The sequence below is a fragment of the Pseudonocardia ailaonensis genome, assembly GCF_039531635.1.
Lineage (GTDB): Bacteria > Actinomycetota > Actinomycetes > Mycobacteriales > Pseudonocardiaceae > Pseudonocardia > Pseudonocardia ailaonensis.
Map to the genome: position 1 here is coordinate 224,263 of NZ_BAAAQK010000025.1, position 57,671 is coordinate 281,933.

Annotated in this window: 51 protein-coding genes (2 of these 51 only partly in view); 13 read left to right on the plus strand and 38 right to left on the minus strand. The window is 69.8% G+C overall.

Features of this window, described 5'->3' with window-relative positions:
• From ABD324_RS30285 to ABD324_RS30325, 9 genes are all read right to left on the minus strand, one after another.
• Positions 1 to 555 carry the 5' portion of an SDR family NAD(P)-dependent oxidoreductase gene (locus ABD324_RS30285; RefSeq protein ID WP_344424839.1) on the minus strand. 231 nt of this gene lie to the left of the window's left edge, so the window shows 555 of its 786 coding nt (coding positions 1-555); its start codon is at positions 553 to 555; the stop codon falls past the left edge of the window.
• A gap of 57 nt (positions 556 to 612) precedes the next feature.
• Positions 613 to 1,395: an acetoacetate decarboxylase family protein gene (locus ABD324_RS30290; RefSeq protein WP_344424842.1), complete on the minus strand. Its 783-nt coding sequence runs from the start codon at positions 1,393 to 1,395 to the stop codon at positions 613 to 615.
• Between the two features lie 118 nt (positions 1,396 to 1,513).
• Positions 1,514 to 2,311 carry an SDR family NAD(P)-dependent oxidoreductase gene (locus ABD324_RS30295; protein ID WP_344424845.1) on the minus strand — a complete coding sequence of 266 codons (798 nt, stop codon included), beginning with the start codon at positions 2,309 to 2,311 and terminating at the stop codon, positions 1,514 to 1,516.
• A gap of 52 nt (positions 2,312 to 2,363) precedes the next feature.
• Positions 2,364 to 2,852 (minus strand): nuclear transport factor 2 family protein, encoded by a 489-nt coding sequence (locus tag ABD324_RS30300; protein WP_344424848.1) that lies wholly within the window; start codon positions 2,850 to 2,852, stop codon positions 2,364 to 2,366.
• A gap of 13 nt (positions 2,853 to 2,865) precedes the next feature.
• Positions 2,866 to 3,876 (minus strand): ABC transporter permease, encoded by a 1,011-nt coding sequence (locus ABD324_RS30305; RefSeq protein WP_344424851.1) that lies wholly within the window; start codon positions 3,874 to 3,876, stop codon positions 2,866 to 2,868.
• Complete coding sequence (locus tag ABD324_RS30310) at positions 3,873 to 4,874, minus strand: ABC transporter permease (protein ID WP_344424854.1); 1,002 nt, start codon at positions 4,872 to 4,874, stop codon at positions 3,873 to 3,875. Before ABD324_RS30310 ends, ABD324_RS30305 begins: the two co-directional genes overlap by 4 nt.
• Positions 4,871 to 6,343 carry a sugar ABC transporter ATP-binding protein gene (locus tag ABD324_RS30315; protein WP_344424857.1) on the minus strand — a complete coding sequence of 491 codons (1,473 nt, stop codon included), beginning with the start codon at positions 6,341 to 6,343 and terminating at the stop codon, positions 4,871 to 4,873. The genes ABD324_RS30310 and ABD324_RS30315 overlap by 4 nt, the downstream gene beginning before the upstream one ends.
• A gap of 370 nt (positions 6,344 to 6,713) precedes the next feature.
• A complete protein-coding gene (locus ABD324_RS30320) occupies positions 6,714 to 7,124 on the minus strand; it encodes a TIGR03618 family F420-dependent PPOX class oxidoreductase (protein ID WP_344424861.1) in 411 nt (136 codons plus the stop codon).
• 41 nt (positions 7,125 to 7,165) lie between these two features.
• The gene (locus ABD324_RS30325) at positions 7,166 to 8,155 is read right to left on the minus strand and encodes an LLM class flavin-dependent oxidoreductase (RefSeq protein ID WP_344424864.1); all 990 of its coding nucleotides are present in this window, start codon (positions 8,153 to 8,155) and stop codon (positions 7,166 to 7,168) included.
• A gap of 288 nt (positions 8,156 to 8,443) precedes the next feature.
• On the opposite strand from ABD324_RS30325, the gene ABD324_RS30330 reads away from it, so the two are divergent.
• From ABD324_RS30330 to ABD324_RS30340, 3 genes are all read left to right on the plus strand, one after another.
• Positions 8,444 to 10,411 (plus strand): acetoacetate--CoA ligase, encoded by a 1,968-nt coding sequence (locus tag ABD324_RS30330; RefSeq protein ID WP_344424866.1) that lies wholly within the window; start codon positions 8,444 to 8,446, stop codon positions 10,409 to 10,411.
• Positions 10,412 to 10,619: 208 nt separating this feature from the next.
• Entirely contained in the window at positions 10,620 to 11,327 is a 708-nt protein-coding gene (locus tag ABD324_RS30335) for a response regulator transcription factor (protein ID WP_344424868.1), read from the plus strand.
• A complete protein-coding gene (locus ABD324_RS30340; protein WP_344424870.1) occupies positions 11,324 to 12,976 on the plus strand; it encodes a GAF domain-containing sensor histidine kinase in 1,653 nt (550 codons plus the stop codon). Before ABD324_RS30335 ends, ABD324_RS30340 begins: the two co-directional genes overlap by 4 nt.
• A 357-nt stretch (positions 12,977 to 13,333) precedes the next feature.
• On the opposite strand, the gene ABD324_RS30345 is transcribed toward ABD324_RS30340, so the two are convergent.
• From ABD324_RS30345 to ABD324_RS30365, 5 genes are all read right to left on the minus strand, one after another.
• Positions 13,334 to 14,806, minus strand: a complete 1,473-nt coding sequence (locus tag ABD324_RS30345; RefSeq protein ID WP_344424873.1) for a DUF2252 domain-containing protein — start codon at positions 14,804 to 14,806, stop codon at positions 13,334 to 13,336.
• A gap of 3 nt (positions 14,807 to 14,809) precedes the next feature.
• Entirely contained in the window at positions 14,810 to 16,057 is a 1,248-nt protein-coding gene (locus ABD324_RS30350; protein WP_344424877.1) for an AI-2E family transporter, read from the minus strand.
• Complete coding sequence (locus ABD324_RS30355; RefSeq protein ID WP_344424880.1) at positions 16,050 to 16,772, minus strand: L-2-amino-thiazoline-4-carboxylic acid hydrolase; 723 nt, start codon at positions 16,770 to 16,772, stop codon at positions 16,050 to 16,052. The genes ABD324_RS30350 and ABD324_RS30355 overlap by 8 nt, the downstream gene beginning before the upstream one ends.
• Before the next feature lie 13 nt (positions 16,773 to 16,785).
• Complete coding sequence (locus ABD324_RS30360; RefSeq protein WP_344424882.1) at positions 16,786 to 17,385, minus strand: HdeD family acid-resistance protein; 600 nt, start codon at positions 17,383 to 17,385, stop codon at positions 16,786 to 16,788.
• Positions 17,386 to 17,521: 136 nt separating this feature from the next.
• Positions 17,522 to 20,428, minus strand: a complete 2,907-nt coding sequence (locus ABD324_RS30365; RefSeq protein ID WP_344424885.1) for an AfsR/SARP family transcriptional regulator — start codon at positions 20,426 to 20,428, stop codon at positions 17,522 to 17,524.
• A 258-nt stretch (positions 20,429 to 20,686) separates the two neighbouring features.
• On the opposite strand from ABD324_RS30365, the gene ABD324_RS30370 reads away from it, so the two are divergent.
• The gene (locus ABD324_RS30370) at positions 20,687 to 21,226 is read left to right on the plus strand and encodes a hypothetical protein (protein WP_344424887.1); all 540 of its coding nucleotides are present in this window, start codon (positions 20,687 to 20,689) and stop codon (positions 21,224 to 21,226) included.
• Positions 21,223 to 21,657: a hypothetical protein gene (locus tag ABD324_RS30375; RefSeq protein WP_344424889.1), complete on the plus strand. Its 435-nt coding sequence runs from the start codon at positions 21,223 to 21,225 to the stop codon at positions 21,655 to 21,657. Before ABD324_RS30370 ends, ABD324_RS30375 begins: the two co-directional genes overlap by 4 nt.
• A gap of 127 nt (positions 21,658 to 21,784) precedes the next feature.
• On the opposite strand, the gene ABD324_RS30380 is transcribed toward ABD324_RS30375, so the two are convergent.
• Positions 21,785 to 22,369: a hypothetical protein gene (locus ABD324_RS30380; protein WP_344424891.1), complete on the minus strand. Its 585-nt coding sequence runs from the start codon at positions 22,367 to 22,369 to the stop codon at positions 21,785 to 21,787.
• Between ABD324_RS30380 and ABD324_RS30385 the strand changes: the two genes are divergently transcribed.
• A complete protein-coding gene (locus tag ABD324_RS30385; protein WP_344424894.1) occupies positions 22,368 to 22,493 on the plus strand; it encodes a hypothetical protein in 126 nt (41 codons plus the stop codon). The two genes, ABD324_RS30380 and ABD324_RS30385, sit on opposite strands and share 2 nt — an antisense overlap.
• Positions 22,494 to 22,972: 479 nt before the next feature.
• On the opposite strand, the gene ABD324_RS30390 is transcribed toward ABD324_RS30385, so the two are convergent.
• Positions 22,973 to 24,310, minus strand: a complete 1,338-nt coding sequence (locus ABD324_RS30390; RefSeq protein WP_344424897.1) for an MFS transporter — start codon at positions 24,308 to 24,310, stop codon at positions 22,973 to 22,975.
• Positions 24,311 to 24,555: 245 nt separating this feature from the next.
• Here ABD324_RS30390 and ABD324_RS30395 point away from each other — a divergent pair, with 245 nt between their 5' ends.
• Positions 24,556 to 25,110, plus strand: a complete 555-nt coding sequence (locus tag ABD324_RS30395; protein ID WP_344424900.1) for a TetR/AcrR family transcriptional regulator — start codon at positions 24,556 to 24,558, stop codon at positions 25,108 to 25,110.
• 117 nt (positions 25,111 to 25,227) lie between these two features.
• On the opposite strand, the gene ABD324_RS30400 is transcribed toward ABD324_RS30395, so the two are convergent.
• The gene (locus ABD324_RS30400) at positions 25,228 to 26,679 is read right to left on the minus strand and encodes an aldehyde dehydrogenase family protein (protein WP_344424903.1); all 1,452 of its coding nucleotides are present in this window, start codon (positions 26,677 to 26,679) and stop codon (positions 25,228 to 25,230) included.
• A 112-nt stretch (positions 26,680 to 26,791) separates the two neighbouring features.
• Here ABD324_RS30400 and ABD324_RS30405 point away from each other — a divergent pair, with 112 nt between their 5' ends.
• On the plus strand, positions 26,792 to 27,421 hold the full coding sequence (locus ABD324_RS30405) for a TetR family transcriptional regulator (protein WP_344424906.1): 630 nt from the start codon (positions 26,792 to 26,794) through the stop codon (positions 27,419 to 27,421).
• Between the two features lie 98 nt (positions 27,422 to 27,519).
• Here ABD324_RS30405 and ABD324_RS30410 read toward each other — a convergent pair whose 3' ends face one another.
• The 8 genes from ABD324_RS30410 to ABD324_RS30445 form a co-directional block, all read right to left on the minus strand.
• On the minus strand, positions 27,520 to 28,359 hold the full coding sequence (locus tag ABD324_RS30410; protein ID WP_344424909.1) for an oxidoreductase: 840 nt from the start codon (positions 28,357 to 28,359) through the stop codon (positions 27,520 to 27,522).
• A gap of 57 nt (positions 28,360 to 28,416) precedes the next feature.
• Positions 28,417 to 31,965 carry a thioester reductase domain-containing protein gene (locus ABD324_RS30415; protein WP_344424912.1) on the minus strand — a complete coding sequence of 1,183 codons (3,549 nt, stop codon included), beginning with the start codon at positions 31,963 to 31,965 and terminating at the stop codon, positions 28,417 to 28,419.
• 110 nt (positions 31,966 to 32,075) lie between these two features.
• Positions 32,076 to 33,365: an amidohydrolase family protein gene (locus tag ABD324_RS30420; RefSeq protein ID WP_344424915.1), complete on the minus strand. Its 1,290-nt coding sequence runs from the start codon at positions 33,363 to 33,365 to the stop codon at positions 32,076 to 32,078.
• 240 nt (positions 33,366 to 33,605) lie between these two features.
• The gene (locus ABD324_RS30425; protein ID WP_344424917.1) at positions 33,606 to 34,412 is read right to left on the minus strand and encodes an ABC transporter ATP-binding protein; all 807 of its coding nucleotides are present in this window, start codon (positions 34,410 to 34,412) and stop codon (positions 33,606 to 33,608) included.
• Positions 34,409 to 37,144 carry an ABC transporter permease subunit gene (locus ABD324_RS30430; protein WP_344424919.1) on the minus strand — a complete coding sequence of 912 codons (2,736 nt, stop codon included), beginning with the start codon at positions 37,142 to 37,144 and terminating at the stop codon, positions 34,409 to 34,411. Before ABD324_RS30430 ends, ABD324_RS30425 begins: the two co-directional genes overlap by 4 nt.
• Before the next feature lie 84 nt (positions 37,145 to 37,228).
• A complete protein-coding gene (locus ABD324_RS30435) occupies positions 37,229 to 38,416 on the minus strand; it encodes an ABC transporter substrate-binding protein (RefSeq protein ID WP_344424921.1) in 1,188 nt (395 codons plus the stop codon).
• Between the two features lie 447 nt (positions 38,417 to 38,863).
• A complete protein-coding gene (locus tag ABD324_RS30440; RefSeq protein WP_344424924.1) occupies positions 38,864 to 39,061 on the minus strand; it encodes a ferredoxin in 198 nt (65 codons plus the stop codon).
• Positions 39,058 to 40,326 carry a cytochrome P450 gene (locus ABD324_RS30445; protein WP_344424927.1) on the minus strand — a complete coding sequence of 423 codons (1,269 nt, stop codon included), beginning with the start codon at positions 40,324 to 40,326 and terminating at the stop codon, positions 39,058 to 39,060. Before ABD324_RS30445 ends, ABD324_RS30440 begins: the two co-directional genes overlap by 4 nt.
• A gap of 174 nt (positions 40,327 to 40,500) precedes the next feature.
• On the opposite strand from ABD324_RS30445, the gene ABD324_RS30450 reads away from it, so the two are divergent.
• The 3 genes from ABD324_RS30450 to ABD324_RS30460 are packed head-to-tail and all read left to right on the plus strand — an operon-like array spanning position 40,501 to position 43,950.
• Positions 40,501 to 41,796: a Rieske 2Fe-2S domain-containing protein gene (locus tag ABD324_RS30450; RefSeq protein ID WP_344424930.1), complete on the plus strand. Its 1,296-nt coding sequence runs from the start codon at positions 40,501 to 40,503 to the stop codon at positions 41,794 to 41,796.
• Positions 41,793 to 42,965 (plus strand): lactonase family protein, encoded by a 1,173-nt coding sequence (locus tag ABD324_RS30455; RefSeq protein ID WP_344425509.1) that lies wholly within the window; start codon positions 41,793 to 41,795, stop codon positions 42,963 to 42,965. Before ABD324_RS30450 ends, ABD324_RS30455 begins: the two co-directional genes overlap by 4 nt.
• Positions 42,952 to 43,950, plus strand: coding sequence for a peptidyl-alpha-hydroxyglycine alpha-amidating lyase family protein (locus ABD324_RS30460; RefSeq protein ID WP_344424933.1), 999 nt, complete (start codon positions 42,952 to 42,954; stop codon positions 43,948 to 43,950). Before ABD324_RS30455 ends, ABD324_RS30460 begins: the two co-directional genes overlap by 14 nt.
• 114 nt (positions 43,951 to 44,064) lie before the next feature.
• Here the strand turns inward: ABD324_RS30460 and ABD324_RS30465 are convergent, their stop codons facing one another.
• The 13 genes from ABD324_RS30465 to ABD324_RS30525 all read right to left on the minus strand — a co-directional run bounded on the left by ABD324_RS30465 (position 44,065) and on the right by ABD324_RS30525 (position 55,495).
• Entirely contained in the window at positions 44,065 to 44,532 is a 468-nt protein-coding gene (locus ABD324_RS30465) for a MarR family winged helix-turn-helix transcriptional regulator (protein ID WP_344424936.1), read from the minus strand.
• A gap of 256 nt (positions 44,533 to 44,788) precedes the next feature.
• Positions 44,789 to 45,211: a nuclear transport factor 2 family protein gene (locus ABD324_RS30470; protein WP_344424938.1), complete on the minus strand. Its 423-nt coding sequence runs from the start codon at positions 45,209 to 45,211 to the stop codon at positions 44,789 to 44,791.
• A gap of 56 nt (positions 45,212 to 45,267) precedes the next feature.
• Positions 45,268 to 46,551 carry an amidohydrolase family protein gene (locus tag ABD324_RS30475; protein WP_344424941.1) on the minus strand — a complete coding sequence of 428 codons (1,284 nt, stop codon included), beginning with the start codon at positions 46,549 to 46,551 and terminating at the stop codon, positions 45,268 to 45,270.
• A gap of 61 nt (positions 46,552 to 46,612) precedes the next feature.
• Positions 46,613 to 47,701, minus strand: a complete 1,089-nt coding sequence (locus tag ABD324_RS30480; RefSeq protein WP_344424944.1) for a zinc-dependent alcohol dehydrogenase — start codon at positions 47,699 to 47,701, stop codon at positions 46,613 to 46,615.
• Positions 47,702 to 47,782: 81 nt separating this feature from the next.
• On the minus strand, positions 47,783 to 48,952 hold the full coding sequence (locus ABD324_RS30485) for an amidohydrolase family protein (RefSeq protein WP_344424946.1): 1,170 nt from the start codon (positions 48,950 to 48,952) through the stop codon (positions 47,783 to 47,785).
• Between the two features lie 102 nt (positions 48,953 to 49,054).
• Positions 49,055 to 50,266 carry a cytochrome P450 gene (locus ABD324_RS30490; protein WP_344424948.1) on the minus strand — a complete coding sequence of 404 codons (1,212 nt, stop codon included), beginning with the start codon at positions 50,264 to 50,266 and terminating at the stop codon, positions 49,055 to 49,057.
• Between the two features lie 63 nt (positions 50,267 to 50,329).
• Positions 50,330 to 51,073: an SDR family NAD(P)-dependent oxidoreductase gene (locus ABD324_RS30495; RefSeq protein ID WP_344424951.1), complete on the minus strand. Its 744-nt coding sequence runs from the start codon at positions 51,071 to 51,073 to the stop codon at positions 50,330 to 50,332.
• Entirely contained in the window at positions 51,066 to 52,112 is a 1,047-nt protein-coding gene (locus ABD324_RS30500; protein WP_344424954.1) for a DODA-type extradiol aromatic ring-opening family dioxygenase, read from the minus strand. Before ABD324_RS30500 ends, ABD324_RS30495 begins: the two co-directional genes overlap by 8 nt.
• Before the next feature lie 5 nt (positions 52,113 to 52,117).
• A complete protein-coding gene (locus tag ABD324_RS30505; protein ID WP_344424957.1) occupies positions 52,118 to 52,774 on the minus strand; it encodes an RraA family protein in 657 nt (218 codons plus the stop codon).
• Complete coding sequence (locus ABD324_RS30510) at positions 52,758 to 53,453, minus strand: RraA family protein (protein WP_344424960.1); 696 nt, start codon at positions 53,451 to 53,453, stop codon at positions 52,758 to 52,760. Before ABD324_RS30510 ends, ABD324_RS30505 begins: the two co-directional genes overlap by 17 nt.
• Complete coding sequence (locus ABD324_RS30515) at positions 53,450 to 53,845, minus strand: RidA family protein (protein ID WP_344424963.1); 396 nt, start codon at positions 53,843 to 53,845, stop codon at positions 53,450 to 53,452. The genes ABD324_RS30510 and ABD324_RS30515 overlap by 4 nt, the downstream gene beginning before the upstream one ends.
• Positions 53,842 to 54,780 (minus strand): amidohydrolase family protein, encoded by a 939-nt coding sequence (locus ABD324_RS30520; RefSeq protein WP_344424966.1) that lies wholly within the window; start codon positions 54,778 to 54,780, stop codon positions 53,842 to 53,844. The genes ABD324_RS30515 and ABD324_RS30520 overlap by 4 nt, the downstream gene beginning before the upstream one ends.
• 55 nt (positions 54,781 to 54,835) lie before the next feature.
• Positions 54,836 to 55,495: an RraA family protein gene (locus tag ABD324_RS30525; protein ID WP_344424969.1), complete on the minus strand. Its 660-nt coding sequence runs from the start codon at positions 55,493 to 55,495 to the stop codon at positions 54,836 to 54,838.
• A gap of 205 nt (positions 55,496 to 55,700) precedes the next feature.
• On the opposite strand from ABD324_RS30525, the gene ABD324_RS30530 reads away from it, so the two are divergent.
• Together ABD324_RS30530 and ABD324_RS30535 are read left to right on the plus strand one after the other, a co-directional pair.
• On the plus strand, positions 55,701 to 57,158 hold the full coding sequence (locus ABD324_RS30530) for a benzaldehyde dehydrogenase (protein ID WP_344424972.1): 1,458 nt from the start codon (positions 55,701 to 55,703) through the stop codon (positions 57,156 to 57,158).
• 54 nt (positions 57,159 to 57,212) lie between these two features.
• On the plus strand, positions 57,213 to 57,671 hold the 5' portion of the coding sequence (locus tag ABD324_RS30535) for an alpha/beta fold hydrolase (protein ID WP_344424975.1). The gene runs 291 nt beyond the window's last position; 459 of the gene's 750 nt are visible here — the first part of the coding sequence; its start codon is at positions 57,213 to 57,215; the stop codon falls past the right edge of the window.

The following is a 57,671-nucleotide window of genomic DNA, read 5'->3' on the forward strand; positions in this document are numbered from 1 at the left end:
ATGAATCGAGTTGCATCGGATGTTGAAGGGAGCGAACTCGAGCGCGACGCTCTTCGAGAACAGGCGTACCGCACCCTTCGTCGACGAGTACCCGGCCATCCCCCCACCGTTCCCGACCAGACCGGAGGTGGACGACACGTTGACGATCGACCCGCCGCCGGCCGCCTTGAGGAGCGGAATCGCCGCCTTCGTCCCGAGGAAGACCCCGTCGAGGTTCACCGCCTGCTGGCGACGCCACTGCGCCAACGACATCTCCAGGAGTGGAACGTTCAGGCAGATGCCCGCGTTGTTGACCAGGATGTCGAGCCGGCCGAGCCCGGCGCCGATGACGTCGACGGCGCGTCGCCAGTCGTCCTCGGCGGTCACGTCGAGCCGCATCACCTCGGCGGACCCACCGCGCTCCCGAACGCCGTCCGCCACCTGCCGGCACCGGTCCTCGGCGATGTCCGCGACCACGACCGAGGCGCCGAGCTCGGCCAGAGCGGTGCACGTCGCCGCTCCGATACCCGAGCCCGCCCCGGTCACCAACGCCGTCAGTCCTGCAAGGCCGAACATGTCTCCACCCTCCGGGCGCTGTGTCGAGATCGAGCGATCTCCCGTCGTCGTGGTGCTTCAGGAACGCACCGCCGAATCCACGTCGGAGTGCTGGACCGTCTTCAACAGCTTTGCGCCGAGGAGCGTGACGTCGTACTTCAGGCGAAAGCCTGCCAGCATCCGCTTCGGCGCGAGCAGGTGCAGCGGATCGGTGCTCGATGTCGCGAGCATGCTCACCTCGCACTGACCGGACCACGCATCGGGACGCCCGTCGGAGATGGTCCGGAAGGAGATCTCGTTCTCGAGCCTCAGGAACTCTGAAACCGACATGTCAGGGCTGCCGGAATGGCCAGGAATACCGCGGAACGAGATCCGCTCCGCCGCAGGCACGTCGTCGGGGGAGCACGGGGCTTCCGGCACGAACGTCATGGTGATCAGCGGCCGGAGTCGCGGCCGCGACATCGTCATGGCGGCACCACCGGAGCCCTGCATCTGAACCTGGAAGTCCGCGATCTTCTTCGGGATCCCCCAGACCTCGCGTCCCATCGCCATGGGCGAGTCGGTGTCGACGTACACCAGCGGCGCGTACATGTACTCGGCACCTTCGAACCTGACACCGACGTACATGAGCACCTCGCGATACCCACCGCCGAGCGAGGACTCTCCGTACTCGACGTACCAGGCGAAGCAGCGGACCGGATCGCTCGCGGGCTCGAGTTCGGGTGGGAGCAGCCGGGCCACCGACTCCGTCTCGGCCTCGTAGTAGGCGACCAGCGAGTCGGCATCCGTGAGATACCAGGGGGGACGGCCGTACAGGGTCTCGCCAGAACCGATCTTCAGTCCGTAGTTCTCGATGTCCATGATGGGTCGCTCCTCTTGAGACAAAGTGGCCCTTCGGCACACTCTCGGACACGTCCGTTCGATGCGGAACCCGCTGTCCCGCCTTGTGGTCGTGCGCATCGCGATCCGGCGGCGGAGGCTACTGCGCCAGTTCTCCGCCGTCGACGACATAGGTGGCGGCAGTCACGAAGCTGGCGGCACCGGACAGCAGGAAGGTGATGACAGCCGCCACTTCGCTCGGCCGCGCGATCCGCCTCTGCATCACCGACTCCGCAGTCAGCGCCGCTCCCTTCGCCACGTCACCTCCGCCCCGCTCCCGGTAGACCGGCCGGGTGAGCGCGGTGTCGGTTCGTCCAGGCGCCACGACGTTCACGCGCACACCGTCTGCTGCCACGTCACCCGCGAGCTGCTTCGAGAACGCGGTGACGGCACCTTTCGCGGCGCCGTAGGCGCAGTTCTCGGCCTGCGCGGCGAACGCGGAGATGGACGACACGTTGACGATGGATCCCTGCGTCCGCCGCAGATGCGGAAGGCTGTGTTTGCAGACGAGGAAGGTGCCGCCCGCGTGCACGTCCATCATCCGCTTCCACCGACCGTACGAGAGATCGTCTATCCGACCGAGATCGGCGTGGCCCGCACAGTTCACGACACTGTCGAGGCGGCCGTACCGGTCCACGGCGGACCGCACCGCGGACCCGACATCGCCTTCGTCCGCCACATCGGCGCCGAGACCCAGTCCGGCGTCCCCGGGGAGCCCGCGTGCGACGTCGATGGCTCGTGATTCCTCCTTGTCGACGACGACGACCCGCCCACCGTGCGCCGCGTAGTCGCGGGCGACGGCGGCGCCGATACCGGACCCGCCACCGGTGACGAGCAGGACCAGACCGTCGAACTCGCGATGCGCAGCCACGGCGGCGACGACCTCCTCCCCGTCCACGCTCATGTGATCGCTCCTCGGCCCCGTCCGGGGTCCGCCGTCCGTCTCGGGGTCACGGCGCCTGCGGTATTCCGAAGAAGGTGCTCTCCCCGAACAGGACCAGGGTCTCCTTGCGGTGCCGGATGCGCCACCGGCCGGCCTCGACGGCGTACGCGGAGTCGTAGAACCCCGTCGCCGACGAGAACTGCGGATGGTCTCCGACCCGGACGATCCTGCACTCGAACGTCACTCGCGCGGTCGCGGTGGCGCCGTCCTCGGCCACGTCGATGTCGTAGCCGTGCATGAGATGGAAGCGGCCGAAACCCTCCTGGTGCCGACGACAGAACGCCTCCAGCTCGTCTCGGCCCACCTTCCGGTGGCCGTCCTTGCCCGGCACGTCGACCCGCTCGAAGATGCCGTCCGGTGTGAAGAGATCAGCCCACCCGACAGCATCCGTCGAATCCCAGGCCAGGGCGTATCGTGCCTCCAGCCGCGTGATGTCGGCTACCGCCTCGAGCCGCGCCACCCGCGTTCCCAGATTCTCGACAACGTTCTCTGTCACGATCGCCTCTGTCCTAGATGGTGAGTCTTCCCGACGTGGTGGACGAGTCGCCGGACCACGTGTGTCGCAGCTCCAGCCGGCGCCTGGCCAGGGCCGACGCCCATCTCCTCGCGAGGAGCCAGTCGATCGTCACCACCGCGAAGAGGATCACGCCCGTGGTCAGCTGCGCCTCGTAGTAGGAGCTGCCGCGGATCGAGAACGCGGCGGTGATGCACCCCATGACACCCACGCCCAGGAAGACGTTGATCGCCGATCCCCGGCCACCCTTCAGCGAGACCCCACCCAGCAGCGCCGCCGAGAAGACGGCGAACAGGAGATCCCCGTAGGAGGTCGGATTCGCGCTCGCGCTCTGGTAGGCGCTCACCGAGCCGGCCAGCCCGGCGCAGAGGCCGGACACGCAGAACACCGTGATCAGCACTCGCCTGCCGTTCACACCCGCCGCGATCGCCTCGCTCCTGGCGCCGCCGAACGCGTACACCTCACGTCCCGGCTTCGTGTACCGCAGGACACCTCCGAGCACGAGGTAGGCCACGACGGCGATGATGCTGGCGACGGTGAAGACGCCACCCACGCGTGTCAGGAAGACATCTCCGTCTGCGGGGTCGTCCAGCCGCAGGGCGCTGTCGGTGAACAGGTAGGCCACCCCGCGGAGGAGAATGAGCGTCCCCAGGGTCAGGACGATGGAGTCGATCCTCAGCCGGTGGATGAGGAAGCCCTGGAACGCTCCGTACGCACCGGCGATGATCGTCGTCAGCAGGATCGAGGTCGGCGCGCCGAACGCGCTGAGCTTGATGGCGAGCAGGCCGCTGACGGCGACCGTGGAGCCCACCGACAGGTCGATCTCACGCGCGATCATGCAGAACGCGACTCCCAGCGTCGCGAGACCGAGAACCGTCAGGTTGTCCAGGATGGCGTACGCACTCGCGACGGGAGACATCGCGGGGAGCAGCAGGCCGACGTAGAGAACGACGAACAGACCGAGCGGCAGCCCGTACTGCCGCAGCCGACGGGCGTTCGCCCTCACCGTCGCCCCCCTCGTTCGAGGACGATGATCGTGACGACGACGATCACCACGACCACACCCTTCGCCACCTGCCTCTCGCCGAAGGAGAAGCCGTTGAGGATCATGAGGTTGTCGATCGTCGCCACGATCACGGCGCCGAGCGCCGAGCGCAGCGGCGACCCTCGGCCACCGTGCAGGATCGTGCCGCCGACGATGACCGCCGCCGCCACATCGATGGTCAACGGTGCGGCGAAGGTCGTGTCGCCCCCGCCCACCGGGGCGATGGCGAGGATCGCCGCGATCCCGGTGCCGATGGAGAAGACGACGAAGACGACGACCGTCACGCGCTGCGCCGAAAGGCCGCTCAGGTGTGCGGCAGCGCGGTTGGCACCGACGAGCAGGATCCGCCGGCCCAGGGCCGTCGCGTGGGCCAGCCACCCCAGAGCAGCGCTGACCAGGACGAAGACGTAGATCGGCAGCGGTATCCCGAGGGGCTGTACGGAGCTGAGAAAGGGCGTCAGGACACGGTCGAACGTGACCTGGGCACCGTTGGAGACGGCTGCCGCGGCGCCGAGCATGACCGCGCCGGCGGCGATCGTCGTGATGATGGGGTCCAGCCCCATCGCGATCGCGACTCCCTGGAAGGCGCCGATCAGGGCCATCCCGATCACGACCACCACGACCGCGATCGGCCACGGCACCCCCGCACCGACCAGCCCGGCGAAGCCGAGCGCGGCCACCATGGCGCTCTGCGAGCACGCCAGCGAAATGAAGTTGCCGGACATCGTGACGAGCGTCATCGACACGGCCACGATGCCCGTCGTCGCCGCACTCAGCATGACGGCTCGATAGTTCGCGGCCGTGCTGAACCCCGGCGTCAGGATCGCACCGATGACGGTGAGGGCCACGAAGGTGAGGGGCAACGCGAGAGCCCTGATCGACGGCCGCCGCACCGTCGCGCGCCGCACGTCGGCGGAGCCGGCGTCGCCACGTTCCATCGCAACGGTCGACCGGCTCATGACGACGCCTCCTCGGAAGCGTCGTGCATCACCCGGGTGAGCAACGCAGACTCGGTCCAGTCCCGGGCTCTGCGCGTCTCCACGAGGCGGCCCTTGTAGAAGACGCCGATCGTGTCGCACAGCCCCAGCACCTCGGCCGTGTCCGATGAGGCGACGATGACGGAGAGACCCTCGCGGCACAGTCTGCGCAGCTGCGCGTAGATCTCGGCCCGCGCGCCGACGTCGACGCCTCGGGTCGGTTCCTCCACCAGGAGCACTCGCGGATCTGTTCCGAGCCACTTCCCGAGGGCGACCTTCTGCTGGTTGCCTCCGCTCAACGTGTCCGCGTCTGCGGTGAGCCTGGACTCGTCGATCGAGAAGACCGCGGCGACATCCGCGGCGAGCGTGTACTCACGAGCTCGACTGATGCGGCCGCGGGACGTGATGCGTGAGATCCAGGGTGCCGACAGGTTCTTGTACACCGACACCCCGGGGAACAGGCCGTCGTGCTTGCGGTCGCCGGAACAGTAGGAGATCCCGTCACGCAGCCCGTCGCGTCTGCCCGCGATGGTCACCGCTCTGCCGTCGAGCTCGACCTCGGCACTGGTGGCCGGAGACATTCCCGCCAGCCCTGCGACGAAGGCACTCGCTCCGCTGCCGAGCTGTCCGGTCAGACCGAGGATCTCACCACGTCGCAGCGCCACCGAGACCGGTTCGGCCAGGCCGGGAGCCACCATCTCGACGACCCGCAGCCTCGTGTCGCCGAGCTCGCCCGGTTCGGGGAAGTAGGTCTCGAGCGCTTCGCCGAGCATCGCCGTGACGATGTCCGGGACGGACGCCGTGGCCACCTCGATCGAGGCGACGACCTCGCCGTTGCGGAACACCACGGCGCGGTCGCAGATCGTGAAGACCTCATCGAGCCGGTGCGTGACGTACACGATGCTGCGACCGCTCGCCTTGATCTCACGGACGAGGCCGAGAACGCGTTCGATCTCGGTGTCCGAGAGCGAGGCGGTCGGCTCGTCGAGCACCAGGACCTTCGCCTCCTCGGACAACGCACGGGCGATGTCGACGAGCTGCTGCTCGGCGATGGTCAGGTCCTCCATCGGGGTGTCGGGATGGACGTGGCCGAGCCCCACGCCGGCCAGGAGCGGCTTCGCGTGCTCGCGCAGTGTGCGTGTCGTCCAGAACACCGGAGCGGCGCGCAGCCCGAGAAGCAGGTTCTCGGCGACGGTCATCGTCGCGACGGTTGCCACCTCCTGCTGCACGACAGCGATGCCTGCCCGCTGGGCCCGGGCGCCGCTGTGGAGCGCGGTCTCGTCGCCGTCCAGCGAGACGACGCCGGCATCCGGCCGCACCAGACCCGAGAGGATCTTGACCAGGGTGCTCTTCCCGGCGCCGTTCTGGCCGAGGAGAGCGACCGACTCCCCGGCACCGACGGCGAAGTCCACCGACTTCAGCGCGCCGACCTTGCCGTACGACTTCGACACGCCTCGCACATCCAGCACGGGACGGGCCGCCTGATCGCGCCCGCCCGGCACTGCCACTCGAACGCCGTCGGCGCTGGTGTTGATCATCTGCCATCCCACAGGGTCGCCGTGTCCGAGATCGGTCGTGCGGTCGGAGATCCGCCGCAGAGCGCGAGGAGAGCGATCGTCGAGGGCGACGCCACCGCGCGACCGGTGCGCCGGACTTCAGGTCCGGGCTGTGTGTGCTGCCTGCGCATTCTGCGACCCACCTCATCGTGGCTCTCAAAATCGGGACGATGTCCCGCATGATGGTAGTCGGTTGCCTCTGCATTGGCCAGAGCCCGGGACCGCCGTCGCGACGACGCCAGAACACGACCCGATGGCACGTCGCTCAGCCGGGCCGCAGGGCACCCCAGGCATGCCACGATCGAACCGCGACCTCTGCCGTCCAACTGGTTCTGTCACGGTGGGGATAGGGACGGCCGAGATACCGCTGGGACATCTCGTCGATGTCGGCCAGGTCGAGGTCCGGGCGGATCTCGCGAACCTCACCGAAGAGCGCGACGTAGGAGTACCAGTCGTCCTCGGTGAGGACCGTCAGCGATACGCGGGGATCCGCGCGGAGGTGACGGAGCCTGCGCCGGCTCGCGTCCATGTTGAGCAGGACGGTGCCTTCGCGGGTCCAGCCGTACCACGTCACCGCTGTGTAGGGAGCCCCGTCGGCGCCCACCGTGGCCACGACCGCGTGACGCGGCCCCTTGAGGAACTCATCCACGTTCGCGGGAACGGGCACTCTGGGCACGCAGGTCCTCCGGAGCGAGTGCGGATCGAGGGTCGGACGGCTCAACTCTGCTCGACCTCGGGCATGATCTCCTCGACGAGGCGCTTCAGATCGTCCATCGTCTTGGCGGTCGGCACGTCGCGGAAGGGTGGCCACAGGAGGGGCATGGTCATGCCGGCTTCCTTGTACCGCTTCAGCATGTCGCCGATCTGACGGGCGTCGCCCGCCAACAGGTTCGTCGCCTTCCCGGCGGGCGTCTGGTCGATCTTCTCGTCGGTGATGACGAACCAGATCATGCTGCACATGTCGAAGTCCTCGGGCAGGGTTCTGCCGAGCTCGTGCATCTCGAGCTCCATCTCGGCCTTCCAGCGCCTCACGTCCTCGGGCGAGTCCTGGATGCCGATCCATCCCTGCAACCCGTACTTGGCGATGCGCTTCGCGGACCGCTTCGGGTCCTTGAGGCCCGAGAAGTAGATGGGCGGGCCGGGCTGTTGGACGGGCTTGTGCCCGAACCCGCTCAGCGGGAAGTCCGCGAACTCACCGTGGTACTCGAACAGCTCGTTGGACCAGACCCCCTGGAGGATCTCCAGCGTCTCCCGGACGTGCGCGTGGCGACGCGCGAACAGCGGTGACGCGCTGGCCGCGGCGAACTCCTCCGGCATCCATCCGGAACCGACCCCGACGTTGAGCCGACCGCCACAGAGGTGGTCCTGGGTGGCGAGCTCGGCGGCGAGCACGCCCGGCGCCCGATACGGGGTGTCGATGATGCTCATGCCGATCCGTACCGTTCGCGTCTTCGCGGCGAGCCAGGGGATCAGGGTCATGCCCTGGAACCACTTGCCCCGCGACACCACGGGCATGGCGTTGGGGAAGTCGGTCATCATGCCGAACGGGTACTGCAGTTCCGCACGGTCGTTGGCTTCCGGGACGATGATCCGGTCGAGCGTCCACACCGAGTCGAAGGCCAGGCCCTCGGCGAGGGCGGTGAGTTCCTCGAGCTCGTCGAGCGTCACGTGGTCGCGGAAGTTGGGCAGGTAGAGAGCGAGCTTCATCGATCGAACTCCTCGAGGTGTCGACGGCGGGCCACGATGTCCCTGTCGCACTGCGACATCGGATCCGGCTGTCCGGTGGTGGGTCACCTGACGGACTGCGCAGCCCCGGCCGAGGTGACGATCGTGTTCTCGCGAACCGCCGGAGGGTCGGGGCCCCGGCCACGATCGTCCCCCTGGAGCCCACTGTCCTCGACCCGCATCAACTCGGCCTCGGTCTTCTCTCAACCCTTCATCAACCAGGTCCGTGATAGCTCCTCCGGGGCACCGCCGGCGTCTACGTTCGCCGGCATGGACACCAGCGACGCGTTCTGGAGGCCGACCGCGGCTCGGATCGAAGAGTCCGCACTGCGGGAGTTCCTGGACTGGCTGGAACGCCGCGAACACCGCGCCTTCCCCGATCACGATGCGCTCTGGACCTGGTCGGTCGAGGACGTGAACCGGTTCTGGTCCAGCATCGTCGAGTACTACGAGGTCGATTTCTCGACGCCGTGGACGCAGGTGCGGACCCCCGAACCGATGCCCCACACCCGCTGGTTCCCCGGAGCGCGCCTCAACTGGGCACAGCACGTCCTGCGCAGCGGTGCCGGCGACTCCACCGCGCTCGTCTGCGTCCGCGAGGGCGATCTGCTCGCTCGCGAGACGACCTGGGCAGATCTGCGCAGGTCGGTCGCGGCCGCGGCGGGCTGGCTCCGCCGCGTCGGGGTGCGACCGGGAGATCGTGTGTGCGCCTACCTGCCCAACACCGAGCACGCCGTGATCGGGCTGCTCGCCGCGGCGACCGTCGGCGCCGTCTGGTCGTGTTGCTCGCCCGACTTCGGTGCCGAGGGCGCCGTCGCCCGGCTCGCCCAGCTCGAGCCCACCGTGCTCATCGCGGCGGACGGCTACCGCTGGGGCGGCAGGGAGATCGACCGCAGCGACGTCGTCGGGCGGCTGCTCGAGAGCCTCCCGACGCTGCGCCGGTGCGTCCACGTTCCCCTACTGTCCGACCACCCGGGTCCCACCGGCTCGACGCCATGGGACGAGGTGGTGGCGCACGACGCGCCCCAGGTGTTCGAACAGGTCGAGTTCTCCCACCCGCTGTGGGTGCTCTTCACCTCCGGCACCACCGGCACGCCCAAGGGCCTGGTGCACGGACACGGCGGGATCACCGTCGAAGGCCTGAAGTGGTCCGGCCTCTACTGCGGGCTGCGGGCCGGCGAGCGAATGTTCGCGGCGACATCGACCGGCTGGGCGCTCTGGAACATGCAGCTCGCCGCACTGTTGCAGGGCTCGAGCATCGTGCTGTACGAAGGCGGTCCCCACCACCCGCCCGGCGCGGCGTGGGCAGTGGCGTCGAGGACGGCGGCACACGTCGTCCTGCTCGGTGCCGCCGTGGTCGAGGCGACGGCGGTGACCGGGGTGTCGCCGCGTCGCGAGCACGACCTGGGGCGGCTGCGGCACCTGCTGGTCAGCGGGTCTGCTCTGCCGGCTTCCGGCTACCACTGGATCGCCGAACACATCGGTCCGGATGTCCGGATCGACTCGACGAGCGGCGGGACCGACGTGGCGGGCTCGTTCGTCGGCGGGAACGAGTACGCCACCGTCCAGGTGGGACGAGTCGGCGGCAGGCTGGCCGGGGTCGACTGCGCGGCCTGGCGGACGGACGGTACGAGAGTCGTCGACGCGGTGGGCGAACTGGTCGTCTCCCAGCCGATGCCCTCGATGCCGGTGAGGCTGTGGAACGATCCCGATGGGACTCGCTACCTGGAGTCGTACTTCGACACCTGGCCCCGCGTCTGGAGACACGGGGACTGGGTGACCGTCCACTCGGACGGCAGCATCACCGTGCACGGTCGTTCGGACTCGACGCTCAACCGGAACGGTGTCCGGCTGGGCAGCGGCGACTTCTACGACGCCCTCGACGCACTGCCGGGGATCAGCGAGACCCTCGTGGTCGGTGTCGACGAGCCAGGGGGTGGCTACTGGCTCGGGCTCTTCGTCGTGCCCGCACCGGGACACGTCGTCGACGACGCCCTGCGCCGGAGGATCCGCAGCGTCCTGCGCACCCGGCTGACGCCGCACCACGTGCCGGACGACATCGTGGCCGCCCCCGCGGTGCCGCACACGCTGTCCGGCAAGCGGCTCGAGGTGCCGATCAAGAAGCTGCTGGGGGGCATGCCGCTGGAGGAGTCGGTCGACCTCGCGGCCGTCGACGACCCCGACGCGATGCTCTGGTTCCAGAGGTTCGCCTCGGACCGTTCGATCCGCTCCCACTGACATGCCGGCCAGCCGTCAGCGAGCGGCCTCGGCACGGTCGAACGCAACGCCGTCCACACGGGAGGGGCCCGGGTCACCCGGGTGGCGGCCGCACGGCCCCCCTCGGCGGACTCTCGCTCGAGGGTCCGCGGAGCGGTACCGTCGGCGCTGCCGAGGCCTGCGGCGCTCCTTCCAGAGCAGCGACGACGCGTCGGCGGTAGGAGCACGCATGGCAGGAAGCACAGCGGTCGACGCCCTCCCGTCCCTCCTGGTGGTAGACGACGACAGCCGGGTGCGCACCGTGGTCTCGTGGCAGCTCGCGTCGGAGGGGTACGCGGTGCGCGAGGCGGCCGACGGGCACTCCGCATGGCAGCACATCGTCGACGAGCGGCCCGATCTCGTCGTCCTCGACCTGTCGCTGCCCGGTCTGGCGGGGCTCGACCTGTTGCGCAGGCTCCGGGAGCGCGGCGACCGGACGCCCGTCGTCGTGCTGTCGGGCCGCAGCGGTGAGGGCGATCGGATCCTGGGCCTGGACCTCGGCGCGGACGACTACCTCGTGAAGCCGTTCTCCCTCGGCGAGCTCGCGGCCAGAGTCCGGTCCGTGCTGCGGCGGTCGAACGACCACCTACTCGTCCACCCGCGCGGCGCGACGCCGGACGAGCGTTCCGGCCTGCGCATCGACCCGACGACCCGCGACGTCGTCCTCGACGGACGGCCCGTGCCGCTCACCGCGCGCGAGTTCGACCTGCTCGCCTTCCTCGCGGGGCATCCCCGCCAGGTCTTCACCCGCGCACAGCTCCTCGAACAGGTCTGGTCCAGCTCACCGACGTGGCAGAGCGAAGCCACGGTCACCGAGCATGTCCACCGCGTCCGGCAGAAGCTCGGACGCGCGCTCATCGTGACCGTCCGCAGTGTCGGCTACCGGCTGGAACCGTGACGTCACTGGACCGCGGCCTCGGCCGGGACGACGCGATGCAGCTGCTCGGCCGGCAGACCGAGATCCTCGAACAGATGGCCACGGGCCGCGGGCTGGCGGACGTGCTCAACGGAATCGCGGACACCTTCGAACATCTCGTTCCGGGGTGCCGCTGCTCGGTGCTGCTCCTCGACGCCGTGACCGGCACCCTGCACCACGGCGCTGCGCCCTCGTTGCCCATCGAGTACTCGGCGAGCATCGACGGCATGTCCATCGGCGGTGCGGCGGGCTCGTGCGGAACAGCGGCGTACCTGGGTACACCGGTCGTGGCCGCGGACATCCGGGTGGACGAGAGGTGGGTGGGCTTCCGACCCCTCGCCGAACGCTTCGGCCTCCGATCCTGCTGGTCGACACCGATCCGCGGGCGCGACGGCGTCACCGGCACGTTCGCGGTGTACTACAGCAGCCCGCACGAGCCGACGGCGCGCGAGGAGCACCTCGTCGCGCGACTCACCCATCTCGCCTCGGTGGCCATCGACCACGACGGCCTCTTCGGCGCGCTGACCGAGAGCGAGGAGCGGTTCCGACGCGCCTTCGAGGACAACGGGGTCGGCATGGCACTGGCGACGTTGGACGGCGGCATCACCCGGGTCAACGCCGCCCTGCCCGCCCTGCTCGGGCGTTCCGGGTCCGAGCTCATCGGCCGCAGGCTCGATGAGCTGTTCATCCGCCGGATCGACGGTGTCCAGTCGACCGGCCACGATCAGTACGAGGCCACGACGCGCACGGCCGACGGTGACCTTCTCGACCTCGAAGTGACGGTGTCGGCGATCCGGGGCGCCGCCGGCGCGCCCACGGCGTTGTCGGTGAACGTCGCGGACATCACGGGCAGGCGAGCCGCGGAACGGGAGCGGCGCATGCGAGTCGAGGCCGAGATCGCCCAGCACGCCGCCGAGACCGCGAACCGCGCGAAGACGGACTTCGTATCGGCCCTGAGCCACGAGCTGCGGACTCCGCTGCAGGCGATCACCGGTTTCACCGAGCTGCTGGGCACCCTGGACCTGCACACCACCCGCCGCCGAACCGCGCTCGACCACATCGCCGCGGCAGCGGGGCACATCCTCGCGATGGTCGACGACGTGCTGGACATCGCCCGCATCGAGGCGAACGCCCTGCCCGTGACACTCACCGAGATCCGCCTCGCCTCGGTGGTCGAGGACGTGCTCGCGATGGTGCATCCCATCGCCACCACCGAGCGAGTGACACTGACCGTCGCCACCGCCGGATCGACCCACGTCCGAGCCGACGAAAGGCGCCTGCGGCAGGTGCTGCTCAACCTGGTGGCCAACGCGATCCGCTACAACCGGCCCGGCGGGACGGTCGTCGTCAGCTGGGTCACGCACGACGCGCTGGCGCACATCACCGTCCGCGACAGCGGCATGGGGATCCGGCCCGAGCACCTGCACCGCCTCTTCGTCCCGTTCGATCGGCTCGGCGCCGACTCCGCGGAAGGCGTGGGGCTAGGGCTCCCGCTCGCGCGCGGTCTCACCGCGGCGATGGGCGGTGTGTTGCACGTGCACAGCCAGGTCGACGTGGGCACGGTCGTCACCGTCGTGATGCCCACGACGGCATACGAAGATGGTCGGCCGCGGAACGACGACAGCGCTTAGGCCGCTGGGCGGACCATGACCATGGCCGACAACACCCCGTCGCAGGTGCGCTCGACGGTCCGCGGGACGACCAGGACGATATCGACCCGAGCAACACCGTGGTACCTCGTGCTGACCGCCGTCCTCACCGCCGCGCAGCCGGCACGGAGCCCGCGACCGCAGGTGCACCTCCTGACCCGGCTGAGGAGGGACCGTCCACCCAGCCGCAGGAGAAGCGATGAGCGAGCCCTCTGGTGAGAGCCGTCGGCATCCGGAAGTCCTGCCACGGGCACGACGTCCTCAAGGGCGTCGGCCTCGCGGTGGACCACGGACAGGCCCCTTCCAACACTCGGGTGCACTCGAGGCTCCCAAGGGTGCTCAGACGCCCTCCTCGACCAGGATCTCGCCGTCCGCGATCGCCTCGCCGAGGGCGGCGTGGTCGCGGGCGTTCACGTCGGCGTAGCGGGCGGCGAAGGCGCGGACGGCCTCGTCGAACGTCGTCCCGCGGCCGAGATAGCTCGCGAGGGCCACCGGGTCCCCGGTGCGGGCGTGCGCGCGGGCCAGGGTCCATCCGCACGCCTCGCCGTAGGCCCGCATGCCCTTGGGCGTCATCGCGGCGACGTCGGCCGAGCCCTTCCAGTCGCGCAGCTGGCGGATGTAGAAGTCCCGGGGCTCGTCGTCGACAGCGGCGACCCGCACCCAGCCGAGGAAGATGTCCCCGGCCGCCTGCATCATCCGCTGGCCGACCACCACCCGTTGTCCGGCGTTGGCGAACGCGCCGGCGCCGAGGTACCTCTCGAGGACGGACGGGCCCGCCTCCTTGGCCTGCAGGAACAGCGGATCGGTCGACTCGGCACCGAGCATCAGCACCATCCAGGACCGCGTCCCGACGCTGCCGACCCCGACGACCTTGCGGGCGACGTCGACCAGCCGGTAGCGGTCCAGGAGCACGCGGCGCTCCGGTTCGAGGCTCTCCCGGTAGGCGGCGAGGACGGTACGGAGGGCGCCGAGTATCGCGGTGGGGTCCGAACCGGGACCGACGAGATCGGTGACCGGCACGATCAGCGGCGGCTCCGCCGTGATCCGCGGCTGACCGTCGCGCTGCCCGGAGAACCGGGACAGGGCACCCAGGTTGTCCCTGCTGCGCGCCTTCTCCAGGCCCTTGCCGAACCGGGCGGCCCCCTTCCCGCGGATCCGCCGGCCGAACCGGGCGCGCGCGTCGTCGACGTCGGCTCGGGTGTACCAGACCCCCAGAGCCGTCGATCCCGCGAACTCCCGCATCGCCTTCCGGTAGCGCGCGACCGCGGCCCGCACGACGGCGGTCCGCGCCTCGCGCGAGAACCCGTTGCCCCGGGCCGCGACCTCCAGGCTGGCGGCGAGCCGTTTGACGTCCCACTCCCACGGACCGGGCAGCGTCTCGTCGAAGTCGTCGACGTCGAACACGAGCCTGCGCTCGGGCGAGGCGAAGACCCCGAAGTTGCCCAGGTGCGCGTCGCCGCAGATCTGCGCCGTCATCCCCGTCCGCGGGGTCCTCGACAGGTCGCTCGCCATCGGGAGCGCGGCGCCGCGGAAGTAGGCGAACGGCGAGGCCGCCATCCGTCCGTACCGGATCGGGAGCAGCTCCGGCACCCGTGACGCGTCCTGGCTGCGCAGCAGGGTGAGGGGGTCCTCGCGGTCGGTGCCCGGGCCGAGCTCGGCGTGAGCCGAGCGGGGCACGGTCCCGCGCAACGACCGTCCCCACTCGGCACGCTCCGCGGCACTGCGCAGAGTGTCGCCCGGGGCCTCCTTCCGCGCCCGAGCCGGGCCGGGCCGCCGGCGGCGGGTCGTGCTGGGTGCAGTGCTGGGGGTCATCGGTCACCTCTCGATCGGGTCGGGGCCGGCCGCGGTCACCCCGGAGTCGTTCCGCGCGTGTCGGCGTTCCCTGCGGGATTCCTGTCGTGCCTCCTTGCGTTCGGCCTTCTCCGCGGCAGCCGCCGCGGCCTCCTCGGGCTCGGTCGGGGTGGCGCGCAACAGCGCGTCCGCCCAGTGGGCGCGGGGGTCGACGTCGACGAGCAGCGCCTTGCCCAGCAACGTCAACGGGATCGCCAGAATCGCGCCGAGCGGTCCGAGGACCCAGGCCCAGAACACCAGTGCCACGAACGTCACCGTGACGGACAGCCCGACCGCGTCGCCGATGAAGCGTGGCTGGATGATCGACTGCACGACCAGGTTCAGTACGCAGTAGACGACGACCACGGCGAGCGCGAGGGGCCATCCACCGGTCAGCAGAGCCAGCAGAACGGGCGGGACCAGGCCGATGACGAAGCCGACGTTCGGGATGTAGTTCGTGATGAACGAGAGCAGCCCCCAGGTGAGTGCCAGCGGGATGCCCATGATCGCCAGCGCGGCCCAGTCGAGCACCGCCACGACGAATCCGAACACCGTGGTGACCAGCAGGTATCTCCGGGTCCCCCAGGCGAAGGTGCCCAGTGCGGCCTCGATCTGCGGCCGGTCGCGTCCGATCGATGCCAGGCGTGCGCCCGCGCCCCTGGACTCGACCGCCAGGAACAGCAGCAGCGCCAGCAGGAAGACCAGGTTCGACGCGAGACCCGCCACGCTGCCGAGCAGCGACCCGAGGATGCCCGCGAGGCTGCCGATGTCGAGCGACTCGCGTACCGCGGCGAGCTGCTCCGGGCCGATCCCGAGCCGGGCGAGCTCGGCGGCCCCCGAGGCGACCAGCTCGTCGAGCCGCGCCGCGTACTGCGGCAGCTCGGTGGCGAGCTGGGCGACCGACAGGGTCAGCCCGAGTGCGAGGACGACCAGCAGCCCGTAGACCAGCACCACGACGGCCAGGGTGGTGGCCCACGCGGGCCAGCCCCTGCGCCGCAACCACCTCTGCACCGGGCTCACCGCGATCACGAGGACCAACGCCAGGAACGCCGGGCCGATCAGCCACGCCATCGCCTGCATCCCGACGATGACCACCACGCCCGCGGCGGCACCCAGGAGCAGGACCAGCGCACGGGGAAGGCCGGGCGAGGCGGATCCACCGGGTCCGGGGCCGGGGACCCCACCCGCCGGCGCATGCCCGGCGGGCGGGTGCCCCGGCCCTCGCTCAGCCACGGCGCCCCTCCGTGAGCGCGTCGTGGTGGGCGGCGAGCGGATCCGTGGTGCGGAGAACCCGGAAGCAGCACAGGTCGTCGCCCGTCGAGAGGAGCGACACCCGGTCCGACACCAGCCCGGTGGCGGCCGGGTCGAGCGCCTGCATCCAGTTGGCGTCCCAGGCGCAGAGCACGGTGGTCAGCCGCGGCAGCCCGTGGCGGGTGAAGTACGCGAAGAAGAAGCAGCGCCCGACCCGCATGTCGAAGGTGTCGTCATCGACCCGGTCGAACTCGATCGCGAAGAACTCGCCGTACATCGCGAAGCCCGCGCGGCAGGCCGAGTCCAGCGCATCGAGGGGGTCGTCCCAGTGGCGCAACGCCTTCGCGGCCAGCTCGACGGACCGTTCGAGCACCGAACCGAACGTCTGCCGGAGGAATGCGATCACCCGCTCCGGGTCGCCGTCGAGGACCGGCAGCAGCGTCTCGTGGGCGGCGAGCACGGTCGCGCTGAGGACGTGCATGCCGCGCGACGGCCCGTCGACCACCAGGTCGGTGTCCTGCGCGACCAGCTGCTCGGCCCGCTCGGCGACGGCGTCCGTGAGCTCGTCCTCACGGCCGGGAGCCGCCGTGCGCAGCCGGTCCCGGATGCCGTCCATCAGCTTGAGCGGCATGACCCTGCCCATCAGCCAGCGCCCCTCGATCTCGAAGACCTTCGTCCGGGCGGTCCGCCGATCCATCGTGGACACCCGCTCAGTCCCGGACGCGCAGGGCGATGCCCGCCGCCACGAACGTCGCACCCGTCACCAGGGCCAGCGCACCGATCAGGCCGACGAGGGCCACCGCACCCGCGGCCGGGTGGACGGCGATCGCGACGCCGAACAGCATCGCGACGACACCCGCCAGACCCAGCAGGATGCGCGTCGACGTCCCGAGCCCGTCCCCCGCGAACGCCGCGACGATCTCCGCGACGCCCTTGACCATCGCCCAGGCCGCGATCAGGAACAGCAGGGCGAGGGAGGTGATGCCGGGCCAGGCGATCGCCACGACACCCGCGGCGATCCCCGCCAGACCCTGGACGGTGCCGGCGAACCGCTGGTCGCGAGGCCCGGACGTCCAGGTCGTCCAGAGCGTGGACACACCGTCGACGAGCGCGTAGACCGCGAAGGTCCACAGCGTCACGAGGAGGGTGACCGACGGCCAGGCGAGCAGGACGACCCCGAAGACCAGCGCCAGGACGCCCTTGGTGATCACCGCCCGGGACAGGTGGGTGCCGAGCTCCGCCGCGCGGTCGCGGAAGGGGATGAGGGGGTCGACGACCGGGCCGGGACCCTCGTTCGCGGTGGTGTTCATGGTGATGCTCCCTCGGTGGTGGGGCCCCGCTCGTCGGGGCCGCGGGGAACACGGTCCGGGACCGCTCTGCCGTCGCGCTGCCACCTCCCTGCCACCGGCCTGCCCCTCCCTGCCGCGCCCTGCCACCCGTCCGTCGTCAGATCTGGGTGGCGGGGTCGCCACCGAGGACCACGAAGAGGTGCGGCGCGTGGCCCCGGGCCGGATCCGCGGCCCAGGACCGGACCCGCCGCCGCTGCTCCTCGGCACCCGGGCCGTCGCCGGAGGCCCGCAGCGCCGCCGCGAGCCGGGCCCGGCCGAGGGCCGCGAGCCAGCTCGAGCCGCCCACCTCCGCGGCCTCGACAGCGCCCCGGGCGTCGGCGACGGCAGCGCGGAGATCGCCGTCCAGCAACGCGATCCGGCTGGCCTGGGCCCGGGCGAGCGACAGGTGGTGGGGCGTGTCGACATCGTGGGCGGCGGCCACCGCCGCGGCGGCACTGGTGCGTGCCGCCGGCACGTCGCCGCGACACTCCGCGACCGTGGCCCGCATGAGCTGTGCCCACGAGACGAACGGGTCGTAGCCGATGGCCTCGGCCCGCGCCAACGCCGCCCGGCTCGACGCGTCGACGAGGTCGAGATCGCCGACGGCCAGACCCCGCACAGCGGTCACGAGCTCGTTGCCGGCGACCCGCCAGTCCTGCCCGTCCGCGGCGAGCAGGATGCGGGCCTCCCCGAGCATCGCCGCCGCCTCCTCGTGGCGGCCGGCCACCTCGAGCGTGAGGCCGAGCGACTGGCGGGCCCACGCGGTCGCGAAGTCCTTGCCGTCGCCCGCGGCCAGCGCGCCGGCCAGGGCCTCCTCACCGGCGGCGATCGCGACGTCGACGTCGTGCAGTTGGCCGGCGAGGTAGCAGAACGTGGTCAGCGCGCGGAAACGGATCGCCGGCTCGACCGCCCCCGGCCCCGCCAGCGCGGTGCCGAGCCAGGCACGAGCCTCGGCGTGCCGGTCGGTGCTCGCCCAGAACCACCAGAGAGCTCCCGCCACGCCCAGCGCATCCGCCCACGCTCCGGCCGCGATCGCGGTGGTCACCGCGGCCCGGACGTTGCCGTACTCGCGTTCCAGGCGGCGGTGCCAGATCCGGTGGTCGCGCGACAGCAGACCGGCCTCGGCCTCGTCCACGAACGCCCGGACCCAGCACCGGTGCGCGGCGCGGGCCGCCTCGAGCCCGCCCGACTCCGCCAGCCGCTCCCGGCCGTAGTCGCGCAGCGTCTCCAGGAGCTCGTAGCGCGGGCCGGCCCCGTCGTCGGCGCGGGCGATCACCAGCGACTTGTCGACGAGGCCCGCCACCAGGTCGCGGACGCGGTGGGGTGGGGCAAGGTGGTCGGCGACCGCCAGCACCGCCTCCAGCGAGGCACCACCCTCGAACACCGACATCGCCTCGAACAGCGCGCGTTCGTCGGTGCCGAGCAGCGCGTAGCTCCAGTCGACCGCGGCCCGCAGCGTGCGCTGGCGTTCCGGGACGGTCCGACTGGTCGAGATCAGGAGCCCGAACCGGTCTCCCAGCTCACCGGCGATGTAGCCGACCGGCAGGGCCTTGGTCCGCGCTGCGGCGAGCTCGATCGCGAGCGGGAGACCGTCGAGACGCCTGCAGATCTCCGCCACCACCGGCAGCGCGTCCTCGATCGCCTCGAGGCCACCCGCGCGGTGGGCGCGGTCGGTGAACAGCGCGACGGCGTCCGCACCCGCCAGCACCAGCGGATCGTCGGTCCCGGCAGGGGGCAGGCCCAGCGGCGGCACCGGCCACTGCGCCTCACCCGGGATGCCGAGCGGCTCGCGGCTGGTGGCCAGGACGTGGACCCCGGCCGCGGCGGCCAGGAGCACGTCCACCCATGCGGCGAGGCCGGGGAGCAGGTGCTCACAGTTGTCGAGGAGCAGCAGCGCGCGCCGGTCGCGCAGGTACTCCACGAGGCCGGCGCCCGCGGTCGCGGGGCCGACGTCCGCGGCGGCGGAGACCCGACCCGCCCGCCCCGCGGACAGCACCGCCGACACCGCGTCGGCCACAGCGGCGGGGTCGGCGACCGAGGCGAGCTCGACCACCCAGGTGCCGTCCGGGAAGTCGGTCGACGCCGTGCGGGCCGCCTCCAGCGCCAGCCGGGTCTTGCCGCAGCCGCCCGGACCGGTGAGCGTCAGCAGCCGGCACCCACCGAGCTGGGTGCGGACCGCCTCGGGCTGGCCATCGCGACCCACGTAGCTGGTCAGCGGTACCGGCACGTTGCCGGCCGGCGGCCCGGCGGTCGCCGGTCGGGTGGCGATCGGCCCCGCCGGGCCCGGGGGTTCGAGCGCCGGATCCTGGCGCAGGATCGCCGCCTCCAGCTCCCGCAGCTCCGGGCCCGGGTCGAGGCCGTGTCCCTCCGCGAGCGCCGCACGGGCCCGACGCGCCGCCGCGAGCGCTGCCGCCTGCCGTCCCGCCCGGTAGTCCGCCTCGATCAGATGCGTCCACAACCGCTCCCGCTCCGGGTGCGCCGCCGCCAGCGACGCCGCCTCCACCGCGACCTCGTCGTACCGGCCGAGTCGCAGATCCGCAGCCAGGCGATCCTCGAGCAGACCGACATGCAGCCGGTCGAAACGGGCCGCCTCGGCGCGGGCCCGGTCGGCGTCGATCCCCGCCAAGGGCGCGCCCCGCCACAACGCCTCCGCCGCCCGGAGCACGGCGGCGGCTTCGGCGGCGTTCCCGGCCCTCAGATGCGCCCGCCCCTCGCCGAGCAGGCGTTCGAACCGCAGGGCGTCGACGTCGTCCGGAACGACGACCAGTTCGTAGGCCGGCCCGCGATGGAGGATGCGGGCGGGGCCCAGGGTCCGGCGCAGGCGCGACACCTGGTGATGGAGGGCGTTGGCGACGTCCGCCGGTCCGCCGTCGCCCCACAGGTCGTCGATCAGGCGCTCCGCCGTGACGCCACGACCGGCGTCGAGCGCCAGCAGCGCGACCAGCGCCTGCTGCTTCGCACCGGCGACGGTGACCGACCTGCCGCCCGTCTCGACGACGAGCGGCCCGAGCACGTTGACCCGCATCCCGCCTCCCCGGCCGGATCCCTTCGTGCGAGCGCGCCAGGCGCGCCGATCGAGCACGGACAGGGATGACGGTAGCGGACGAAACGCCACGCGAGCGGTTCCTCGCCGGCGAGGACGGCCGATGCTCCGACCGGTGGATCGGGTCGTGGTCCACACCGGCCATCGCGCTCGGCTGACCTGGGCGTCACAGCGATCGCACGCGGTTCGGAGAGCGTGGTCCTGGCAGTGGAGGTGGTACTCCGACTAGCTTCCTGCCTCATGGCTGACGCGCCCAGCACGGCGGACTGGCTGGCCGCGTGGGGGCAGGTGGGAGGTGCAGTGGCCACGACGGCCGCGGTCATCGTCGCTCTCTGGGTCGCCTTCGGCGACCGTCGCCGCCAGCGCGCGGCGAGCGAGGAGGAGGCGACACTGCAAGCTCGCCTGATCACGATCGAACTGACCCTCGACGCCGAGACGCGCTCCGCGACCATCACGCTCACCAACCACAGCGACCGGCCGATCTTCCAACCCATCCCGACCACCTTCTCGATCTGGCACAACGACGAGGGCGAGCCGTCCGGCCTGTCCTCGAGCGCCGACCACTTCTTCGACCAGCCCTCCACACCCGGCCTCACCGTCGGAGCGCCACCGCGCGAGGTCCTCCACCCGACCGAGAGGTACGACGTGACGTGGTCGGGCCTGGACTTCCCACCCGACACCACCTTCCGCTGGCTCGTCGGGTCCTCCTTCACCGACGCCTCCGGACGACGGTGGCAGCGCGTCAACCACGACGAGCCACAGCGAACGACGTCGCCGTGACACCGGCTTGGCTCACCATCCTCGTCGCCCTGCTCGGCCTGTCCGGCGTGCTGGTGACCCAACTCGTCGCCAACCGACGCGAGGACCTGCGGTGGCGACGCGAGCGGGAGCGGGAACAACAGATCTGGTCGCGCGAGGACGCAGTCCGCTCCTACGAACGCAGAACCGCTGCCTACCTCGAGTTCATCGACGTCTACCAACAACAGTGGACAGCCGCCTCTGCTGCGGACGGCGCCACCCACGACCACCTCGTGCCCGTCGCCACGCGATTGACCGAAGTCGAGCTGTTCGGGACCCGCGAAGCCGCAGAGCTCGCCGAAACGGCACTGCACACCTTCCATACCGCACTCTTCCGGAACGGAGCGATGCCCGACGACGTACTCGATGCCTTCACGAAGCAGGTCCGGAAGGACCTCTCGGTTCCCGACTGACGTCGCAGTCACCGGCCGCAGCGGTTCTCTCTCCGTGGGCGCCCGGGCTGCACGCGTTGCCCACCGGTCATGCCTGGATCATGTTTCCAGCTTCCGCCAGTTCACTGGAACGTTCTTCCGCCGTTCATCAAGTCATCCTGACGTGTTCAGGGCGGTCGCTCAGCTTTCGCTGCGTGACCACCGAGTCGATCGACGAGCAGCTCGCCGTCCTCCCGACGGAGGGTGCTGGGCTGGCCGAGGACATCCGCAGTCGCTCGAGGGGCTTCTCCCCGGCGGAGCAGCGGGTGGCCCGGATCGTGCTCGCGGACCCGGCCGGTGCCTTCGAGATGTCGGTGACCGAGCTCGCGGCGGCGTCGGCGACCTCCGTCGGGTCCGGTTCTGCCAGCGGTTGGACCTCAAGGGATTCCAGGACCTCAAGATGCGCCTGGCCCGGGACGGCGGTTCGGTCGCGAACCGCCTTCCGGAGGAGATCTCGGTGGGCGACGGGGCTCCGGAGATCCTCGCCAAGGTGCTCGCGGGCTCGGCGCGCGCCCTGGCCGACGCCGGGCAGCGCCCGGTCGACGGCGCGGTTCTCGACCGGGTCGTCGACGCACTCGTCTCGGCCCGCCGGATCGTCTTCGCCGCGGTGGGGACCTCCGCCCCGCTCGCAGCCGACATCGCGTACCGACTCACCACAATCGGGCTGCCGGCGAGCTGGGTCGCCGACGTCCATGACGTCGCGTCTGGTGCATCTCGCGGTGCTCGACGCGCTGTACGTCGCCGTGACCCTGCGCAGCCCGACCGCCCAGGACGCGCTCCGCACCACCGGCGAGGTGTTCGTCGAGCACCGCATCTGACCGCTCGCCGTCAGCTTCTCCCGCCCCATCGGAAGGACCTGCCATGCGCGGACACGTCCGCACCCGCTCCGGGGAGCCCCGCCGCGGCGTCCTCGTCTCCGACGGCCGCACCGTGACCACGACCGCGCACGACGGCTCGTGGTCGCTCGAGCCGACCGGGCCCTTCGTCTGTGTGACCCGCCCCGCCGGCTTCACCTGCGAGGACTGGTTCGTGCTCCCGTCCACGGAGCACGACTTCGTCCTCGATCCCGTGCGGGACGACGTGTTCCCGCACCGGTTCGTGCACATCAGCGACACCCATCTCGGCGCGCAGGTGCTTATCTCCTGTGCGGATCCATCGCCGACATCAGCGCCGCCAGAGCAGTGTCGTAGCGTTTCCGAGTGGCACGATAGATCTCCGAATCATCGATCCACCCGAGACGATCAACGCCTCCTCTCTCACAGCCACCAAAAGGCGCATGCTATTTGGCCGCATCTGATCACTGCGCGACAGGGATCTCGAGAACACCTCGACGCCGCTTTCGATCGAGAGACAGCATCCCGGCCGCACTGATGATCGCAACGACGGCGCACAAGAGAGCGACGGAGACCAACCCTCGGGACGCCCCCGGGGCCAGCAGGACCGTGAGCGCCAGAGGACCGAAACCTGAGCCCAGCACAGCCGCCATCTGGTAGCCGACGGATGCTCCAGTGAAACGGGTCGACGTCGGGAACTGTTCCCCGATGAAGGCACCGAGAGGCCCGAAGGCACTCCCCAGGACGAAAAAGTTCAGGACAACGAAGCCCAGGGTCCCGAGTGCAACGCTTCCCGACCCCAAGGCCAAGAGAAACGGATATGTCAAGAGCCCGCCGAGAAGGATGCCGAAGAGGAGCACGCGGCTACGACCGAACCGGTCTGAAAGGTGTCCACCGAGAACTTCCCCGAAGGCACATGTGCAGTATCCGATGGTAGCCATCGTGAGCACCGCACTCGGGCTCAGTCCACTCGACCTCGCGAAGGCGATGCCGAACCCACCGACGAGGCTGAAGAAGAGGAAGGGGGCGACGAACGTGACGATTGAGAGAAACAGGATGCCGGGGCGCCGGAACAAGGCCACGATCGGTGAGGTCTGCTTCTGTGGGTGCGAAAGCGCGCGTCGCGCCTGCTCCGCAGCGAAGAGAGGGGACTCGTTCACGCGCAAGCGAACCCAGAGCGCGACGACGACGAGCACTCCGCTGAGAGCGAAGGGCATTCGCCATCCCCACGACATGAACTGGTCCGGCGGGAGCAAGGCGAAGAGACCCAATACCCCCGTCGCCAACGTCGCCCCGAGCGGCACCCCTGCGGATGCGAACGAGGCCGAGAGCCCCCGCCGTGACGCGGGTGAGTGCTCGAACGCCATGGTTGCCGCGGCACCCCACTCCCCACCCACCGATACACCCTGCGCCACCCTCAGGACGACCAGGAGGATCGGAGCGAGGACCCCCACCGACGCCTGGGTCGGCAGCGCGGCCATCAGCATGGTCGAGAGGCCCATCAGGAGGGTCGTCGCCACCAGCGTCGACTTCCGACCGACACGATCACCCAGGTGACTGAACGCGAGGGCACCCACGGGACGGGCGGCAAATCCGACAGCGATCGTCGAGAGCGAGACCAGGGTCGCCGCGAACGGCGGGAGATCGGCGAAGAACAGCGGCCCGAAGATCAGCGCTGCCGCCGAGGTGTAGAGCACGAAATCGTAGAACTCGATGGCGCTCCCCGCCGCGCTCGAAACCAGGACTCTCGTGAGATCTCGTCGACTGCTCGGCGCGACGACGTCGTCGTGTCCCTGTCCCATCACATTCCCTCCGGGGGTGTCAGACAGCGGTCGGATGTGGTGTCTCGGACCAGCGACTGTCAGCGTACGGGCCTCATAGGCAACACACCATAACTTATAGGACATGCTGGTTGGACTGCCCCGCCGCCACCGAGCCAGGTTTGCCGGAAGGCCCATCAGATCCGGCCCGAGGCATGAGACCTCGCACTGTGAACGAATGCTAATCTCCGGCTGGCCAGTGGCCGGAACGACGGGAGTTCGCGATCGTGGACGAGAGGCGAGCCAAAATCCTGGCGGTTGCGGCCGAGCTGTTCGCCACGCGGGGATACACGCCGAGCACCGTCGACGAGATCGGTACCGCCGCCGGGATATCCGGTCCGGCTCTCTACCGGTACTTCCCGAACAAGCAGGCACTGCTGGACGAAATCTGCCTGTCGAGCTTCCAGTCCTTGTCCAACTCGGCAAGTGCGATCGTCCGAGAGGGCACCGACCCGTCAGAAACCCTCGCGCGTCTGATCGCCATGCGCGTCGAGTTCGCTTACGGGCCGCACCGACGTGCGTTCGTCATCCTCCAGGCGGCAGACACCACGCTGTCCTCTGGAGCGGCGCGGAAGCTCGCGGCAATGCGGGAGCTGTACAAGGCCGAGTGGATGCGCGTCGTGGCGGAGGTTCGGCCCGACTCGCCGACGGAGGAGATCCAGGTGGCGTGGTTCGCCTCACAGATCCTCATCGGCTACATGCAGGACAGTGCCGAGATCAGGGACGAGAACGAGCACAGGCGCCATTTTGAACGCATGGCCATGGCGGTCCTGCTGGCCTGAGTCGACCGATCCATATCGACCGGGACCGGCGGCGTGAACGAGCGTTACGCCTACCGAGCGCTATTCGCAGGACGCCCGGAGCGACAGCACTGTCGCTCCGGGCCCCGGAGGCGACACTCAGGCGGCGGGCCTGGCGGGCACGCTGATGCCCTTCATCTCGAGGAATTCCTCGAAGCCCCAGAGGCCGACCTCACGACCCAGACCGCTCTGCTTGTAACCGCCGAACGGGCCGATGCCGAACAGCGGGGCACCGTTGATCATCACCGAGCCGGTGCGCACCCGGCGGGCGACGTCGAGGCCACGCTCGATGTCCTCGGTGAACACGGCCCCGAACAGCCCGTAGATGCTGTTGTTCGCGATCCGGATCGCGTCCTGGTCGTCGTCGTAGGGGATGACAACGAGCACCGGTCCGAACACCTCCTCCTGGGCGATGGTCGAGTCCGGGTCGACGTCGGCGAACAGGGTGGGCTGGATGAAGTAGCCCTTCTCGTCGTCGGTGGCGGCGCCGCCCACGACGAGCCGGGCGCCCTCCTCCTTCGCCTTCTCCATCAGGCCGACGATCCGGTCCCGGTGCGCCACGGAGATCTGCGGGCCCTGGCCGACCTTCTCGTCCCACGGGCTCCCGAGCGTCATGCCGCCGAACATCTTCGCGGCGAGCTCGATGCCCTCCTCGTAGCGCGAGCGGGGCAGCAGCAGGCGGGACAGCGCGCCGCAGGCCTGCCCGGAGCTCACGCAGATCATGCCGACCGAGATACCCACCGCGGCCTGCAGGTTCCCGTCGTCGAGCACGATGTTCGCCGACTTGCCGCCCAGCTCGAGCAGCACCTTCTTCACCGACCCGGCTGCCTGGGCCATGATCTGCTTGCCGACCTTGGTGGAGCCGGTGAAGGTGATCATGTCGACCCGGGGGTCCTCGGTCAGCGCGACGGCCACGGCCGGGTTGCTGGAGGTGACGATGTTGAGCACACCCGCCGGGATGTCCGTCTTCTCGGCCACCAGCCGGCCGAACAGGGTCGACCCCCATGGAGTCTCCGGCGCCGGCCGGACGACGACGGTGTTGCCCGCCGCCAGGGCGGGGATGACCTTGGTCGCCCACAGCATGAAGCCACAGTTCCAGGTGAGGATCGCGCCGACGACGCCGATCGCCTCACGCTGCAGCACACCGGCGTTGCCCGGGAGCGACTGCTCGTACTCGTAGGTCTCCGCCAGCTCGGCCATCGCCGAGAACGGGGCGAGGTTGCTCTTGATCGAGCCCAGCGCGAAGTTGAACGGCCGGCCGAGCTCGGCTACGTCGATCCGCCGGAACTCCTCGACCGCCTCGTTCACCGCGGCCGACAGCTGCTCGATGCAGCGCCTGCGGAAGGCGTGGTCGGTCGCCCAGTCCGTCTCGTCGAACGCGCGGCGGGCCGCGGCGATCGCCGCCTCCATGTCCTCGGGACCGGCGTCCGCTGTGTGCCCGAGGACCTGCTCCGTGGCCGGGTCGATGTTGGGGAATACCGCCCCGGACTGCGCGTCCACGAGCTTCCCGTCGATCAGCATCCGAGCTTCGCCGATCACTGTCTCGCTCATGCCTGTCTCCTGATGTGACATCGGGCCATACGTCCCGCGGTACGACTGCAGGACTCTGTCTCTAACATGAGACAGAGTATCAGGTTTGGTACTGCCTGCGTAGACTCGACCCATGAACCAGAGCGCCCGCCGCGGCCAGGAACAGACCGAGGGGATCCGCTCCCGTGCTCGACGAGCCGTCCGAGCCGAGACGACCGAGGTCGCGGTCGACCTCTTCCTGAGGAACGGCTTCGACGCCACCACCATCGAGGAGATCGCCGCCGCCGCCGGCATGTCCCGCAGCACCTTCTTCCGGTACTTCGGGAGCAAGGAGGACGCGGTGCTCGGCGAGCTGGCCGACTACGGCGAGCGGGTCCTGGCTGCCCTGTGCGAGCGCCCCGAGGACGAGCAGCCGTGGACGTCCCTCCGCCAGGCGCTCGAACCCGTCCTGCCGCTGCCTGCCGACGCCTCCCCCGAGGTCGCGGCGCAGGCGGTGCGCCGGAGCCGGTTGTTCATCGAGACCCCGAGCCTGCGGGCCCGCCACTTCGAGAAGACCCTGACCTGGCAGGGGATCCTCCGGCCGGAGGTGGCCCGCCGGCTCCGCTGCGGGACCGAGGACCCGCGCCCGGCCGCCCTGATCGCGTGCGTCCTCGCCTGCCTGGACGCGGCTCTGGAGGCCTGGACCCGCTGCGACGGCTCGGTCCCGCTGCGCGAGCTCCTCGACGCCGCCGCCGACGCGGTCGGCCCGCGCGGGCGCGGATGAGCGGCCGCCGTCACCCTCGTGGACCGGGACGTCCCGGGGGTGACGGTCCGGAGCTCGGCCGACGACATCGTCTCCTCGCAGCGTGGGTGAACTCGTGGTCAGGGGGTGGCGTCCACCGAGCGGGACACGTGCTCCCACTTCGCGAACTCGCGCAGCCGCCGCTCGTAGGCCGCCGTGGCCAGCTCGACCGCCATGTTGCCCATCAGGAGCCTCGTCGGAGGGTCCTCGCTCTCGACCAGCTCGACGAGACGCTGCGCGGCCAGCGCCGGCACGCCCCGGTAGACGTCCGGCGAGAGGGGACCCCGCAGCGACTGCCTGCGGGCCTCCAGCACGTCGTCGTAGTCCGCGATCGGCGCGGCCCGGTCCATACTGCTCCCGCCCCAGTCGGTCTTGAAGCCACTGGGCTCCACGATCGTCACCCGGATCCCGAGGGGCGCCACCTCCGTGGTGAGCGCTTCGCTCATCGCCTCGAGCGCCCACTTGCTGGCGGCGTAGATGCCGATGTTGGGGGCCGCGGTCAGGCCGGCCACGCTCGAGATCTGGACGATGTGGCCCGCGCGGCGGGCCCTCATCTGCGGCAGCACCGCCCTCGTCATCCAGAGCGCCCCGAAGAAGTTGGTCTCGAACTGGTCCCGGGCCTGCTGCTCCGAGACCTCCTCCACCCCGCCGGACAGGCCGTAGCCCGCGTTGTTCACGAGGACGTCGACGCCTCCGAACGCCTCGGTGGCCAGCTCGACGGCCTGCCGGACGGCGTCGGCGTCGGTCACGTCGAGCGGCAGGACCAGGGCACGGTCGCCGTGCGCATCGAGTGCCGCGCGCAGGTCGTCCGGCTTACGGGCGGTGGCGACGACCCGGTCGCCGTTGCCGAGAGCGGCGTCGACGAAGGCCCGGCCCAGCCCACGTCCCGCCCCGGTGATTAACCACGTTCTCGATGCCATCTGCCATGAGCTCCTTGCGCTGGTGGTGTGCCGTCCGCCCGCCGACCCGCGATGCGGTCAGCCGCCCCCGCCCGACCGGGGTTCACCCGGGAGCGGAACGAGTCCCGTCCCGTACATGTCGTCGAGGTACTTCGCGATGTACTCGCGGTCGAGCGACGGGGTGCCCGGGCCGACCGGGAGGGATCGCACCGCCGCGTCGAAGTTCGCGCTCCCCGGGATCTCCCGCGTCGTGGTGAGCGGGCGCCGCAGGTTCTCCAGGACCTGGATGGAGGACGGCTGGCGCTTGGCCTCGGGGAGCGCGCGCAGCGTCGCCTCGAAGCGTTCGAGCCAGGTCCCGTAGTCGTCCACCCGCGTCATCGGGTACCCCGCCGCCTCGATCCAGTCCACGAAGGTGTCGAGGGAGAGTCCGTCGTCGGCGCGGTTGACCACGTTGAAGGTCCGGAAGCCCACGCCCGGACGTTCACCGACCCCGGCGATCGTCGCCGCGATGAAGTCGACGGGCAGCCCGTCGTAGTGGGCCCGCGATCTCCGGCCGTCGTCGCCTCGTTCGTAGAAGGAGAACGGGGCCAGGCCGGTGACGATCACGCTGTAGAAGAGCCTCGTGACGATGTCGTCCGCGTTGACCTGGTTCCGGTAGGTGCGGTGGGGCAGCATCATGTCGCCCCGGAAGACGTTGACGGGCAACGCGAACCGCCTGCTCGCATCCTGCAGGAGGTGTTCGGCGGCCCACTTGCTGGCGCCGTAGTCCTGGGCGTACCCCTGACCCAGGATCGCCCGCTGGAGCAGGGGCGACTCCTCGTCGTTGCGCGTCGTGCGATCGAGGAAGTGCGCCACCGCCGCCGACGAGACGAAGTCGAGGGGCTTGAGGTGGTCGGTCAGGGCGAGCCCGATCAGGCTCGCGGTGCCGGCGACGTTCGGGCCGAACAGGTACCCGTAGTCGAACACGTGGTTCACCAGCGCCGCCGGGTGGACGATGCGGTCGACGTCCCGGGTCAGCCTCGCGAACTCGGCCGCGCCGAGGCCCAGCCCGGGCTCCGCGATGTCACCGACCACGACCTCGAGGGCGTGCGCGGCGAGCTCCCTGAACCGGCGCTCGAGCTCGACGTCCGTGCCGACGAAGGCCGACTCCAGGCGCCGGACCGCCGCGGCGTGGTCCACCGCCCTGACCAGGCAGATCACCCTGCCACCGTCGACGCCCGCGAGCCGCTCCAGCCACTCGAGGCAGAGGAACCGTCCCAGGAAGCCGTTGGCGCCGGTCAGCAGGACGGTGCGGGTCTCCCGGACCGTGGCCGGTCCCGGCGCGCGATCGAGGACCTCCCGGTCGAGGAACGCCTCCAGGACGAGATCCTGCGCGTCGAGGGCGTGGCCGCCCTCGCCGTGGACGCTCGTCATCGTCGCGACGGTCGGCGCGCCGGGCGCCAGGGCCGCCTCGATCGAGCCCGCCCACTGCGCCGGGCTGCCCGCCGGGCTGAGGATGCCGCTCACCGGGACGTCGACCTCGAAGATCTCCTCGAGGAGAGCCGCGAACTCGATCGCACCGAGCGAGTCCCCGCCGAGGTCTGCGAAGGTGCTCGCGCCCTCGGTCTGGACGTCGTCGACCCCGAGCACTGCCTCGAGCGCCTTGCCCACCTTCTCGAGGACCGAGAGGCCGCCGGCGTGGCCGCGCAGGGACGCGAGCTCCGTGCGGCGTCGCTGCTCCACCTCGGCGTAGAGCTGTTCGAGCCCGTCGACGTACCGGCGCTGGATCGCCGGGCGGATGCGCTTCCGTAGGGCGGTCAGCAACCCGTTCTCCTGCGAGAACGGCTCGAGCTCGAGGAGGAACTCGCGAGGGTTCTCGAACGGCCGCAGGTCGGCGGCGACGGCGACCCGGTTCAGCTCCGTCCGGACGAGCGTGCGCAGCTCCGCCTCGCTCGGCCGATGCCCGAGCCCCGCCGCCGCGACCTCGACGTCCGGGACGACCACGGCCACGAGGTAGGAGCGCGTCGCGGTGCCGTGCAGGAAGACCTGGTGGATCAGCTCGCTGCCGTTCTCGTACGTGCTGCCGAGGGCGCCCGCGGCGACGAACTCGCCCTGCGCCAGCTTGAGCACGTCGTTGCGGCGGTCGATGTAGACGAGCTGGTCGGGGCCCCGCTCCTCCATGATGTCGGCCGTGAGCATGTAGCCGTCGTCGTCGAAGAGGGCGGCCGTGGCCTCCGGCTGCTTGTAGTAGCCGCGGACGCCGAAGCGGGTCTTCACGCAGAGCTCGCCGCGCGGATGGGGTAGGTCGGTCGAGAAGTACCCGAGCTCGGGCACGTCGCGCAGCCGGTAGTCGATGACGTTGTCCCGGGCGACCCTGCCGTTCAGGGTGAGCGTGCCGATCTCCGTGGAGCCGAACCCCTCGTTGAGGGTGATGCCGAGGTCCTCGACGACGAACGTCTTCACGGCGGGCGGCGTCGGTGCACCACCGGCCGAGATCACGCAGAGCCGGTCGCCGAGGACCGTGTCCCTCATCTCCGCGGCGACCTGTCGACGGGCCTCGTCGAGGTCGACGGACAGCTGCTCGGACCGCCGCTGCGCCTCGGCCTGATGCTGGGCGTACACCGTCTCCAGCACCCGGGGGAAGAACCAGCCGTCGGTGGGCCGCACCATCCTGACGTCCTCGAACAGCGTCGAGAGGTCCGGGGATCCCACGAAGTAGGCCGTGCCGCCGTGGGCGATGGTGCTGTAGAGCTGGGTCCGGCCGGCCTGGTGGTTCATCGGCTGGAAGATCAGCCGGACGAGCGGGAGCGGGGTGCGCGCGGCGGCGAACGGTCGCCGGGCGAGGCGCTCGGTGTGGATCGCCCCCTTCGGTGCCCCGGTCGTCCCGGAGGAGTGCAGCAGCAGCGCCATCCGCTCGAGCCCCTCGGCGCTGGGCGGGGGCGCGGTCCACCGGCCGGCGTCGCCCTGCGCGACGAGGTCGTCGACCGTCACCAGCCCCACCGGGACCTCGGCCTGGCCGAGGATCGCCGCGGCCGCCTCGAGCGCCTCCCGGTCGTCGTCGACTCGCCGGTCGACGTCGAGCACCACGACCGAGCGGACGGACCGCTGCGACACGGCCAGCTGGGCGGACAGGCGGAGTTCGGCGACGGACGAGGCGATGACGACGGGGGCGGTGTCGGCGATGATGCCGGCCAGCGCCTCCTCCCCCATCGTCGCCTGCAGGGGGACGCTGACGCCCTGGAGCAGAACACAGGCCAGGTCGACGGTCGCGTATCCGACGCCGTTGAAGCCCAGGATGCAGAGGAAGTCACCCGGGTCGAACGCGATCCCGTCGTGTGACCGCAGGGCGTCCGCCAGCGATCGGACCCGGTCGTGCAGCTCGCCGTAGGTGACGGTCCCGAAGTCCGGCTCGAGGACCCGTTCCGCCCGTCCGGTCGCCGCCTCGCGGACGACCCGGTAGGAGCGGGTCCCCAGGGCCGGGCGGTCCCCGTAGGCCGCCAGCACGGTGGCGACCGCCTCCGCATGGGTGATGCCCTCGGCCCCCAGCGCCTCCTCGACCCCCGGATCGGGGGCGAGGGAGCGGAGCTGCGGATCCCGACCGGCCAGGTCCTGGTGGCGCCGGACGTGCGCGGGTACCTCGACGGACATCGTTGTTCCCCTGGAGGTTCGTGGCCGGTGGGGTGCTCTGGTCAGCAGGGCCCGATCGCGACGGTGCGGCCCGGCCGCAGCGCACCGGGCCCCGTCGAGCTGGTCCGTCGTCAGATCTTCGACTCCTGCGCGCGATCCTGCTGGTCGCGCAGCGCCGCCGACGTCGCGGCCAGCGACTGCCGCTTGGTGACGTAGTGGTAGCCGGTGTCGACGTCCGTCGCCTCGGCCCGCAACGCACGGACCGTGCACTTCTCCTTGGGCCGGACGGGGTACGGGTCGAACCGGAACGCCTTCATCGCGTTCTCGTGCGTGATCTTGTCGATGTCCTCGTCCGGGATGTGCCCGATCTGCTTCCAGAGCATCTCCGGCGAGTCCGGCCAGGTCGAGTCCGAGTGCGGGTAGTCGCACTCCCAGGTGATGGTGTCGACGCCGATGTCGTGGCGGTTCTCGATCCCGACCCGATCCTCGATGAAGCAGGTGATGATCCGCTCCCGGAAGACCTGGCTCGGCAGCTTGCCCCCGAAGTCCTCGCCGGTCCACGCCCTGTGGTGCGCGTAGTGGGTGTCGAGCTTCTCCAGCAGGTAGGGCACCCAGCCGATGCCGCCCTCGCTCAGGGCGAACTTGAAGGTGGGGAACTTCTTGAAGATGTCCGAGAAGACCAGGTCCGCGCCGGCGGACATGGTGCTGACCGCGGTCAGGCTGTGGGTCACACCGGCCGGCGCGTCCTCCGCCGTCATCACCTGGCGGCCGGAGGAGCCGATGTGCATGCACACGATCGTCCCCTCCTCCTCGCACGCCGCCCAGAACGGGTCCCAGTGGTCGGAGTGCAGGCTGGGCAGCCCGAGGGGGACCGGGTTCTCGGCGAACGTCACCGCGTGACAACCCATCCGGGACAGGCGCCGGACCTCGGCGGCGATGAGCGCGGGATCCCAGATGGGCACGAGCCCGAGTGGTATGAACCGGTCCGGGTACTCGCCGCACCAGCCCTCGACGTGCCAGTCGTTGTAGCCGCGCAGCATCGCCAGCGCCAGGTCCTTGTCCGGGGTGCGGAGCAGCTGCCGCGCCGCGAAACCTGGCCAGGACGGGAAGTTGAGCTGGGCGAGGACCCCGTTGGCGCTCATGTCGCGGACGCGCTCGTGGACGTCGTAGCATCCCGGGCGCATCTCGCTGAACGCCATCGCGTCGAATCCGTAGTCCTCCGGTGGTCGACCGGCCACGGCGTTGAGACCGGCGTTCGCCGACCGGTTGCCGAGGAACTCCCAGGCGTCCGAGCCGTCCGGTTGCGGGACGAGCTTGGGCACGAGGTCGGCGTACTTCTGCGGGACCCGCCCCTCCCACATGTCCGACGGTTCGACGACGTGATCATCGACGCTGACCAGGATCATGTCTTCGAGCTGCACTGCCCGCCTCCTTGTCGTGAAGGGCCCCGGCCCAGGGACGTTAGGTCGCCCCCTCGGTGCTGTCAACGATCGTTATTGCGTGCTCCGGCGGCGAAACGAGCTGATAGAGAAGTCATGATAACGATCGTTATCAACGCTCCCGCCCCGGCGGGACCCGGACGGGCCGCCGACGAGGCCGGGGCCCCGGCCACCAGAACCTCCGTCCCGAGGGGTGGCGACGACCGGGACCCCGCGACCGGCTCAGCTCTCGTGGACCAGCCCCGCGGGCTCGCCCCGGGGCGCCTCCGCGTCGAGCCTGCCGGCCCCGAGGTAGCTGCGCAGCAGCGCGTCCCCCTCGAGCTCCGAGGCCGACCCGCTGAACCGCACGCTGCCGCGACCGAGCAGCACCACGAGGTCCGCCATCTCCAGCGCGCGGGTGACGTACTGCTCCACCAGGAGCAGCGCGACACCGCCCTCCGCGAGGCGCTGGATCGCCTCGAAGATGATGTCGACCGCCTTGGGCGCCAGGCCCATCGACACCTCGTCCAGCAGGACGACGCTCGGCTGCGACAGATAGGTCCGGCTCAGCGCCAGCATCTGCTGTTCACCGCCCGACATGCTGCCCGCAAGCTGACCGAGCCGCTGCCCCAGCACGGGGAACGCCTCGATCGCCAGGTCGACCAACGCCGGGTCGGCCCCCCGGGGCAGCTGCATCCGCAGGTTCTCCCGGACGGTGAGGCTGCGAAACACCCCGCGGCCCTCGGGGATCGAGCAGAGACCCGCCCGCGCACGCCGGTCTGACGGGTGCGACGTGACGTCGGCGCCGTCGAGCAGAATCCGGCCGGACGTCGGTGAGAGCAGCCCCGACGCGGTCCGCAGCGTGGTCGACTTCCCGGCCCCGTTCGGGCCCAGCAGGGCGACGATCGTGCCGCGCGGGACGACGATATCGACGTCGCGGAGCACGACCGTTCGCCCGTAGCCGGCTGTCACGTTCCGGATCTCGAGGATCGGGACGGCGTCGGTCGACTCTGGCAGAACGGCGTCGGGCTTCTCGGTCGTCGAGCTCATCGGACACCTCGCGCGGTCACGGCACCCGCTGCCGAATCGTCGTCCACAGCGACGTCCCCGCCGAGGTAGGCGGCCTGCACCAGCGGCGACGACATCACTTCGTCAGGGGCCCCTTCGAAGATCGGCTTCCCGAAGTCGAGGACGTAGATGTAGTCACACACCGCGGTGACCAGGGCCATGTCGTGCTCAACGAGCAGGATGCCGATTCCCCGGGTGGTGACAACGTGCTGCAGGATCTCGCCGAACCGGGCCGTCTCGGCACGGTCGAGTCCGGACGACGGCTCGTCCAGCAGCAGCGTGCTGAACGGCCCGGCGAGGCAGCGTGCGAACTCGACCAGCCGGCGCTGTCCGGTCGACAAGGTGTCGACCCTCCGGTCGGCGAGCTCCAGGAGGTCGCACTCGCGCAGCGCGTCCTCGGTGGCGGTGTCGACCTCGATCTTGGTCGACGGCGTGCTCGCGATGTGCTGCAGGGCGTTCAGACCGGCCCGGCCCGCCTCGCGACCGATGGCGACGTTCTCCCAGACGGTCAGCTCGTCGAACAGCTCCATCTGCTGGAACGTCCGGCCGAGACCGCTGCGCGCTCGACTCGCGGGCCCGCGGCGCGCGATGCTCACGCCGTTGAGCATGACGTCGCCCTCCGTCGGGCGGTTCAGCCCGGAGCAGGAGTTGAACGTCGTGGTCTTTCCTGCGCCGTTGGGCCCGATGAGACCGGTGATGCGGCCCGGAGGTGCCTCGAAACCGATGCCGTCGACGGCGATCAGGCCGCCGAACTGCACCTTGAGGTCCTTCACCTGCAGCACGGTAGGGGCGACGGCCGCGGGCTCACGCCGCGCTGCCGGCTCGACGGCGGCGTGCTGCGTCTCCGCAGGCTTCTCCTTGCGGAAGAGCTTGTCCAGAGCGGTCCGCGCCCACTCCGGCGCACCCCGCTTCGAGGCGGGCTGCAGGGCGATGACCAGGACCCCGATGCCGAAGAAGATCTGCAGGATGTAGCCGGTCTCGACACCCGTCAAGTACGACGCGATGACCGTGCTGCCGATGCCCGACATGAGAGCGAACCACGGCACCCCACCCGGGCTGATGATCACCAGGACGAAGAAGACGAGCGACTCGATCGGCTCGTAGGACGCCGAGGTGACATTGGTGAACGCACCCGCCTGCAGCACGCCGGCGACCGAGGCGAGGAAGGCGGAGATGCAGAAGACCAGCACTCGCGTGACGTTCACGGAGGCGCCGCTCGTGGCAAGCCCCGTGGGGCTGCTGGCCAGTGCCCGCAGCAGCCTGCCGAGCCGGCTCCGGTTGATCGCGACGACGAGGCCGGTCGTGATCACCGCAACGCCGAGCACGAGGTAGTAGTACGGCTCGGGGCTCCCGTCCTGGCCCAGCCATGGGATCACCGGCATCGGGACGTCGATTCCGTACCCGAGAACTCCGAAGAGGAAGTCCTGCTGGTAGAAGAGATATTGCAGCAGAATTCCGAAGCCGAACGTCGAGATGGCGAGATAGAGGCCCGACAGGCGGATCGCCGGGATGGCCAGCAGGGCCCCGATGGGCACCGCGATCAGCCCTGAGACCAGCAGCGCGAGGCCCCAGGGCCAGCCGTTCCCGACGGCCAGGTGCGAGAACGCACAGGCACCGATCGCCATGAAGCTGATCTGGCACAGGGACACCTGCCCGGCCGTGCGGACGAGCAGGCCCAGGGACAGGAACATGATGGTGATGGCGAGGAAGCTCGTCCAGTCCGCCAAGCGGAATCCGGCGAAGCTCGGCACGAAGAGCAGCACCGCCAGCGCAACGATCCCGAAGAGGGTCTGGACCTGCCACGGGCCGCGCCACGACGTCTGGGTGGGCGGCACGATCCGGATGTGGTCGGCCAGCCAGCGCTTCGGCGCCACGAGGAGGACCAGGAACAGCACCAGGAACGGGACGGACGCGGAGAGTTGTGTCAACGCGCCCGAGGTGAAGAACTTCGTCGCGAGCGAACCCGCGACACCGATGACGAGCCCGCCGAAATAGGCACCGGGAAGGCTCACGAAACGGCCGAGGGCCGCCGCCCCGAACGCCGCGACCACCAGGAAGGTCAGCGTGTCCGAGTCCATGTTGATGAAGGGGACCAGCAGCACACCCGAGGCCGACGCGAACGTCACACCGATCATCCAGGCCCACCGTCGGACGACGACCGGGCTGGTCCCGCACACACCCAGCAGGTCGGGGTTGTCCACGACGGCGCGCATCGCGACACCCGTCCGGGACCGCCGCAGGAACAGGTAGAGCACGGCGGTCGCAAGGATGCCGAGGAGGAAGACGATCAGCTGGTCGGCGCCGAAGACGATGTCGGCGACGTGGAACTCGTGCGTCCCCAGGAATCTCGGCACCGTGCGCACGTTGGTGTCGCCGTCACCGTAGATGAGCAGCGCGGTGCCCTCGACGATCAGCAGGATTCCGATCATGGCGGCCACGCGCATCGCCATGGGCGTCCGCGCCAGCACCCGCGCGATCCGCTCGAACCCGAGCCCCATCGCCGGGCCGAGCACGAAGACGGAGATGATCGCCGCGACCGGCCAGGGAAGCTGCAGCTGGACGTAGAGCGTGTAGAACGAGTACGCCGAGACCGTGGCGACCGCGCCGTGCGCGAAGTTGAAGATCCCTGACGTCTTGTAGGTGAGCACCAGGCCGATGCCCGCGAGGCCGTACACCGAGCCCGTGGTGAGCCCGGCGATGATGAACGGAAGCACGCTGTCCCTCCTTCGGGTTGTGCTGTCGGAGCGGACCGGGCTCCACGGACACCGTGTCCGTGGAGCCCGGCCTCGGAGGACCAGCTATCCGGCCATCGACTTCTGGAGCTGGGTGGCGACGTCCGCGGGGAGGCACTTCGGCGTCAGTCCCTCGGTCGCCGTCCACGTGCCGTTGGAGACGCCGTAGGCGAAGAAGCACGAGAAGAACGACGGCTTGCCCTCGGTGTAGTTCAGCGGGGGCGAGATGCCGCCCAGCGTCTCGTCCTTCAGGCTGTAGAGGGCCTTCTTGATGCTGTCCGGGGTCACCGGACCCTGCACCAGCGAGGCCGCCTTCTGGAAGAGCTGGGCCGAGGCCCAGGCGCCCACCGCACCCGGGAAGTTCTCGTCGCCCTGCAGCGGCGCGTACTTGTCGACGGCCTCGTGGAAGGCCTTCATCCCCGGGAGGGACTTGTCGAACCACGGCGCGTTGGTGTCGACCTCGATGAGGCTCTGCAATGCGGGCTGGGTCGCGTGGCTCTCCACCGAGACGCCGGCGATGAACACGGGCTGCGCGGTGAGACCGATCCGCTGGCACGCGGCCGCGATCCGGATGGCCAGGGCCCCGGACACGCCCATCTCGTACACGCTGGCGCCCGAGTTCTTGATCGTCTCGCACACGGAGGTGTAGTCGGTGGCCGACTTGGCCGCCGGGGCCGAGGCGACCAGCTGCGCGCCGGCGACCGGCGCGACGGCCTCGAGGCTCTTCACCGACTCCTTGCACGCCGGAACCTCGGCGCAGTAGATGAAGGCCACCTTGCCGTTGCGGGCCGCGGCCTCCTTCGCCACGCCGTACTGCAGCCCCGGGACGTTGCCGCCGACCGGGAAGAACGTCGGGTTGTTCAGTGGCGTGGTGATCGGGTTGCCGCCGATGACGGGGATGCCCGCCTTCTCCACGTAGGAGGCCCAGGTGGTGAAGTTCGCGTCCCACTGGCCGACGATCGCGACGGCCTTGTCCTCCTCGACCAGCTGCTGCACGGCGCGCAGGCTGTTCGACGGCGTGCCGGCGGTGTCCTTGATGACGAACTTGACCGGGTGGCCGTTGATGCCGCCCGCGTCGTTCACGGACTTGCCCCACGCCTCGAGGGTCTTCTTGACCCCGTTGAGGTCGACGGTGCCGCCGGTGTACGCGGCCAGGGATCCGATGACGATCGGCTCCGCGTTCGCACCTCCGGAGCTGCCTCCCGCCGCGCCACCGGAACCACAGCCGGCGACGAGGAGGACGGCAGCCGCCACCAGGAGCGCTCCCGCCCGCAGCCGCCCGCGCCCAGGGCCACGGGTGCTCTCTGCACCCGGACTCCGACGTCCAGCCATCAATCTCATAGTTTCGCTCCCAAGGAGGATTTCGTGCGGCACCATTGCCGCCGACTACAGCCCGGTTCCCCGGGGGCATCGACCCTGACGGCTACGCGCACTGACGGTCGCAGATCGAATACTTGAGTGAAAGGGATCCGGCCGTTCGAGCCGGCGTTGGACCCGCTATCTCACGAGGCAGCCCTAGCCGATTCGGCCCGGCCGAGCGGGACTACGAAGAATCGCCGGGATCAGCCGCCGATCCCCTCCGGACGGGGCACAGAGCGGGCCGGACGCCGCCGTCCGCACTGCCGTCACGTCGCTTCGGAAGAATTCCGAACTCGGACATTCTACCTCGCGTCGGGCTCGAGCAATACCCTCGCGGCACACTTAGTCGAGAATGGCGATGGCCGCCTCGGGGCAGTGTCGAGACCCGGCCGTGGCCGCATCCTCCATTCCGGGTGGAATGTCGACCGTCTGCCCTCGGAACGCGTTGTAGCCTTCATCGTCCGGCTCGTAGAATTCCAGCGCCACGTCGAAGCAGCGGCCGTGGCCGGAACACCGGTCCGCGTCGACCTGGGCCTTCATGCGCTCCCCGCCTCGGTGGCCACGAGCGCCTCTCGCGATCCCGGCGTGAAGCTCGCCGGCATCCGGACGAGCCCGTTGACCTGACGGTCCGGGTACGGACGGGTCTCGCCCTCGTCGACGGAGTAGTCCGGCATGCGCCGCAGGATCTCGCCGACCACGATCTCGAACTGCGCCCGGGCCAGGTGCGAACCGATGCACCGGTGGACCCCGACCCCGAACGCCATGTGCCGGTTCGGGGACCGGTCGATGTTGACGACCTCCGGGTCCTCGAAGTGCGCGGCGTCGTGATTGCCCGAACCCCAGCAGAGCAGCACCCGCTCACCGGCCTTGAGGTCCACGCCGTCGACCTCGCAGTCACGGGTGACCGTCCGCGCGAACCACTGGATCGGCGAGAAATAGCGCAGGAACTCCTCGCAGGCGTTGCGCAGCCGCTCCGGATGCTCGCGCAGGTCCTCGCGGAGCTCCGGGTTCTGGTGGAGGTAGCGCAGCGAGTGCAGGATCAGTTGACTGGTGGTGTCCACCCCGCCGAGCACGAGGAGGAACGCGTTCTCGACGACGATGTCGTCCGGGATCGGCGCACCATCGACCTCTGCCGTGACGAGCAGGGAGATCCAGTCGTCCTGCGGCGCCGCCCGCCGCAGGCGCACCTGCTCGCGCAGCTCCCCCAGGAGCTCCTCGACCTGGGCGACCGCAGCCGCCTGGCCGGGCGAGGTCGGTGAGATCGACAGGAGGTCGTGCATGGTGTTGGAGTAGCGCATCCCCCGGTCGGCCGGGATACCGAGCTGGTCCATGGTGACCGCCGCCGTGATCGGACCCGCGACGTCCTTGACGAGCTCGCACTCGCCTCGTTCGATCACGACATCGAGAACCGCGGTGGTGATCTCCAGGATGCGTGGCCTGAGTCGCTCGACGGCCTGCGGGGAGAAGCTGGCGTTCAGCAGCCTGCGGTACTTGGTGAACTCCGGCGGATCGAGCTCGATCATGCCGGTGCGGGTCGGTCGCCGCGACGGGGGCAGGCTGACACCGTCGTACCCCGGGCGGGACCCGTCCAGGTCGCGGTAGGACGAGAACCTGTCGTCGTCACGCGCCGCTTCGGCCACGGTGTCGTACGTGGTGAGCATCCAGAAGCCGCCGTGCTGCGAGGAGTGCGCCACGGGGCACTTCTCACGAAGCATCGCGAAGGTCTCCGGCGCGCTCTCCCAGAACTCCTCGCTGTGATGATCGACGTCGAACTCGCGGCTCACGGGATCGATGTGAGAAGTCATCGGACTCCATTGTCGAGACGTCCACGACCCACCGTGGACTCGGGATGCCGGCCGGGCAGGGCTGCTGGATCACAGCCGTCGAACCCTCTGGACTGGCCAACGAACCGAGACTATCATAGGTTATAGGCTGTTTCCAGTGCGGCAGCGGCCGGCGATCTAAGGAGTTGTCCGACAGTGTTGTCCAAGGAAGAGAACGAGTTCCTGACCCGCGTCGGCCCCGGCACCGCCATGGGAGACCTGGTACGACGATCGTGGATTCCCGTGCTCCTCTCCTCCGAGCTGCCCGGGCCGGACTGCGATCCGGTCCGATTCCAGCTCCTTGGCGAGAAGTACGTCGCCTTTCGTGACAGTGCCGGCAACGTCGGGTTCCTCGACGAGGCCTGCCCCCACCGGGGCGCCTCCCTCGCGCTCGGCCGGTGCGAGGGCGGCGGGCTCCGCTGCCTCTACCACGGGTGGAAGTTCGACACCGAGGGAACGATCATCGAGACGCCGAACCTCCGCGAGGGGGCGTCGTTCCGGAGCCGGATCAAGGCTCGCAGCTTCCCCTGTGTCGAGGCCGCCGAGATCATCTGGGTCTACGTCGGCCCGGCCGACCTCGAGCCCCCGCTGCCCAACTACGTCTTCATGGACGCCGCGTCCGAGCACCTGGCGCCGATGCGGGTCGAGATGGAGGCGAACTGGGTTCAGGTGATGGAGGGCCACCACGACTCGGCACACGCCAGCCTCCTCCACTTCGACTACTCACCGTTCCGCCCCGACACCAGCGACGACTACCTGACGTTCCTCAAGCAGGACGCCGAGCTGCTGAGCGACGACGACTCCCCCACGATCGAGGTCGAGGACACCGAGTTCGGCTTCTACGCCGGGGCGCTGCGCGATGCGGTGGTCGACGGAAGCGACGTGACCTTCGCCCGGATCCACGTGCACATCGCACCGTTCCTGAACATCGTTCCGCCGAACCTGTACATGTTCGACGTCCCGATGACCGACACGCGGACCAGCGTCATCACCCTGGTCTACGACCCCGGCGTCGTGGTGGACCGGCAGGCCGCCGGCGAGCTCATGGGTTCGGGGGCTCACTCGGACGCCCCGTACTTCGACGGCAACCATTTCACGGGCAGCGCAGAGAACAACTGGGGCCAGGACCGTTCGAAGATGGACCGCAGCTTCACCGGCATCGGCCACCTGGCCGCGGAGGACTGGGCGGTCGTCGTCTCCATGGGCGGTGTCATCGACCGCACGAAGGAGCGCCTCGTGGCGTCCGACGCGGCGGTCACCCGGCTCCGGAGGCAGCTCCTGAAGGCGGCGCGGGCATTGCAGCAGAACGACATCGAGCCCCCGGTCGTGCGGGCCGACCTCTCGGCGGTGCGTGCGCTGCAGGCGACCCTCAAGTCCGGTGAGGACTGGCGCGACGTCGTCATGCCCGACCGCCACGACGCGACGCCGGCGGACGCGGGGACAACGTCCTGAGCCACGCGTTCGTCGGCACGAACACTGTCGGCGGTTCCTTCGGCGGACGGGGCGGCGGGATCTACGCCGCCCCGTTCGACCCGGCGACCGGTGCGCTCGGCCGGCCGGCGCTCGTCGCGGACCGTCCCGACGACCCGACCTGGCTGACCATCTCGCGGACCGGGCGGTTCCTGTTGGCCGCCTGTCATACGCGGAGCTACCGGGGAGCGCCCGGTGGAGGTCTGGTCTCCTATGCGATCGACGACGCAACCGGGTCGCTCACCGAGATCGACGACATCCGGCTTCGCTTCCCGCATGTCGCCCACGTGGCGCTGGACCGCACCGAGCGGTACGCCCTGTGCACCAGCTCGCTGGGCGGCGCCCTGACCGCCGTCGAGCTCGCCGACTCCGGCGAGCTCGGCGGGGTCACCCGCATCGAGACCTTCCGCGGCCGGCCCGCGGTTCCCCCCGAGGGAGAGCCGCAGCCGCCCTTCTACCCCGGCACCGACATCCCGGTGATCCGGGAGGGGGTCCACACGCAGCCGCATTGCGCCATGGTCGATGCGGGCAACGAGTTCCTCGTCGCTTGCGACCTCGCGCAGAACACCGTGAGCCTCTTCCGGTTCGACGCGCGGTCAGGAGTCCCGGACCTCGTCCACGTGGTGCGGCATCCGCAGCCGCACGCCGGGCCGCGGCTGCTCGCCCCGCATCCCGACGGGATCCACTTCTACAGCGTCGACGAGCCCGGCGTCTCGGTCACCGCCTACGAGCTCGACGCCCGGGCGGCGCGGGTGCGGATCCTGGGCTCGGTCCCGCTGGTGCCCAGGGCGCCCGACGTCGGCCGGCGGGCCAGCGGGATCGCGGTGCACCCCTCCGGCACACACCTGTACGCGTCGGTCCGGGGGCACGACCACATCGTCCACGTCGGCCTCGACGATCCCGCCGACCCGCGGCTGCGGGGTGCGGTGCCCGCCGGCGGGAGCTCCGCACGAACCATTGCCCTGTCCCCCGACTCGCGGTTCCTCTATGCCGCGAACACCGGGAGCGACTCGGTGACCTGTTTCTCCCTCGAGACCGGTACCGGCACTCCGACACCGGTCCACGCCCCGGTCCGGGTGCCGAGCCCGACCCACGTCGTGTTCCGGACCGGAGCGACCCCACGAGAGGTGGACCATCATGAGAGTCGGTAAGGACGGCCTGGGCTTCGAGCTGGTCCCGGACTGGGAACAGACGTCGCCGGATCGGCCGCATCCCGACGTCGCCGGCGTCTCGGTGAACTCCCGCGGCGAGGTCCACCTGTTCTGCCGGGCCGAGTGCCCTGTCCTGGTCCACGACCGCGACGGGAAGTTCCTGCGGTCGTGGGGCTCCGGTGAGTTCACGATGCCCCGAGGGCCGCACGGGATCCACATCGATGCCCAGGACTTCGTCTATCTTGTCGACGAGACCGGACACATGGTCAGCAAGTACACCCCGGACGGTGAGCCCGTCTACCGGTTGGGCACCGGTGAACCGAGCGACACCGGCCACGACGGAGCGCTCGGCGACCCCGGCAGCGGCATCACCCGGCCCGGCCCCCCGTTCAACCGGCCGACGAATGTCGCCACCCACCCCGTCGAGGGCCTCTACGCCGCCGACGGCTACGGCAATGCCCGTGTCCACCACTTCGACCCGGCGGATGGGCGGCTGCTCGACTCGTGGGGCACTCTCGGGCAGGGTCCGGGACAGTTCCTCGTGCCGCACGGGATCATCGTCCACCGCGACGGGCGGGTGTTCGTCGCCGACCGGGAGAACGACCGGATCCAGATCTTCTCCCCCGACGGCGTCTGGCAGGCGTCCTGGACCGGCCTGCAGCGGCCGTGCGACCTCTGGATCGACGGCGATGGGCTGGTCTATGTGGCGGAGTTCCCCCGCTTGGTCGGCGTCGGCCGGCCGAGCGGCCGGGTGGTGAACGTCGACGAACCTGCCCGGGTGTGCGTGCTGAGCCCAGAGGGCGAGGTCCTGCTCCGCTGGGGTGGCGAGGACATCGCGGCGCCCGGCAACTTCGTCGCACCCCACTCGATCTGCGTGGACCAGGAAGGCTCCATCTATGTGGCCGAGGTGACCCATATCCTCGGAGTGCGAACCGGCCGCGTTGCGGCCGGCACACATACCATTCAGAAATTCGCCAGAATCTGACCCGGTTCGCCCAGATCTGGGATATTGGTCCGCGAACCGCGCCGCAGCACCCGTTCAACGCTCGCGTTCACGCGCCGCCCGGGTCCGAGAGCAGGTCGCAGTCACGGTGCATGGCTACCGTGTTTGCCGTTGGTACGCGCTGATGAGCTCGGCGAGGAGCGAGACGAACTCCCTTCGATCCTCGATCGGCCAGCCGGCCAGGGTGTCGGCGATGATCTCGACCTTGGGCCTGCAGCTGTGCTCGAGCGCGGCGTAGCCGGCGGGGGTGACGGCGAGCAGGCTCGCGCGGCCGTCAGAGGGGTCAGCACAACGTTCGATGAGTCCTCGTCGGAGAAGGGCAGCGACCTGCCTGCTGACCGTGGACGGGTCGGTGCACAGCGCCTCGGCGAGGCTGCCCGCACGCTGCGGTGCGCCGCGGGCGAGGTGACTGAGCGCATGGCAGATCGCAGGGCCGAAATCGGCCGATCGAGCGTAGCGCCGCTGAACGATCCGCGTCAGTACCGCGACCTGGCAGGCTATCCTGTCGGCGACGGCGAGGTCGTCGACGCCGAGTTCGCCAGGACGAATCTCCGGGCCCGTCACGTCATTCGGGACATCGACGGCTCGACCGAACGGGCGGCCGCAACCCGGCGGACCAGACCCGAGGGAGGCCTGGGTGTGTGGGCGACGGCTGACCACACGCTTCTCCTCGTTGCACAGCGGGACAGGCTGAGGGCCGGTACCGACAGCCTGCCCCGCGGACGTCTCCGCAGCTACGGACAGGACGCTCCGCCACGGGCCTGCGTCATCGAGAGCGACGCTCGACGACGACGCACATCGACGGACTTCCCCGTCTCATCTAGTCATGCGCGTTGAGCGTCTCGAGCACTGCATGCGTGTCCTGAGGGAAGATCTCGGCGCGCGCGATCCTCCCATCCTTGAACCGGAGCAGCTCCATCGTCGGGTAGTGGACGGTGCGCCCGGTCTTCTGGGCCGTCCACTCCATGTTCACGTAGAGGACGACGACGTCCTCCTCCGGGATGTCCCACATGTGGTCGGGACTGATGTGCAGCTGCCAGTTCTCGTTCAGCGTCTTCGCCATGTGCCGCCACCCGTCACGGCCTCCGTGCACGCCACCGTGCGGGAACGACGGCGGCTGCACGAACTCCATGTCCGGGGTGACGTAGTCCTGCATGATGTCGAGCGACGCGTCGCTCGTCGGGTCCATTCCCTTGACCTTCGCCATCAGCGCAAGGAAGTTCTCGAGATTCTTCGACGCCATCAGCGGTCCTCAATTCCCCGTCACTGCCGGTTTCCCGATCTTCGGTCGAACGTAGCTCAGATGGCCTCGTCCGGGTGGTGGTTCTCCCGGAGCGCGGCAGCCGTCGGCGGCAGCTTCGGACGCTTCGCCACGTGGTGGTAGCCGGTGTAGACGTCCGCCGCCTCGGCCCGCAGCGCACCCACGGTGCACTTCTCCCGCGGCCGGACCGGGTAAGGGTTGAACTGGAAGGCCCGCATGGCGTTCTCGTGCGTGATCTTGTTGATGTCCTCGTCCGGGATGTGGCTGATGTCCTTGAACAGCTTCTCGGGCGAGGTCGGCCACGTGGAGTCCGAGTGCGGGTAGTCGCACTCCCAGGTGATGGTGTCGATGCCGATCTTGTCGCGCATCTCGATGCCGACGGAGTCCTCGATGAAGCAGGTGATGATCCGCTCCTGGAAGACCTGGCTCGGCAGCTTGTCGCCGAAGTCCTCGCCGGTCCACGCCTTGTGGTACTCGTAGTGCTTGTCGATCTTCTCCAGGAAGTACGGGACCCAGCCGATCCCGCCCTCGCTCAGCGCGAACTTGAACGTCGGGAACTTCTTGAAGATGTTGGAGAACACGAGATCCGCGGCCGCGCCGATCAGACCGACGGCCGTGATGCTGTGCGGCACACCGGCGGGGGCGTCCTCGGAGGTCGTGGCCGGCACGCCGGAGGCACCGATGTGCATGCAGACGACCGTCTGCTCGTCCTCACAGGCGGCCCAGAACGGGTCCCAGTGATCCGAGTGCAGGCTCGGCAGGCCGAGCGGGACGGTGTTCTCGGCGAAGGTCACCGCGTGGCACCCGCGCGCCGAGAGCCGGCGGACCTCCTCTGCCATCAGGGCCGGGTCCCAGACCGGCACGACACCGAGCGGGATGAAGCGGTCCGGGTACTCCCCGCACCAGCCCTCGATGTGCCAGTCGTTGTAGGCGCGCAGCAGCGCCAGCGCGAGGTCCTTGTCCGGCGTCCGCAGGAACTGGCGGGCGGCGAAACCGGCCCACGACGGGAAGTTCAGGCCCGCCAGAACGCCGTTGGCACTCATGTCCCGGACCCGCTCGTGCACGTCGTAGCAGCCGGGGCGCATGTCGGACAGCGCCTGCGCGTCATAGCCGTAGTCCTCCGGGGGACGCCCGGCGACCGCGTTGAGCCCGGCGTTCGACGACTTCAGGCCGAAGTACTCCCAGGCGTCCGTACCGTCCGCCTGGCGGACGAGCTTCGGAGCGTGCTCCAGGTACTTCTTCGGCACCCGCCCGTCCCACATGTCCGGCGGCTCGATCACATGATCGTCCACACTGACCAGAATCATGTCGTCGAGATTCATCTTTCCTCCGTGTCGTCAGCTGGGCTGCTGGAAGAGCCCCGAATCCTCGGCGCCGGGACCACTACGGCTCGATGGTGATGTGGACGACCGGGGTGGGGTCGTCCACATCACCCCCGAGGATCCCGATCGCGCGCTCGACGTCGTCGAGGCCGAAGGCATGCGAATGGAGCTTGTCGAACGGGTATCGACCGCCGGCGAGGAGCCGCATCGAGTTGGCAGTCGCCCAGGGCGTCGTGGCGAACGCCCCCTTGATCGTGAGTGCTTTCAGGAAGATCACGTCCGGGCTGAGCCCGGTGATCTCGCGGCCCTTGACCCCGGACAGGACGAGCGTCCCCTCCGAGCGCAGCGCCGCCACACCGTCCAGGATCGGGTCGGTCGCACCCGGGACCGTGTCGATGACGAGATCGACCCCCTGCCCGTCGGTCAGCTCCATGACCCGCTCGACGGTCTCGTCCTGCTCCACCCGGATGACATCGGTCGCCCCGAACTCGGGCGCCAAGGCCAGCTTGTGGGCATCGCGGTCCAACCCGGTCACGATGATCTGGGCGGCACCGGCCTCGGCGGCGACCGCGGCACACCCCAGACCCCGCTGGCCGGGTCCGAGGATCAGGACGCGGTCGCCGAGGCCCACCTGACCGACCCGTCCGGCCATGTCGAACGCGTTGCCGAACACGTTGAACAGCCCCGCATCGCGATCGCTGACGTGCCTCGGCACCTTCGTGACCCGGGTGCCCTTGACGAGCACCATGTACTCGGCCATCCCGCCCCAGAGCCCGTGGCCGGAGTCGACAGGCTCGAGAGAATATCGGAAAAGGTTCCGACAGAATCTCCCACGCCCGGAAATACAGTTCCTACAGGCGCCGCAATACACGTTTGGCTCTATTGCGACGCGGTCACCCTCGGCAACCCCCCAGGCTCGAGCGGCCTCGGGGTCGAGTTTCACGATCTCCCCGACCATCTCGTGGCCGGCAATGATCGGGAATTCGATTTTTGCCGGAATGAGCTGGTGAAAGAGCTCGTAGTCGACTCCGCAGAGACCGTTCGCGGTGATGCGGACGATCGCGCCGCCGGACGGCGGATCGGCCGGTACCTCCAACTCCCGGACCTCCATCTTCCCGGGAGCCACCATCACCGCTGCGCGTGCCTTCATGCCGGTCTCTCACCTCGTCAGCTTCGACACCCGCGCCGCTCATTCCTGGCGACAGGTGACCATGTGAATCGAAAAGTCGACTCAGTCCAGATTATAAACGCGCGTGGCATTGTCGTGCAACACCTTGCGCAGGATGTCGTCCGGCAATTCACCGAGGTTGGCCTTGATGGTGTCCCGCGCGTTCATCGCGATGGACGCCGGGCCCGGAGAAAGGGACGTACCGTGCGGATAATCCGTCTCGAACATCACATTGTCCGGGTAGAGGTGGATCAGGTGGGTCAGGTGCTTCTCGAACCAGAAGGTCGCGTAGACCTGGCGCTGGAAGTACTCCGACGGGAGCAGCATGTGCGGGAACTTCTGGACCGCGCCCATGTTCTTGAACTGCCAGTCGAGGGACTCCAGCAGGAACGGGACGTACCCGAAGCCGCTCTCGATCGAGACGAAGTTCAGGTTCGGGTAACGCTCGCAGATGCCACCCATGATCACCTCGGACATCTGCTCGACGTTGCCGAGCAGGAGGAGCGCCGAGTGCTTGGCGATGTCCAGCCGCTCCTGGCCGGCCGCCTTGTACGAGTTGATGTCCTCCTCGTTGGTGTTGAAACCGACGTGGAAGTTGATCGGCATCCCCATCTCCTGGGCGCGCGACAGCAGCGGGTCCCAGTACTTGTCCCGGAGACGGGGGAAACCCAGTCTGTCGACGTTCAGACCGAGGTTGACACCCTTGTGTCCGATCTCGCGGCACCGCTCCAGCTCAGCCACCGCCTCGTCGAGGTCCCACAGCGGGAGGTTCGCGAGGGGGATCAGCCGCTTCGGGCTCTCCGCACAGAACTCGGCCTGGAAGTCGTTGTACGCCTTGACGCAGGCCAGCCGCAGATCGGGTTCCAGATCGAGGAACGCGTACTGGTAGAACCCGAGGATGTTGGGGAACATCACCTGCGAATGGACCCCGTACTCGTCGAGCCGCTCGAGACGGTGCTTGGGGTTCCAGGAACCGGGGTCCGCCTCCTTGATGCTCGGCGGCCTACCCGGGTACCAGTCGTCCCACCCGGCTGCGGAGTGCGTGGCCTCGCCGACCAGCATGTGGCCGGCCACGGTCCAGCGCAGCGCACCGTCGCGCGGATCGGCGATCACCTGGGGCGCCTGGCCGACCTCCTGCCACTTCTTCGGCAGCCGGCTCGTCCAGAGGTCCGGTGGTTCGAGAATATGGGAGTCGACATCGACGACCGGAATGGAGTCGAGAACGGAGCTCATGACAGTCCTTTCGGCAGGTGTTCTTCACCGGCTCGCGCCGGAGATGTCTTGCCCGGCACCGCGCGCGTCGGGCCGGGACGCCCGACGCGCGCAGGCCCTCGGTCACGCCTCGGGCAGCGGGACCCGCTCACCCGGTTCGAACTCGATGTGCAGGTCGACAGGGGTGAGGACCCCGGCCACCGCGGAGAACTTCGGCTCCCCGACCACCCGGTACTCGGGAATCCGTCTGACGAGCTCCTCGATGACGACGCGGATCTCCAGCCGCGCGAGGTGCTGCCCGAGGCACCGGTGGATGCCCATGCCGAACGCCAGGTGGGTGTTGTTCGGCCGGTCGATCCGGAACTCCTCCGGCTCGTCGAACGCGTCCGGGTCGTAGTTGGCCGAGTCGTAGACGAGCAGCGCGCGCTCGTTCGGCTCGATGACCAGCCCGTCGACCTCGGTCTCCTGCAGGACGGTCCGGCCGACGGCGTACACGGGGGACTCCATGCGGAGGATCTCCTCGACAGCGCTCGAGGACAGGTCGGGGTCCTCGACCAGGAGGCGCCGCTGCTCCGGGTACTTCCACAGCAGGTAGACCGCATAGCCGATGGCGGCGACCGTCGTGGCGAGCGCCCCGCCGATCGAGGACCGCAGCAGGCCCAGGCACTCCTGGTCGGAGAAGGTCCGGCCATCGACGTCGTAGGTGACGATAGCGGAGCTGACGTCGTCGCCCGGGTTCTTCCGCGCCTCGTCGAGCGAGCGCTGGAAGAGGGCGAGCAGCTCGGTGGCCGCCTCCCGGGCCTGGTCCTTGTCCCCGAAGCTCTCGGCGGTCAGCGTCGAGATGAGCTCGAAGATCCGCCGGCCCTCGGCCGCCGTGTAGCCGAAGAACTGGCCCGTGATCTGGGCCGGGAGCGGCTTGGCGAGGTCCTCCAGCGCGTCCGCCTTGCCGGACTCGATGATCTCGTTGATCAGCTCGGTGACGGTCCTGCGCACCAGCGGCTCGTAGAGCCTCACCGCAGCCGGCGTGAGGAACTTCCAGAGCGGGCGGCGGTAGTGGGAATGGTCGGGCTCGTCCGACTCCGTCGGGAGGCCGTAGACCGCCTGACCCACCGGCCGCGGGATGAAGATGCCCTTGGCCGAGGAGTACGTGCCCGGATCGCGCAACGCCGTGACGATATCCTCGTGCTTGCTCAACACCCAGAACCCGTCGTGCGCCGTCGAGTGCATGACCGGGCACTTCTGGCGCAGGTCGGCCAGCCGATCGCGCATCGTCTCGGTGAAGTCGGGCGCGTTGTGGTCGAAATTCTGCTCCACCGACTCGGTAGAACGGGCCACGATAAGCCTCCTTCGGCTCGATGAGCTCAAAACCAGCTGCCCGGCATGTCGTGCCGGCGACAGCTAGTGCTTCGCTGTCAGTCCACCATCGACGGTGATGGCGGTGCCGGTGATGTACGAGGCCCGGTCGGACACCAGGAAGGCCCCGACCTCGGCGACCTCGGAAGGCTCGCCACCACGCTTGAGGACCGGCTTGTCGGTGATGCCCGGGATCTTGTCCGCAGCGATCCGGCCCATGCGCTCGGTGAGGATGAGGCCCGGGCAGATGGAGTTGACCCGGATGTTGTCGGGCCCGTGCTCGACGGCCGCATCGCGGCTGGCCGCGATGACCGCCGCCTTGCTGGCGCTGTAGATCGACGACGGGTTGCCCAGCGAGGCGAGCGCTCCGGTCGAGGACCAGTTGAGGATCGCGCCTCCGCCGCCGGACTCCAGCATGGCCCGGATGCCGTACTTCATGCCGAGGACGACGCCGCGCAGGTTCGTGTTCATGATGCGGTCGTAGTCGTCCGCTCCGAGCTCGGTGATCTTTCCCGACCACACGATGCCGGCCACGTTCAGCAGGGCATCGAGCCGCCCGAATCGGTCCACCGCGGTCTGGATCATCGCGGCGACGTCGTCCTCGCTGCGCACGTCGCAGTGGAAGGGTACGGCGCTCGCGCCGAGGCCCGCCGCCGTCTCCTTCTCGTCGCCGGTGATATCGGCGACGACCACCTTCGCGCCCTCCCGGACGCAGACCTCCGCGCAGGCCCTCCCCATCCCACCACCGGCACCGGTGATGACCGCGATCTTCCCGTCGAGCTCACCCATGGTCTCGCTCCCCTTCCGGCGTACCAGAGGTCATGGCCGCCTCACGTGGTTCTGCTCTGGCCTCGGCCGACCACAGCGCGAAGGCGAGGCCTGTTCCGGTGCCGGCCGCGGTCCGCACGACAGGCACGTACTCGGACCATCGGAACCCGAGGTCGCCGATGGCTCCGGCCGCACACACCCAGTTGCGGATCTCCGACGTCCCGGACTCGAGTCCCGGTGTGGCCAGCTGCTGCAGCCGCTCGTGGTCGCCGTTCTCCATCGCGGCCAGCACGAGATGGTCGAGCTCCTGGTCGACGATGAAGTGGCTCAGCCCGCCGGACGCGATGACCGCGACCCTCCGGTTCCCCGCGAGAGCCTCGATCGCCCGGCGCAGGGCCGCACCCAGCTCGTGACAGCGACGGGGCGTGGGCTGGTTGGGCTCGTAGTAGGTGTTGAGGAAGACCGGGACGATGCGGATCGACGGGTCGGGGACCAGCTGCTTGGCGATGGCGCCGTAGGCGTGGCCGATGGCCCGCCCGGAGCCGATCCCGCCGACCACGGTGATGTCGATGCCGCTCTCGGTGAGGCTCCGGACGAGCTGGACCGCCGCGTCCGGGTCCCCCTGTCGGACCGACCCGTCGTTCCCGAGGTCCCGGAAGGCCTCGCGCAGCGGCGCCGGCATCCCTTCGAGGGGCTCGAGCGGCACCTCCGGCCCGCTGTACAGGGCGATCGCGGGCATGCTCGACGCATCGAACATCTCGAGCTGGTCGTCACCGACGATGACAGCGAGGTCGAGGTCGAGGGCCTCCAGATCCTTGCCGAGCCGCGCCATGGCGGTGCGGGCGCGCAGGTGCTCGCCGAGCCAGCGGTCCACGTCCGGCTCCGCCCCGGCGCCCCCCGCGAGCAGGTCGTCGTACGCCCAGCGTCGGCCGGCGACGTCGATCAGCTCGGTGCTGCCGTTGCGGTCGGACTCGGCACGGCTCTGCCAGATCGAGCGGCCCTCGCTGGAGAGCATGGGGCTGTGGCTGGAGCCGGCCACGGCGATCAGGTCCGAGGACATCGACGTCAGCGAGCCGTCTGCAGGGTGTGGTAGCCCACCGCGGTCCTGGCCTCGCGGAGCGAACCGCCCTCCGCGAGCGCCTGCCGGATGCGCTCCTCGGCCGCCTTGATCTCCTCGGCCACGGAGACGACCGCCTCCGCGTGCGAGGCGGGGATGGCAACGACGCCGTCGTTGTCAGCGACGATGTGGTCACCGGCGTCCACCGACACCCCGCCGACGTCGACGGTCCCGCCGATCTCCTGCACGCACACGCGGTCCTTGCCGGTGCGCATCCAGACCCCGCAGGAGAAGATCGGGTAGTCGAGCTCGAGGCTCCGCGCGGAGTCCCGGCACACGCCGCTGATGACCGTCCCGGCCACCTGGTTGCGGTGCGCCGTCGTGGTCAGCAGGTCGCCCCACACCGTCACGTCCGTGCGGCCCCGATTGTCGATCACGACCACGTCTCCGGGGCTGACATCATCGATGAAGTCCCCCACCGTCCCACCCGCGACACCGACCGGACCGTAGCGGATCGTAAAGGCGCGGCCACTGACACGCCAGCCACTCTTGATGCCGTGGACGGCCGAACACTGGCCGGCCAGCCCGAGCCTGTCGAGTGCGTCGCTGACGTCGGCGGTGGAGAGCTCCGCAATGCGGGCATCCAGGTCACTCGGCATGTGCATGCCTCTCTCCTGCGGCCTTTCCGGCAGCGGTCAAGGTCTCGTAGCGCAGATCGAGGACCTCGTCGATCGCGGTGCCGTTCTTCAGCTCCGACACGAAACCCTGCTCGGCCCGCGCAATTTCTCCGGCGATCGACAGGATTTCCGCGATCCGCCCACCCGGGATGAAGACGACGCCGGATGCGTCGGCCACGACGTAGTCGCCGGCGTCGACCGGGACCCCGGCGACGACCACCGGCTGGTCGACCGCGGTCTCGACGAGCCGCTTCCGGGCCGAGGTCGGGGTGGCGGCCCGGCCGTAGATGGGGAAGGTCATGCCCCGCGCCTCGGGGATGTCGCGCGAGGCGCCGTCGATCACGACCCCGGCCACCCCTCGTTGGCGCGCGCCCCGGGTCAGCAGGCCGCCCCAGCCGGCGGCCTCGGTCGAGCCGCCGGCGATCACGATCACCTCGTCGCTGCCGGCACGCAGGATCACCGCGGCACCCAGGTGGACGCGCGTGGTGTGCGTGCCGTCGTCCGGTGCGAGCTGCATGGTGCGGACCCGGCCGACGAGCGCCTGGTCCACCGTCAGCGGGCCGAGGCCGTGGGCGACACCCTCGACACCCGCTCGGTCCAGGGCGTCGGACAGCACGCAGGTGTCGTGCTGCCGCAGCTCCGCCACCATCGCGGCCAGGTCCGTCATCGCGAACCGTCCTCGACGTACGCCAGCACCTCGCACTGGACGACCATCGGAGCGGCGAGCTGCGCCACCAGTGTGTGCCGCGCGGGCCGGCGGCCTTCGTCCGGGAACATCTCGACCCAGCTGGTGTTGATGTGCTCCCGCAGGCTCCGGTCGACGACGAAGAAGGTCATCTTCGCGACGTCCGCCTCCGTGGCACCGGCGGCCTTGAGGAACCGGCGCACGTTCTCGAAGATGCCCAGGACCTGGTCGGGGCCGTCGGCCGGCATGACGCCGGTCGCCGGGTCGGTGCCCCCGATCCCGCCGGACACCAGCAGCGGGCCGACCCGACAGCCGGTCGGGATGGGCATGCCGCCGTGCCCCAGCCCCGGCACGTCGATGGACTCGGCGCTCATGAGCCGGCGGAGAAGTCGGCCGGAAGTCGGCTGTAGACGTTCCGGGCGTTCTGCTCGAAGATCGCCGCGCGGTCGGCGTCGTCGATGCCGGTCATCTTCTCCAGCACCGGCTTGAGGTCGTCGTACGGTCCGCCACTGCCCGGACGCTCGGTCCCGAAGAGGACCCGGTCCGTGCCGACGGTGTCGAAGAGCAGCTGCAGCGACGGCTCGGAGTACAGGCAGGTGTCGAACCAGAACCGCTTGAGGGTCTCCTGGTAGGGCTCGCGCCCAGGGTCGATCTGCCGCATCGACACGTCGTGGGCGAGCCACCGGCCGATCTGGTACGGGATGGAACCACCGCCGTGCGGGATGATCAGCTTCAGGTCCGGGTACCGTTCGAAGACGCGGCCGCGGATGATCGAGTTGATCGCGAGGCTCTCCTCGGAGATGAAGTGCTCGCTGTAGTTCTCTCGCCCGTAGCACGCGCTCGAGTGCAGGAGCCCCGGGACGTCGTGCTCGATCATCAGCTCGTACAGCGGGTACCAGTACTCGTCGTGCAGAAGGGGCGAGCCGCCGAGGCCCTCGGCCGGGTCCGGGTTGAGCACGATGCCGACGAAGCCGAGCTCCAGGAGCCGGTGGAGCTCCTCGAACACCTCGCTGACCGGTCGGCCGTGGACGAACGGCAGCGCTCCGATGCCGCGCAGGCGGTCCGGGTGTGCCGCCACCTGGGTGGCGATGACATCGTTGTTGATCTCGGTCCAGTAGTGGACGATGCGTCCCGGCTGGTGCGAGTTCTTGGTGACGAAGGGCCGCGGCGACGTGAGCTGGATGTCCGTGCCCACCTCATCCATGAGCCGGATCTGCCGCTCCGCGCCGCCGAGGATGTCGTCCTCGGGCGGGCCGGCGGGCTTGCCGTAGTAGTCGCCGGACGCCTCGAGAACCGTCCAGATCCCCATGAGTGCTCCGCCGACCGTGGGGCCGACCGGGCTCGCCACCGTGTGCGCATGACTGTCAATGATCATGACTGATGAATGTCCTCAGACCGTAGATGTCGAGCGTGGATTCGCCGTTGCGTAGCCGGTCGATGATGTCCGTTTCCGCTACTGTTCGCCGACGCGCCTCGTCGACCACCGACACCATTCGGTCAGCCGGCACGACGACCACTCCGTCGAGATCCCCGAATACGATGTCGCCGGGCGCGACGACGGTCCGGCCGAACCGGACGGGCCGGTTCAGGAAGCCGCGACCATGGGGGTCCTTGCCGGTCCCGCGGATGTGCAGGCCCGTCGCGAAGACCGGGAGCCCGACCGCGCCGAGCCGGGCGCCGTCGCGGACACAGGCGTTGATGACCAGGCCGGCGAGGCCTCGGGCACGCGCGGCGTGACTGAGGACCTCGCCCCAGTAGCCCGCGTCACCGTCCTCTGCCACGTCGACGACAAGGACGTCCCCGGGCGCGGCCTCGTACAGCGCGCGATGCAGCCAGAGGTTGTCGACGCCGGGACATTCCACGGTGAAGGCCGGCCCGCACAAGAGAGGGTCCGGGACCATAGCCCGAATACTCGAGGGGAGCTCGCCGGTCTTTCCCTGCGCTTCGTGAATGGTGGCGCTATCCAGGCCCTCGAAGAGAGTGGACGGGGATTGCTCATGGGCAATGGTGACATCGGATGCCACTGTGCCTCCTTGCCGCGACGCTACGGTGAACCAAGGGATTTGCACGGCAGCCATGTCCTTTCCCTGCGGACAGCTGCGCCATCGACCTTGATGAGCGATAGCTTATAGACTACAGTCCGGCGATGCAAGAGCCCGTCGCTCCGGTTCGGGTACGCCCGCTCCGGAACCGCCTGGGCACTCGTCCACCAACGTTGGAGGACCGCGAGTGACGCTGCTCGACGGACGCTGGATCGGCAAGCTCTACTCCGGTGAGTGGAAGCCCGGCGGCGGCAAGACCCACGATGTGCTCTCCCCCGCCACCGGTGAGGTGCTCGGCGCCATCGGGACCGCCACGCCCGAGGACGTCACCGATGCCGCGCGGGTCGCGAACGACGCCCGAGTCGAATGGGCGGCCCGCCCCTACACCGAGCGCGCAGCGGTGCTGCGCCGCGCCGGGGACCTCTGGAAGTCCCACGCCGACGAGATCGTCGACTGGCTGATGCGCGAGAGCGGCGCGATCGGGCCCTTCGGCCACTTCCAGGTCACCACCTCGGCGGAGGAGTGCTACGAGGCGGCCGCGCTGGCGGCCGCCCCGTACGGCGAGCTGTTGCGGTCCCACGAGCAGCGCCTGAGCATGTCCCGCCACGTCCCGGTCGGCGTCGTCGGCGTGATCTCCCCGTTCAACGTGCCCACGATCCTCGCCATCCGGGCGGTCGCACCGGCGCTCGCCCTGGGCAACGCCGTCATCCTCAAGCCCGACCTGCGGACGTCCATCTCGGGCGGTGCGGTGATCGCAGCCCTCTTCGCCGAGGCCGGCCTACCCGAAGGGCTGCTGCATGTGCTCCCGGGTGGCGCGGACGTCGGCGAGGCCGTCGTGGCCGATCCGCTGGTGCGGGTCATCGCCTTCACGGGGTCGACCCGCGCCGGCCGGGCTGTCGGTGCCCTGGCCGCCCAGCACCTCAAGCGCGTCCACCTGGAGCTGGGCGGGAACTCGGCCCTGCTGATCCTCGACGACGTCGACATCGAGAAGGCCGCGTCCGTCGGCGCCTGGGGCTCGTTCGTCCATATGGGACAGATTTGCATGGCCACGTCGCGCCACCTGGTCCAGACCGGCATCGCCGCCGACTACGTCTCGGCGCTCGCGGCCCACGCCGACCACCTGCCCGTCGGGGACCCCACCACCGGGACCGTCGCGCTCGGTCCGATCATCGACGAGAAGCAGCGGGACGCGATCCACGGCATTGTCACGCGGAGCGTCATGGCCGGGGCCCGGCTGGCCGCCGGCGGCACCTACGACGATCTCTACTACCGCCCGACGGTCCTGGCCGACGTGCCGCGCACCGCGCCGGCCTACACGGACGAGATCTTCGGGCCGGTCGCCCCGATCGTCGCCTTCGACGCTGTCGAGGAGGCGATCCGCATGGCCTCGGACACCCCGTACGGCCTGTCGCTCGGCATCCTCACGACCGACGTGACACGTGGGCTGGAGATCGCCGAGCAGATCCCGAGCGGGCTGGTCCACATCAACGACCAGACCGTCAACGACGAGGCCACCGTGCCGTTCGGCGGAGTCGGCAACTCGGGCACCGGATCCCGACACGGCGGTGCCAAGGCCAACCTGGAGGCCTTCACCGACGTCCAGTGGATCACCGTTCGGGGATCGCTGCCCGCATACCCGTTCTGAGCGGGCGCCGTCGTGACCTTGCTGCAGTGTTCACGGAAAGAAGACCCACGAGCCATGCGCTTCGTTCTCGTGCACGGCGCCAACCACGGCGCATGGTGCTGGGAGTACCTGGCCGCCGAGCTGGCCGGGTTGGGCCACGAGACCGTGGCTGTCGACCTGCCCGGGCACGGCTCCCGAGCCGGGGAGCGTCCGACGCTCGGCGGCTATCGCGACGCGGTTGCCGAGGTGATACGGCCGGGCGATGTGCTGGTCGGCCATTCCATGGGATGCGTCGTCGCGACGATGGCGGCCGACGTCCGCACGGACGTCGGCCACGTCGTCTACCTCGCCGGCCCACTGCCGGTCGAGGGGTGGCCGATCCTGTCGGTGATGGGAGGCGGATCCGCCGATCCCGCGGACGCCCTCGAGCTCATCCGCAGCAACTCGCGGCTCGAACCGGATGGCTCGGCCTTCTCGTTCGGCTTCGAGCAGGCCCGGCTGGGCTTCTACGGGGACTGTACGGACAAGATGGCC

Bases quoted from the DNA above. Each gene is read 5' to 3' on its own strand.
- ABD324_RS30495 (WP_344424951.1), bottom strand. From the start codon at position 51,073: ATGGGTGAGCTCGACGGGAAGATCGCGGTCATCACCGGTGCCGGTGGT.
- ABD324_RS30335 (WP_344424868.1), top strand. From the start codon at position 10,620: ATGGCAGGAAGCACAGCGGTCGACGCCCTCCCGTCCCTCCTGGTGGTA.
- ABD324_RS30325 (WP_344424864.1), bottom strand. From the start codon at position 8,155: ATGAAGCTCGCTCTCTACCTGCCCAACTTCCGCGACCACGTGACGCTC.
- ABD324_RS30390 (WP_344424897.1), bottom strand. From the start codon at position 24,310: ATGGGACAGGGACACGACGACGTCGTCGCGCCGAGCAGTCGACGAGAT.
- ABD324_RS30360 (WP_344424882.1), bottom strand. From the start codon at position 17,385: ATGAACACCACCGCGAACGAGGGTCCCGGCCCGGTCGTCGACCCCCTC.
- ABD324_RS30410 (WP_344424909.1), bottom strand. From the start codon at position 28,359: ATGGCATCGAGAACGTGGTTAATCACCGGGGCGGGACGTGGGCTGGGC.
- ABD324_RS30415 (WP_344424912.1), bottom strand. From the start codon at position 31,965: ATGTCCGTCGAGGTACCCGCGCACGTCCGGCGCCACCAGGACCTGGCC.
- ABD324_RS30515 (WP_344424963.1), bottom strand. From the start codon at position 53,845: ATGAGCGCCGAGTCCATCGACGTGCCGGGGCTGGGGCACGGCGGCATG.
- ABD324_RS30380 (WP_344424891.1), bottom strand. From the start codon at position 22,369: ATGGACGTCGGCGACCCAGCTCGCCGGCAGCCCGATTGTGGTGAGTCG.
- ABD324_RS30365 (WP_344424885.1), bottom strand. From the start codon at position 20,428: ATGCGGGTCAACGTGCTCGGGCCGCTCGTCGTCGAGACGGGCGGCAGG.
- ABD324_RS30440 (WP_344424924.1), bottom strand. From the start codon at position 39,061: ATGAAGGCCCAGGTCGACGCGGACCGGTGTTCCGGCCACGGCCGCTGC.
- ABD324_RS30425 (WP_344424917.1), bottom strand. From the start codon at position 34,412: ATGAGCTCGACGACCGAGAAGCCCGACGCCGTTCTGCCAGAGTCGACC.
- ABD324_RS30475 (WP_344424941.1), bottom strand. From the start codon at position 46,551: ATGAATCTCGACGACATGATTCTGGTCAGTGTGGACGATCATGTGATC.
- ABD324_RS30385 (WP_344424894.1), top strand. From the start codon at position 22,368: ATGACGTCGCGTCTGGTGCATCTCGCGGTGCTCGACGCGCTGTACGTC.
- ABD324_RS30480 (WP_344424944.1), bottom strand. From the start codon at position 47,701: ATGAAGGCACGCGCAGCGGTGATGGTGGCTCCCGGGAAGATGGAGGTC.
- ABD324_RS30470 (WP_344424938.1), bottom strand. From the start codon at position 45,211: ATGGCGTCGAAGAATCTCGAGAACTTCCTTGCGCTGATGGCGAAGGTC.
- ABD324_RS30510 (WP_344424960.1), bottom strand. From the start codon at position 53,453: ATGACGGACCTGGCCGCGATGGTGGCGGAGCTGCGGCAGCACGACACC.
- ABD324_RS30485 (WP_344424946.1), bottom strand. From the start codon at position 48,952: ATGAGCTCCGTTCTCGACTCCATTCCGGTCGTCGATGTCGACTCCCAT.
- ABD324_RS30345 (WP_344424873.1), bottom strand. From the start codon at position 14,806: ATGACCCCCAGCACTGCACCCAGCACGACCCGCCGCCGGCGGCCCGGC.
- ABD324_RS30355 (WP_344424880.1), bottom strand. From the start codon at position 16,772: ATGGATCGGCGGACCGCCCGGACGAAGGTCTTCGAGATCGAGGGGCGC.
- ABD324_RS30505 (WP_344424957.1), bottom strand. From the start codon at position 52,774: ATGCACATGCCGAGTGACCTGGATGCCCGCATTGCGGAGCTCTCCACC.
- ABD324_RS30445 (WP_344424927.1), bottom strand. From the start codon at position 40,326: ATGACTTCTCACATCGATCCCGTGAGCCGCGAGTTCGACGTCGATCAT.
- ABD324_RS30330 (WP_344424866.1), top strand. From the start codon at position 8,444: ATGGACACCAGCGACGCGTTCTGGAGGCCGACCGCGGCTCGGATCGAA.
- ABD324_RS30405 (WP_344424906.1), top strand. From the start codon at position 26,792: ATGAACCAGAGCGCCCGCCGCGGCCAGGAACAGACCGAGGGGATCCGC.
- ABD324_RS30400 (WP_344424903.1), bottom strand. From the start codon at position 26,679: ATGAGCGAGACAGTGATCGGCGAAGCTCGGATGCTGATCGACGGGAAG.
- ABD324_RS30500 (WP_344424954.1), bottom strand. From the start codon at position 52,112: ATGTCCTCGGACCTGATCGCCGTGGCCGGCTCCAGCCACAGCCCCATG.
- ABD324_RS30520 (WP_344424966.1), bottom strand. From the start codon at position 54,780: ATGGGGATCTGGACGGTTCTCGAGGCGTCCGGCGACTACTACGGCAAG.
- ABD324_RS30460 (WP_344424933.1), top strand. From the start codon at position 42,952: ATGAGAGTCGGTAAGGACGGCCTGGGCTTCGAGCTGGTCCCGGACTGG.
- ABD324_RS30370 (WP_344424887.1), top strand. From the start codon at position 20,687: ATGGCTGACGCGCCCAGCACGGCGGACTGGCTGGCCGCGTGGGGGCAG.
- ABD324_RS30290 (WP_344424842.1), bottom strand. From the start codon at position 1,395: ATGGACATCGAGAACTACGGACTGAAGATCGGTTCTGGCGAGACCCTG.
- ABD324_RS30310 (WP_344424854.1), bottom strand. From the start codon at position 4,874: ATGAGCCGGTCGACCGTTGCGATGGAACGTGGCGACGCCGGCTCCGCC.